Consider the following 57,671-nt stretch of genomic DNA (forward strand, 5'->3'; position numbering starts at 1 on the left):
CCCCCCTCAGTTAGAATGTGCGGCTCGCCTGAATACCGACGGATAACTGAAGTGGCACTGACAGCACTGTGGCAAGACTGCCTGGGACAACTGCAACATGAGCTTCCGGCTCAGCAGTACAACACATGGATACGCCCTTTGCTGGCTGATGATACCAGTGGACAGCTGGTGTTAAGTGCGCCCAACCGCTTCGTCCGTGATTGGGTAAAAGATAAGTATCTGCAGCGTATTCAGGAAATCCTGTCCGATCTTAATAATGGCCGTATCACCCGGGTGGAACTCACCGTGGGTGAAGCGCAGCCGATGTTCCGCCCGCAGCTGGTTGTGCCTTCATCCGCACCTCAGCGTCCGGCTGCAGCTCCGGATAATTTTTCCGGTAACACCGAAGGTTATGTATTTGCCTCACCCGATCCGGTTGAGGAAGTTCTGCTGGAACCTGCTTCATTTAATACAGAAGCGCCGCGCAGCCGCCGTGAAGTTCAGGTTGAGGGTGGGGTAAAACACCAGAGTTTCCTGAACCCTTCCTTTACCTTTAAGAGCTTTGTTGAAGGTAAATCCAACCAGCTGGCCCACGCCGCTGCCCGTCAGGTGGCTGAAAATGCCGGTGGTTCCTACAACCCCCTTTTTATATACGGTGGCGTTGGTCTGGGTAAAACCCACTTAATGCATGCGGTGGGCAATTATCTGCTCAGTAAAAATCCCAACGCCAAAGTGCTGTATGTGCATTCTGAGCGCTTTGTGCAGGACATGGTTAAGGCGCTACAGCTGAAAGCCATTAACGAATTCAAACGGTTTTACCGCGGCCTGGATGCGTTATTAATTGACGATATTCAGTTTTTTGCTGGTAAAGACCGCTCGCAGGAAGAGTTTTTTCACACTTTCAATGCCTTGCTGGAAGGCGGGCAGCAGATGATTCTGACTTGCGACCGTTATCCGAAAGAAATCAATGGTCTGGAAGAGCGCCTTAAATCCCGCTTTGGCTGGGGTTTAACGGTGGCGGTTGAACCGCCGGAGCTGGAAACCCGGGTCGCCATTCTGATGAAAAAGGCCGAAGAAACCGGTATTGATCTGCCCAGTGATGCGGCTTTTTTTATTGCCCAGAAAATCCGTTCCAACGTGCGTGAACTGGAAGGTGCCCTGAAGCGGGTGGTGGCCAACGCCCAGTTTACCGGCAGCGAAATTACCCTGCCGTTTATTAAAGAAACCCTGAAAGATCTTATTGCCCTGCAGGATAAACAGGTCAGCATCGACAATATTCAGCGAATCGTTGCCGAGTATTACAAAATCAAGATGGCTGATTTATTATCTAAGCGCCGCACCCGCTCCATTGCCCGTCCCCGTCAGGTGGCGATGGCTCTGAGTAAAGAACTGACCAATCACAGTTTGCCGGAAATCGGCGATGCCTTTGGTGGTCGTGATCATACGACGGTGTTGCATGCGTGCCGCAAAATTAAAGAACTGCAGGAATCCAGTGCAGATATCCGTGAAGACTATAAGAACCTGCTGCGTTCATTGACAACCTGAAGAGTGGAGAGCCATGAAATTCGTTATCGCCAGGGAAGCCCTGTTACGTCCTTTGCAATTGGTGGCCGGCGTGGTGGAAAAACGCCAGACTCTGCCGGTATTGTCTAACGTACTGCTGGAACTGCGGGGGCAGCAATTATCCCTGACCGGTACCGATCTGGAAGTTGAACTGGTCGGCCGTGTGATGCTGGAAGAAGTTGGCCAGGAAGGTGAAATCACCGTGCCCGGCAAAAAACTGATGGATATCTGCCGCTCATTACCGGATGGCTCTCAGATTGAAATTGAACAGGACGATCAGCGCGTTATTGTCCGCTCTGGCCGTTACCGCTCAACCCTGTCTACGCTGCCAGCCAGTGAATTCCCCAATGTGGAAAACATTTCCGGTGAACAAAGCTTTACGCTGGCCCAGAGCGCCCTGCGTCGTGTTATTGAACGCACCAGCTTCGCCATGGCGCAGCAGGATGTCCGTTACTACCTGAACGGCATGCTGTTCGAAGTCAGCAGCAATGGTCTGCGTACCGTTGCGACCGACGGCCACCGTCTGGCCACCTGCAAAGCCGAAATTGCCGGCCCGGATACCGCCCAGCAGATTATTCTGCCGCGTAAAGGCGTGCTGGAACTGGCCAAATTGCTGGCCGACCCGGAAGCCTCAGTAACCCTGGCGCTCAGCAGCAATCACCTGCGTGCCCATACCGAAAATTTCACCTTTACCTCGAAGCTGGTAGACGGCAAATTCCCGGATTACACCCGCGTTATTCCGAAAAACGGCAGCAATATTCTGCTGGCTGACCGTAATGAACTGCGTCATGTCTTTAACCGCACCGCGATTCTCTCTAACGAGAAATACCGCGGTGTCCGCCTGGTACTGGAAACCGACCTGCTGAAGGTTCTGGCCAACAACCCGGAACAGGAAGAAGCCGAAGAATCCCTGGCGGTAGAATACCGTGGCGATGCTTTGGAAATGGGCTTTAACGTTTCTTACCTGCAGGACGTAATGGGCGTACTGGATTCGCACCTGGTCAAAATGACCCTGTCTGACGCTAACAGCAGCGCGTTGCTGGAAGAGCCGGAAGGTGGTGATGCTATGTACGTTGTTATGCCGATGCGCCTGTAGTTAAGGGAAAACTATCTGCGTTGCCATCGCGTCGTTAAAAACAGGTTCATAATGCTCACTGGCTTGTGCCAGAACAAACGTCAGTTTGGCCCGAAGGGTGAGCGGAGCGAATATTTATGACACATAAACTGCGCTTATTCACCTGTTTTTGCCTTGCCCTGGCTGCCTCGAGGACGTTTTCCCCAGGTGTCCTTCTTATGAGAAGTCTCTATGCCCATCCGGCAGCTTAAAATCCGCGGCGTGCGCAATCTGCAGCCGCTGGATCTTACCCTTCATCCCGGTGTGAATTTTATTTACGGTGCCAACGGCTCCGGTAAAACCAGCATTCTCGAAGCCATTGTGTTAATGGCCACCGGGAAGTCGTTCCGCACCTCTCAGCTGAAGCATGTACAGGCTCAGGATGCTGATCGTATCGAGCTGGTGTTCGATATTGAGGATGAAGCACTGGGCCAGTGTCAGCTGGATAGTCTGCGGCTGAAATCGGGCGATAACCTGCTGAAACTGAATGGCTCGGTATTAACGGCACAAACGGAAGCGGCGCAATGGTTGCCGGTGCAGGTTATTGAACCCACCACCTTTAAGTTGTTATCCGGTTCGCCGGAAGAACGCCGCCAGTTTATCGACTGGGGTGTGTTCCACGTGGAACAAAAGTTTATCGAGCATTGGAAAGTGTTCCGTAAACAACTCAAACAACGCAACGCAGTGCTGAAAGAAAAAGAACTGCAGTGGCTGCCAGTGTGGAACCAGACCTTTGCTGAAAGTGCGGCCGTTATTGATAACTACCGGCGCACCTATCTGAAGCGCTTTAAGCCCGAGTTTGAACGCATTCTCCAGCAGCTGGACGATAGCATTCAGGTGCAGCTGGCCTACTACCCGGGCTGGGATCGCGACAGCGAACTGAACGACGTACTGAATAAGCAACAGGAGCGGGATCTGGCGCTGGGTTATACCCAATCCGGGCCACACCGGGCCGAGCTGCGCATTAAGGTGGATAAGCAGCCTGCCGCTGAAATACTCAGCCGTGGCCAGCAGAAAACGGTGGTCGCGGCGCTGAAGATTGCCCAGGGGGCATTGTTCCAGCAGGAGAGCGGCCGCCGCACCATTTACCTGGTGGATGATCTGGCCTCAGAACTGGATGAAAAGCACCGTTTCGCTTTATGTAAGCTGCTGGAAGACTTAAAATGTCAGGTCTTTATTACCAGTATTGATAAAGACAAGCTGACGGATATCTGGCAACCCGTCGCCAGCAAAGTGTTCCACGTGGAACAGGGAATAATAAGCGAAGATTCCCCGGCGACCGCCTGACCCCAAGCATTTTCCTGACTGGCCCAGCGCAATAAGAAATTGTGGTTAGCAGGTATTGATCAATCAAGAGGAACACCGAATGAGTGAGCAGAGTTACGACTCGTCGAGTATTAAAGTCCTGAAAGGGCTGGATGCCGTCCGCAAACGTCCGGGCATGTACATCGGGGATACCGACGATGGTACCGGCCTGCATCACATGGTGTTCGAAGTGGTGGATAACTCCATCGACGAAGCCCTGGCCGGCCACTGTGATCAGGTGGATGTGGTCATCCATGAAGATAATTCCGTCTCTGTGGCCGACAACGGCCGTGGTATTCCGACTGATATTCACCCGGAAGAGGGCGTGTCAGCGGCTGAGGTTATCCTGACCGTACTGCACGCCGGCGGTAAATTCGACGACAACTCCTATAAGGTGTCCGGCGGTCTGCACGGCGTGGGCGTTTCCGTGGTAAACGCGCTGTCTGAAAAGCTGAAAATGACCATTCGCCGTAAGGGCAAAGTGTTTGAGCAGGAATACACCCATGGTGTGCCGGATTACCCGCTGAAAGAAGTGGGTGTGACCGAAGGGAAGGGCACCACCATTCGTTTCCTGCCGTCCAAGCAGACCTTTACCAAAACCGAATTCAGCTTCGACTACCTGGCCAAGCGTCTGCGTGAACTGTCGTTCCTGAACTCCGGTGTGCGCATTCATCTGAAGGATGAGCGCAGCGATAAAGAAGATGTATTCCAGTTCGAGGGTGGCCTGGGTTCTTTCGTTAAATACCTGAACGAAGGCAAAACCGCCCTGAATGACGTCTTCCACTTCAATATTCAGCGTGAAGACGGCATTGGTGTGGAAGTCGCCATGCAGTGGAACGATGGCTTTCAGGAAAACATCTACTGCTACACCAATAACATTCCGCAGCGCGATGGTGGTGCTCACTTAGCGGGCTTCCGTGCCGCTCTGACCCGCACCCTGAACACCTACATCACGGCCGAAGGTCTGGATAAAAAAGCCAAGGTGGCCACCACTGGCGACGACGCCCGGGAAGGCTTAACCGCCATTATTTCGGTGAAAGTACCGGACCCGAAATTCAGCTCACAGACCAAAGACAAGCTGGTCTCCAGTGAAGTCAAAACGGCAGTTGAGCAGGAAATGGGCCGCTTATTTGCCGATTACCTGCTGGAATTCCCACAGCAGGCCAAAGATCTGGTTGGTAAGATGATCGACGCTGCCCGTGCCCGTGAAGCGGCGCGTAAAGCCCGCGAAATGACCCGTCGTAAAGGCGCGCTGGATATCGCTGGCCTGCCCGGCAAGCTGGCCGACTGTCAGGAAAAAGACCCGGCATTGTCGGAAATTTACCTGGTGGAGGGTGACTCTGCGGGGGGTTCAGCCAAGCAGGGCCGTGACCGTCGTACGCAGGCCATTCTGCCGCTGAAAGGTAAGATTCTGAACGTCGAGAAAGCCCGCTTCGACAAGATGCTGTCCTCCGCTGAGGTCGGCACCCTGATTACAGCGCTGGGCTGCGGTATTGGCCGCGAAGAGTTCAACCCGGACAAGCTGCGTTACCACAGCATCATCATCATGACCGACGCCGACGTCGACGGTGCGCACATTCGTACGCTGCTGTTGACCTTCTTCTTCCGTCAGATGCCGGAAATTATCGAACGTGGCCACGTCTTTATTGCTCAGCCGCCCTTGTACAAGATCAAACGCGGCAAGCAGGAGCAGTACATCAAGGACGAAGAAGCCATGGAAAGCTACCTGACCAATGTGGCGCTGGATAAAGCCGCGCTGCATCCGGCCCCAGAAGCCCCGGCCATCAGCGATGAGGCCTTTGCTCAGCTGGTTGCCGATTACCGTGCCACCCAGGAAACCGTTACCCGTATGGGTAATCTGGCCCCGCGTGAAGTGCTGCATCTGATGGTGACGCTGCCACGCCTGACCGCCGCTGATCTGGCCGATGCCAGCAAGGCCCAGGCCTGGGTTGACCAGCTGAATGCCTCGTTGCCCGATGCTGGCCGCAGTGGTACCCACTTCCACGTTGAACTGAGTAAAGACCAGGAGCGCAACAGCCACAAAGTGCTGGTGAAAGTGATTACTCACGGCAGTCCGCGAGATTACCCGCTGGATCATGATTTCTTCACTGGTTCTGGCTATAACAAGTTAGCCACCATGAGTGAAACACTGGCCGCTACCCTGGAAGAAGGTGCATTCATTCAGCGTGGTGAGCGTACCTTTGTTATTAACGACTTCTGGGATGCGATCCAGTGGCTGCTGAGTGAAGCGAAAAAAGGCTTCAACATTCAGCGCTATAAAGGTCTGGGGGAGATGAACCCGGAACAGCTGTGGGAAACCACCATGGATCCGGCCTCACGCCGTATGCTGCGCGTGACCATCGATGATGCCATCGGCGCTGATAAGATGTTCACCACCCTGATGGGTGATGAGGTTGAACCGCGCCGCGCCTTTATTGAAGCCAACGCCCTGAACGTCGCCAACCTGGATTTCTGATCCGCTTGGTGACCGGTTGTTCCACGTGGAACAATCAAAACCCCTGTATTGCTCAGCAATGCGGGGGTTTTTTATGTGCATGAAATTCAAATACTTATTGTGAATTAGGACAGCAAAAAAAACGGCACTATTGTTCTTGGGTACTCACCAACGGACGATCTCTATGAATAACGATAAAATCAGTTTTCTGGCAGCCGCCGTTTTGGTTTCTGCCTACGTGCCCAGCACCTATGCCGAAGGCAATATTTCGTTCAGCTTTTCGCCACCACCCATCACCAGTGTGGCTGCACCCGGAGAGCGCATTAACAAAGGCAGTGTCGGTTATACCCTGGTTGAAATTGAGGATACGGAATTCAGCCTGTTAAACCTCAATCTGCTGACTAAACAGGACGGTTTGTTTGGTTCGTTGGGTTTTGTCACCGGTGAAGATGATACCGGTAATGTGTATATGAGTGGCTTGGCCGCTATGGCCGGCATTGAGCGTATGCTGGACGGCGGCGCCGCTGTCGCACTGGGTATCGGCTTAAATTATTTGTACACGGAATTTGAATCAACGGCGCTGGATATCTATTCCGAAACCTACATCACCACGGTGCCTGCAATGGCTTCTATCCAGAAGCGGTTCGTTATCAATGATGCAGCAGGTATTACGCCTTATCTGATTCTGAATGCTGTGCTGCTGGGTAGTGCATCAACCGATACCAACAGTGCCGCTGGCGTGACCAGCAGCGAATACGACTTTGACCCCTATCTGGGAATACAGCTGGGTGCGGATATCGACTTCAGTGGTTATTCGCTGGGGGCGTTTTACCAGTCCGCAGATGACAGCAGCGTTACCAGCCTGACGTTCAGTTTCGAGTTCTGATCAGAAGCGCTTACCGCTGCTTTCAGCCTCGCTGTATTCGCCCTGAAACGGCGTGGCAGAAACCCTATCCACCTGCTCGTTAATCCAGCGTTCGGTTTGCTCATTCAGTTCGGCGGTACTGAGGCTGGTGGTTTCAATCACCGGGCTGATCACCACCTGAATGGTGCCAGGGCGTTTGATCCAGCTGTTATTGGGCCAGTGTTCGCCGGAATTGTGGGCAATGGCCAGCACCGGTGCCCCGGTCTTGGTGGCTAGCATAGCACCGCCTTTCGAGAATACTTTGCGCTTACCCGGTGGCACCCGGGTGCCTTCCGGAAACACCAGCACATGAATTCCTTTGCCCAGACGATCGGCGCCCTGGGTCAGCACCTGTTTCAGGGCATTGGTTTTCTGGCTGCGGTCGATAAAAATCGGCTGAATCATATTCAGCGCCCAGCCAAACACCGGCAGATAGGCCAGCTCGCGTTTTACCACCTGTACGTGCGGCGCCAGAATCAGCGGCAGAAAGAAGGTTTCCCAGCTGCTCTGGTGTTTGCTTAGCAGCACATAGCCGCGACCATCCTGCGGTACGTTTTCCAACCCCTGTACCTGCCAGCGCAGCCCGCAGATGAGTCGTGCGGCCCACATCGCCATATGGCAGTAAACCACCATGATGACGCGATTACGGGCCTTCAGTGGCAGAAATAAACCGGCCAGCAGGCTGGGCGGAAACCACAGCAGGGTAATCAGTGCCAGGGTGATGTAAAAAACCAGGGTACGCAGAACGTATAAGGGATTCAGTGGCGTAGTGGCAGAAGACGATAAGCTGGACATAAGTGAGTTACCAACGGAAACAGCGACAATCTTTATACCACTTCTGTCGCTGCTTCCCGTTAACCTGATCGCCTGATACTTGTTCTTTTAAGGAATAGTAAGCCGGCTTATATCGATTACTGTTGATTATTCAGCAGGTAATCAGCAAATCCGGCCAGATCATCGAACACCAGCGCCTTGCTCAGATGCGCGTCGGCCAGTTTGGCTTCGCTTTTCGCTCCCTTGCCGGTGCGTACCAGTACCGGCTGACAACCCGCCGCCACGCCGGCTTCCAGATCGCGGATCGAATCACCCACCATCCAGCTGCCTTTGGCCGATACGCCCAGCGCCTGCTCAATCTGCTGAATCAGCCCCGGCAGGGGTTTACGGCAATCGCAATCGTCATCCGGGCCGTGCGGGCAGAAAGCGATGTGGGCAAATTTGCCACCGTGTTCCGCCGCCAGTGCCGCCATTTTGTCGTGCATCGCCTGCAGGGTTTCCAGGCTGAAATAGCCGCGCGCCACACCGCTCTGGTTGGTGGCGATGGCAATGGTGTAACCGGCCTGAGTTAAACGGCCGACGGCTTCGGCACTGCCGGGCAGTGGAATCCACTCATCGGTGGTTTTGATAAAGGCGTCGGAGTCTTCGTTCAGCACGCCGTCGCGGTCTAGAATAATCAGTTTCATTTTCTTTCCTTACACAAAAAACGGGAGCGCTGTGCAGCGACTCCCGTTTGTGCGAAGTACCAGCGCCAGGCTTAACCCTGCAGCAGACCGATATCCGCAATACCAATAAACAGCGCCTGCAGCTGCTTCAGCAGTGCCAGACGGTTGTTTTTCACCGCGTCGTCGTCGGCCATCACCATTACGTTGTCGAAGAAGCTGTCGACCACGGCGCGCAGGCCGGCCAGTTCGGTCAGGGCGGCGCTGTAGTCGCCTTTGGCCATCAGCGGGGCAACGGCCTGCTGCTTGGCGGCAACCTGTTCGGCCAGGGCTTTTTCTTCCGCCTGTTGCAGTAAGTTGGCACTTACATTGGCCACGACTTTATCGCCGCCATTCTTGGCCAGAATGTTGGACACGCGCTTGTTGGCGGCGGCCAGTGCTTCTGCGGCGTCGAGTTTGCCGAACTGGTGCACGGCCTGTACGCGGCGGTTGATATCCAGCGCGTTGGTGATGCCCAGAGCCCGCACGGACTGGAATACGCCAGCCGGGATGCCTTCGTCGGCGTACCAGGCGCTGAAACGATCCAGCAGGTATTCAGTCAGGGTGGCTTTGGTATCGGCTTTGAGTTCTGCCGACCAGCCGCTTTCCAGTGCCCAGCCGATCAGGTCGCCCAGATCGATGTCGATTTGTTTCTCAACCAGAATACGCAGCACGCCCAGAGACGCACGACGCAGGGCGAACGGGTCTTTGGAACCGGTCGGAATCTGGCCGATGCCAAACAGACCCACCAGGCTGTCGAGACGGTCGGCCAGTGCGATCATGGTACCGGTGGTGGTGGCAGGCAGTGCGTCACCGGCGAAGGCCGGCATGTACTGTTCAACCATGGCGGCGGCGACGTCGGCCGGCTCGCCATCGTGCTCGGCGTAGTATTTACCGGCCAGCCCCTGCATTTCGGCAAATTCGCCGACCATATTGGACACCAGATCGTTTTTGCACAGGTGGGCGGCGCGTTGCACCATCACTTCGTCCGCACCCAGACGCTCGGCGATTCTGGTCGCCAGCGCGCTGATGCGGCGGGTTTTATCGGCCACAGAGCCCAGACCATTCACCCACACCACGTTTTCCAGTTTCGGGAAACGGCTGGCCAGTGGCTGCTTGCGGTCGGTGTCCCAGAAGAAGGCGGCGTCGGACAGACGTGGACGGATCACTTTCTCGTTACCGGAAATCACCTGCGCCGGGTCTTTCGACTCGATGTTGGCGATGGTGATGAAGTTCGGCATCAGTTTGCCGTCTTTCATTACGTGGAAGTATTTCTGGTGTTCTTTCATGGACGACACCAGCGCTTCCGGCGGCACGCGCAGGAAAGATTCATCAAACGAACCCGCCAGTGCTACCGGCCATTCGTTCAGCGCGGTCACTTCGTTGAGCAGGTCGTCGCCGATGATGGCTTCGCCACCCAGCTTCTTACCGGCCGCGGTAACCTGTTCTTTGATCAGTGCGGCGCGTTCAGCAAAGTCGGCCATCACATAGGCGGCGCGCAGTTTGCTTTCGTATTCAGACGGTGCGTTCAGTACCAACGGCGCTGGTGCGTGGAAGCGGTGACCACGGCTGGTATTGCCGGCTTTCAGGCCCAGCACTTCGCCGTTAACTACCTCAGAACCGAACAGCATCACCAGCCACTGCACCGGACGCACGAATTCCACCCGCGAAGCACCCCAGCGCATACGCTTGGGAATCGGCAGCTTGTCGAGGCTGTTCTGCACGATGGCCGGCAGCAGCTCAACGGTGCTCTTACCTTTGATGGTGCGCTGAATCATCAGTTTGCCGGCGTTCTTTTTGTCAGAATCCGGGGCGGTTTTCAGATCAGCAGCCGTGGCGCCGGCACGGGCGGCAAAGCCTTCAGCGGCTTTGGTCAGCTTGCCGTCGGCGTCGTAGGCGATGTTGGCCGGTGGGCCGTAGATGGTTTCTTCCTGATCGGCCTGCCGGGCTTCGAGTGCTTCGATGCGCACGGCCAGACGACGCGGCGCGGCGAATGACACTACTGCGCCGAAGTTCAGGCCGGCGTCTTGCAGGCCTTGCTCAATACCGGCGGTAAAAGCATCGGACAGGGTTTTCAGCGCCTTCGGTGGCAGCTCTTCGGTACCCAGTTCAACCAGAAAATCTTGTGCACTCATTACTTCTTCTCCTGGGCTTCTTTCTCGGCCTTCTGGGCTTCATAGCGGGCCAGCACGTCGGCACGGTTGGCGGCATCCGCCAGCGGGAAACCTTTTTCGGCGCGGCTGTCGAAGTAGGCCTGAGCGACAGAGCGGGCCAGGGTGCGCACGCGCAGGATGTAACCCTGACGCTCGGTCACGGAAATCGCCCCACGGGCATCCAGCAGGTTGAAGGTGTGCGAGGCTTTCAGTACCTGCTCGTAAGCGGGCAGCGGCAGACCGGCTTCAATCAGACGCTTGCAGTCTTTTTCGTACTGGTTGAAGGCGGTGAACAGGAAGTCGACGTCGGCGTATTCAAAGTTGTAGGTGGATTGCTCCACTTCGTTCTGATGGAACACATCGCCGTAGGTCACGGCTTTGCCGTCCGGGCCGTAAGTCCACACCAGGTCGTACACGGAATTCACTTCCTGCAGGTACATGGCGATACGCTCAAGACCGTAGGTAATTTCACCGGTTACCGGGAAACATTCCAGGCCGCCCACCTGCTGGAAGTAGGTGAACTGGGTCACTTCCATACCGTTCAGCCACACTTCCCAGCCTAAGCCCCAGGCCCCCAGCGTGGGCGATTCCCAGTTGTCTTCGACGAAGCGGATATCGTGCACCAGCGGATCAACACCCATTACGCGCAGTGATTCCAGGTATTTTTCCTGAATATCCACCGGGTTCGGCTTCATTACCACCTGGAACTGGTAGTAGTGCTGCAGACGGTTGGGGTTTTCGCCATAACGGCCATCGGTCGGACGGCGGCTGGGCTGCACATAAGCCGAGGCCCAGTTTTCCGGGCCAATGGCGCGCAGGAACGTGGCGGTGTGGAAGGTACCGGCACCCACTTCCATATCGAGGGGTTGGTTAATCACACAGCCCTGTTCGGACCAGTATTCCTGCAGGGCGGCAATTAAGCCCTGAAAGGTTTTGATGTTGTGGCGACTCTGACTCACGGTGGAATTCCTGTGTTGGCGCCGTGGGGCAGGCTTATCGTGCCCGGCGCGCTGTTCGCGAATAAATAAAGACGCGCGATTATACCAGCGCCGGGCCGGTATGACAGACCTTCGGGGTTGTTATCAGCGGCAGACTTTGTCAGGGTAAAAAGCACAACAGACGATGGAGAGAAAAATCATGCTTGCTGAACGCAAGGGATTTCAGTCAACCGTACTGCTGCCGGTGTTTATTCCCACCATTGTGGTGGCCTTTCTGCTGATCGTCGGCACCATTGCCCAGCCACAGGCTGCCAGCGACGCTTTCAGTGCGACGCTGAGTTGGATTACGGTACATTTCGGCTGGTTTTATATGCTGGCGGTGGCCATTTTTCTGGTCTTTATCGTCGTGGTCGCGGTATCAGACTGGGGCAAAATCCGCCTGGGCCCGGAGCATTCTGAGCCGCAGTACAGCTTTCCGGCCTGGTTTGCCATGTTGTTTTCCGCTGGCTACGGCATTGCACTGCTGTTCTTTGGGGTGGCCGAACCGGTACTGCATTATTCGCAGCCGCCACAGGGCGCTGGCGAAACGGTGGATGCCGCCCGTCAGGCCATGCAGATCGCCTATTTCCACTGGGGTGTGCATATTTGGGCCATCTACGGTCTGGTTGGTCTGGTGTTGGCGTATTTCGCATACCGGCATGGGTTACCGCTGTCGATCCGTTCGGCGCTGTACCCGCTGATCGGTGAGCGGATTTATGGCTGGCCCGGGCATCTGGTGGATGTGTTTGCCATTCTCGGCACCATGTTTGGTCTGGCCACGTCGCTGGGGTTATCGGTAACGCAGATTAATGCCGGCCTGAATTATTTGTGGCCGTCCATTCCGGTCAGCACCACCGTGCAGGTGATTGCCATTGCCCTGATTACCCTGGCGGCAACGGCCTCGGTGGTGGCGGGTCTGGATAAAGGCGTGAAAAATCTGTCCATCCTGAATATGGGGCTGGCCGTCTTTCTGATGCTGGTGGTCTTTCTGGCCGGGCCGACCATTCATGTCCTGGAAACCTTTTTGCAGAACACCGGTGCATATTTAAGCGGACTGGTGGCCCGTACCTTTAACCTGCAGGCTTATTCGCGCAGCGACTGGATCGGTAACTGGACGCTGTTTATTTTTGGCTGGACCATCGCCTGGGCGCCCTTTGTCGGGCTGTTTATTGCCAAGATCAGCCGTGGCCGCACCATCCGCCAGTTTGTGTTCGGGGTGCTGGCGGTACCCACGGTGTTTACCTTTTTGTGGTTTTCCATTTTTGGTGATACCGCGCTGTGGATGATTATGCAGCAGGGCGTACACAGCCTGGTGGGGGATGTGCAGGCCGATCATGCGGTAGCCATTTTTGCGTTTTACGAGCACCTGCCCTGGTCGTCATTTTTATCACTGATCACGGTCTTTCTGATTATTACCTTCTTTGTTACCTCGTCGGATTCCGGCTCGCTGGTGATTGATTCGCTGGCATCCGGTGGCGCGCTGGTTACGCCCGCCTGGCAGCGGGTGTTCTGGGCCACGCTGGAAGGTTTGATTGCGGCTGTCTTACTGTTGGCCGGTGGTCTGAATGCATTGCAGACCATGACCATCGCCAGCGCCTTACCCTTTGCCATTATTATGCTGATTGCGATGGTAGGTATGTGGCGGGCGCTGGTGATTGAAGGCCATCGTGGCAGCAGTCTGCAGAGTGCGCAGGCGCAGACCCGCCCCAATTATCGCCGTACGCAGTGGCGTAACCGTCTGGCCGGGCTGGTGGATTTCCCCGATGAAACGCGGGTAAACCAGTTTATTCAGGGGCCGGCACAGCATGCGCTGAATGAAGTGCAGCTGGAGCTGACGCGGCTAGGTTGGCACGCCGAAACCCACGCCGATGAAGAGTTCGGGCGGGTCTGGCTGCAGGTACAGCGGGATGAATACGTGGACTTTCTCTATGAAATCCGCCGTACATCGTTGCCTTTACCGGACTTTATGGCGCTGGAGCTGAAACGGGAGCTGACAGCGGATGACCAGTATTTCCGCGCCGAAGTCTTCCTGCGGCCGGGCAGCCTGGGTTATGACCTGTACGGTTGTGACGCCCATGAGGTGATCCGCGATGTGCTGGATCAGTTTGAAAATTACCTGCACTTCCTGCACGTCTCGCCCGGTCAGTTACCCTGGAATCTGGCCGAGCATGACACCATGCTGCAGAGTGAGGCTCCCGAGGCTCAGGGTAAGTAAATACTCACAAAGGCGCCGCCCTGCGGGCGGTTGCCGTATTCTACCCGGCCCCGTTGCTGGTCGTTGCCATGCCGTTCGGCAATCAGCTGCACAAAATACAGCCCCAGCCCGGTGCCTTCATTTTTGGTGGTGTTCTTTTCACCGTCCAGTACCCGGGGGTCAAAACCATGGCCATTATCTTCCACGGTCAGGGTTAAGCCGGCCTGGTCATCCGCGCTGATGGTCACTTCACTGGCGCCGGCCTGGGCGCTGTTGGTGATCAGGGTAACCAATGCCAGCTGCAGCAGGTTTTCGTTGTAAAAGCCCTGACTGTTTTCATCAATACGGTTTTCAAACTGCAGGGTTGGAAACTGCAGGCTGGTGGCCTCAATGGCATCGGTGACGGTATCGAACGGCCAGGCGTCATCCATCGGAAACTGTTGGTTTTGCTCCATACTGAACAGCGACATCATTTGCATGGTGTCGTTCTTCAGGCGGGTGGTGCGCTGCAGAATAGGGCGCAGATGGCTGTGGTAACGCTTCGGAATGCGTGCCAGTGCTTCCTGTTCGTAATCCAGCAGGGCCTGCAGCTGATTTTTAAGATCGTGGACGACGGCCGCGACCAGTTGTTCAAATCTCATCCTTGCTCCTTAACCGGTTACAGACCGGCAGCCCGTTTCAGGCGCAGAAAGGTATTTTTCAGACGTTCATAGCGTTCAAAGCGCTCATCCGTTTCGCCCACTTTGCCGATGCGCTGAAAGTAGCGGTAACAATCTTTCAGTTGTCCGACATCCATTTGCGTGGTTTCGACCAGGCTGATTTTGGCCTGAATGGCGTTCAGCAACACGCTGATACCGGCTTCCTCGTAGGCGGCGGCTTCGTCGAAAGCGGCCACGGCACTGGCAAAGTCTTTCTTTTCATAGCAGCTGACGCCCTGGGTATTGAGCGCGGCGGTATGATCGCGGATAACCATTTTATTCAGGTTTTCTTCCAGCGCGTTGATCTGCTGCAGGGCGCTTTCATCGGCGCCGCTGTCTTTCAGCTGCAGCAGCAGATTTTTGGCTTTGACGTGCTGCTGGGTATCAATATAAGCCTCGGTCATCTGCAGCTGCTGATCGAGCGTGGGCTTCTTCAGCCGCAGCAATATTTCTTCAGCCCGCTGGGCTGCCTGCCGGCAATTTTCTTCATCGCCCAGCACCTGCCAGGTTTTGCCTTCGGTAATGCAGGTGGCGAACATAATATCGTCCTCACCGGCGTAATCCTGGCGCAGCTCTTCAATGGCTTTGAAGGCTTTGTCGGACAGCTGCCGCAGTTCACGGCTGTTGGCCTGGGCGTTGCTGTTGGCCAGCGACTGCCGCACGGCGTCGACAAACTGCAGGTAGTTGGAGGAGGTTTTGTAGCAGGAATAACGCCCCAGCCGGATAGCCTGCTCAAAGGCGGCCTCAGCCACCGGGAAGTCACCGTTATCGTAGGCGATGCGGCCCAGCTCCATTTGCCGCAGCACGGCTTTGGGGGAAATGGCCACCGCTTTCTGCAGCTCCTGTTGCGCTTTCAGGGGTTCCCCCATGCTCAGCAGAATGGTGGCGCACCAGTCGTGGCACTGCACATACATGGGGTGAGCGAGCAGCGTTTGCTGCAACAAGGCCAGCGCGCTGCGGGAATCGCCGAGCAGATGCAGGCACACCGCCTGCCCCATTTGCGCCCAGCCGACCGGACGTTTTTCCAGCAGTTTCTGGTAGGTCTGCAGGGCGTCCTGGTAGCGTTTCTGGCGCAGGTACAGCTTGCCCAGAATGCGGGTCAGCGGCATCAGCAGGCGGGGTTTTTCCGCCAGCATCGCCGTGGCCAGAGCAATGGCTTCATCGGGATTACCGGCATCAATGGCCAGATCGATGGGCAGAATTTCCTGTTTGGTGGCCAGAATGCGGATCAGCCGCTCGCGCAGCATATTCAGGGTGAAGGGCTTGGTGATGTAGTTGTCCGGCTCGTACTCCAGAGCCCCCATCACCATGTCGACGGCATTTTCGCCGGTAACCAGAATAAACAGCGCGGTGGATTTCAGGCGGTTGCAGTAGCGGGCTTCCTCCAATACCTGCTGGCCATCCTTGCCACGGCCCAGGTTGTAGTCGGACAGCACAATATCGTACTCATGCTCCATGATCCGTTGTGAGGCTTCGCGGCCATTGGTGGCGGTATCAATCTGGGTGGCGCCCAGTAACGTCACCATTTTTTTCAGCGAGCTGCGCGCCTGCACCAGATCGTCGATGATCAGAATGCGTTTGTTCTGCAGAGCCTGTTCAATATTCAGCATAAGTCGGTTTCTGTGGTTAGTGCGGCAATTTTAGCAGAGCCAGCGGCGCTTGCCGTGACGGAGACGGCAGCCTGCCTATGAACACCATGCACATCCGGCAAGTCTCTTTGAACTTGCCAGAGCAGGGCCAGCGGTTACACTGGCGCGGTTATCAGTAAAGGGCAGAGAACGTGAAGACATTCGTGGGGTATCTGATTGTCGGGTTATTGCGTCTGATTGGCCGCATTCCGTTTCCGGTTGCACAACGTATTGGTGTCGGTCTGGGCCGGCTGTTGCTGCGCTTCCGTAACCGCTCCCGTGATGTGGCGCGGGTCAACCTGCAGCTGGTGTATCCGCAACTGGCCGGGGCCGGGCAGCAGGAACTGCTGCGCGAGGTGCTGGAGGAAAGCGGTAAATCCGCGGCGGAAATGGGCGCCATGTGGGGTGCTTCACCGGAAAAAGGCCGCCAGCTGATCCGTAAGGTACATAACCAGCATATTCTGACCGATGCGCTGCAGTCCGGCCGCGGTGTGTTGCTGTGTGTGCCCCATCACGGCAACTGGGAAGTGCTGAACCACCTGATGACCCTGCACACGCCGATAACCGCCATGTACCGGCCGGCCAAAAACCCGGTACTGGATCGCTGGATGTTAAGCAGCCGTGAACAGACCGGTATTACGCTGGTACCGACCACCCGGGGTGGTGTAATGGCGTTATTCCGGGCGCTGGATACCGGTGGCGTGGTGGGTATTCTGCCGGATCAGGAACCCAAGCGGCAGAGCGGTGTGTTTGCGCCGTTTATGGGTGTGGAAACCTTAACGCCGAAGTTGCCCCATGATCTGCTGCAGAAAACCGGGGCGCTGGCCATTTTCGCTTTTGCGCAACGGTTGCCGGATGCGCAGGGCTTTGAGGTGCATTTCCTGCAAGCCAGTGACGATATCTACAGCGACGATGCCCGCACCTCAGCCACCGCCATGAACGAAGCCATTGAGCGCTGTGTGGCTGTGTGTCCGGCGCAGTATCAGTGGACCTACAAGCGTTTCAAAACCAGCCCGGACAGTGAGGGCGGTATTAACCGTTACAAAAATGCCGGAGTGCGATGACACTTCCTTTTGCGTTGCCGGCGATTTCGTTATATTTTTTTCGCACATTTCTGTGTTCGGGCGCTGAGCCAGCCGTACGCCTCTGTATGGCGGTTTTGGCTGCCTGCGGCGGTCTTGTTCCGCCACCCTCAAATCTATAATTCGGTATCCCGATGTTTGTTATTGATCAATTAATTTTACTTGCTGCCGTACTGATCCTGCTCGGTATTATGTCCAGTAAATTATCGGCCCGTCTTGGCTTGCCGATGCTGGTGTTCTTCCTGTTGGTGGGCATGCTGGCGGGCGAGGGTGGCATTGGCGGTATTGCTTTTGATAATGCCTCCTCGGCGCATGCACTGGGGACGCTGGCACTGGCACTGATTTTGTTCGATGGCGGTTTGCAAACACCGGTGGCCTCCATTCGCCGGGTCTGGAAACCAGCATCGGTCCTGGCGACAGTCGGCGTGATGGTCACGGCGGCTGTTACGGGGCTGGCGGCGGCCTGGATTTTAAATCTGCCGTTGCTTGAGGGACTGTTGCTGGGCGCCATTGTCGGTTCTACTGACGCCGCAGCGGTTTTTTCATTGCTGCGTAATGCCGGTGTCCATATTAATGAACGCCTGAAAGCCACGCTGGAAATTGAAAGTGCTTCCAACGACCCGATGGCGATCTTTCTCACTGTTGGCCTGCTGGAAATTCTGGTGAATGGCCTGCAGCCTGGTACTGGTTTGCTGATGCTGCTGATTAAGCAGATGGGCATAGGTGGGCTGGTCGGCCTGGGGGTGGGTTGGTTGGCCGTACAGCTGATTAATCGCATTCAGCTGGTGGCGACGGGGCTGTACCCGGTAATGGTGGCCAGCTGCGGTTTGCTTGCCTTTGGCGCGGCGGCCAATCTGGGTGGTAGTGGCTTCCTGGCGGTATTCCTGGCCGGCGTGGTCATTGGTAACAGCCGCTTTGTTTTTCAGCGCAGCACCTTTTTGTTTAACGACGGTCTGGCCTGGCTCAGCCAGATCACGATGTTCGTGATGCTGGGCTTGCTGATCAAGCCTGAGTCACTGTTTGACGTGTGGCTTGAAGGGTTGATGATTGCTCTGGTACTGATTTTCATTGCCCGGCCGCTGGCGGTTATTCCGGTTCTGAAGCTCAGTGGCTTTAACACCCGTGAGATCACCCTGGTGTCCTGGGTTGGCTTGCGCGGTTCCGTGCCCATTATCCTGGCGATTTTCCCGCTCATGTATAACCTGCCCGGGGCTGACCTGATTTTTAACGTGGTGTTTTTCGTGGTGCTGCTGTCGGCAACCGTGCAAGGCTCCACCTTGCCCTATATGGCCCGGAAGCTGCGGCTGACTGAAATACCTCCGGCGGCGCCGGCGGCGACGCTGGAAATTACCGCGCTGGGTGATGTTGATGCGGATATTGTGGAATACACCCTGGGTGACCGCGCCCGTGCCGCCGGCCGGCGCTTGTCGCAAACGGCTCTCCCCGATGGCACGGTGGTCGCCATGATTACCCGTGATAAAGAGGTTATTCCGCCGCGTGGTTCAACCGTGCTGAAAAACGGCGATCATTTATTTGTGGTGTTGCGTCCGGACGTGCGGGCTTTTGTTGACTGCGTGTTTTCTGAGGCCGAGGCCGCTTTTCGCACCGAGTTACCGGATACCGAGCTGCGTTTAAAGGGCATCACCCGGGTGGCTGATCTGGCGCATTCTTATGGGATTGAGCTGGGACTGGAAGGCTACCTCAGTCTGGATGATATTCTGCAGCAACGGCTTGAGGTCAAAGAACCTGGCGCGGTGCTGGTATTGGGGGATGTCACCCTGACCATCCGCGATATGGTAGGCAGTCGCATCAGCACGGTCGGCGTTAAGATTGTCGCGCCGGCAGAGACCGAAGCGGTAACCGCAGCGGCCGAACCGGCCTGATCACGCAGCGGCTGGCTGCCGGGCGATGGCCCGGTCGCCAGCGCCCCGCCTAACCCCCCAGCATCAGCGCAGCAGCAATAACGGAATATCGCTTTGGCTGACCATGGTGCGGGTATGGCTGCCGACAAAGAACTGGCGGAGGCGGGAATGCCCGTAAGCACCCATCACCATCAGACCAATATCGTGCTCCTGCTGATAGGCCGTCAGGGTTGCCGGGACGTCACCCTGCAGATGCGCCACGGTGACCTCAAAATCACGTGAACGCAGAATGTCGGCGGCGTGTTGCAGTTTGGCCCCATGCTCGTCATTGGTATGGCCAACCATCACCAGATGGCAGGGTAATCCCTTCAGCAACGGGCTTTGTGCATAGGCGTTCAGTGCCCGCTGGGCCGTTTCACTGCCATCGAAGGCCACCACAAAAGCGCGCGGGGCGGTAAATTCACCCACGGTCACCAGAATGGGTTTTTGCACGCCGCGGATCAGCGCTTCCAGGTGCGAGCCCAAGGTGTGATCCAGGCTGGCATGGCCTTCGCCCTGACGGCCCAGCACCAGTACGCGGGTATCGGCCTGTTGCTCCAGCAGGGTATCGACCACGCCGCCATGCCGCTGCACGGTTTCCACCGCCACCGCGCCCTGTTCGCGCACGATGTGAGCGGCGTCTTCCAGCAGGTGACGGCCATGTTCCAGCGCCAGTTTGGCGCGCTGCTCGTCCAGTTCGGTCAGTTGCTTCAGTAGCTGCTCGCGGGCGCCCAGACCAATGCTGCCGGACAGATTGTCGTGATGGTACGGGTCTTTTTCCAACACATGCAGTAAGCGCAGCGGCGCGTCCAGCCGCTGGCTGACCCAGGCGGCGGCAGCACACACAGAACGGGCCACCGGTGAGCCATCAATACAGACAATAATGTGGTTGCTCATCATATTCTCCTTATACCGGCTCAGTGGCCGCCCAGCAGTTTTTCAACTTCCTGCGGATTATTATGGACGCCAAAGCGGTCGACGATGGTGGCGGTGGCGGCGTTCATACCGATCAGCTCAACCGTAGCACCCTCGCGGCGGAATTTGATCACCACTTTATCCAGCGCCGACACCGCCGTGATATCCCAGAAATGCGCCTGGGTCAGATCAATGCGGATATTGGGCAGTGCTTCTTTAAAGTCGAACGACCGGCTGAAGGCATCGGATGACGCAAAGAACACCTGGCCAATTACGTTATAAACACGGGTGTCGGGTTCGGTTTGCTCGGTTTTGACCACCATAAAACGGCCGATTTTATTGGCAAAGAACAGCGCCGCCAGCAGCACTCCGGTAAACACGCCCAGCGCCAGATTGTGGGTAAAGACCACCACCACCACGGTGGCCAGCATCACAATATTGGTCGACAACGGGTGCGTCTTCAGATTGGTAATGGATTCCCAGGAGAAGGTACCGATCGATACCATAATCATCACCGCCACCAATGCGGCCATCGGAATCTGCCCCACCCAGTCGGATAAAAACACCACCATCAGCAACAACAGCAGGCCGGCGGTAAAGGCCGATAAGCGGCCGCGGCCACCGGATTTCACGTTGATGATGGACTGGCCAATCATGGCGCAGCCGGCCATGCCGCCCATTAAGCCGGCACCAATGTTGGCGATGCCCTGGCCTTTGCATTCCTGATTTTTGTCGCTGTCGGTGTCGGTCAGTTCATCGACAATGGTGGCGGTCATCATGGATTCCAGCAGGCCCACGGCGGCCAGCGAGGCGGAATAGGGCAGAATGATCCACAGGGTTTCCAGCGTCAGCGGCACATCCGGCCACAGAAACACCGGCAGGGTGTCGGGCAGTTCGCCCATATCGGACACCGTGCGGATATCCAGTCCCAGTACCATCGCCACCGCAGTCAGGACCAGAATGCACACCAGTGGGGACGGCAGCAGGGTGCCGATCTTCGGCACATAGGGGAACAGGTAAATAATGCCCAGCCCGGCGGCGGTCATGGCGTACACATGCCAGGTGACGTTGGTCAGCTCCGGCAGCTGAGCCATAAAAATCAGAATCGCCAGCGCGTTCACAAAGCCGGTAACCACCGAACGCGACACAAAGCGCATCAGATTACCGAGCTTCAGATAGCCGGCACCGATCTGCAGCACGCCGGTTAACAGCGTGGCGGCCAGCAGGTATTCCAGCCCGTGGTTTTTTACCAGCGTCACCATCAGCAGCGCCATGGCGCCGGTGGCGGCGGAAATCATGCCCGGACGTCCCCCCACAAAAGCAATCACAACGGCAATACAGAAGGAGGCGTACAGGCCCACTTTGGGGTCCACGCCGGCAATAATAGAAAACGCGATGGCTTCCGGGATCAGCGCCAGCGCCACCACGGTACCGGACAAAATGTCGCCACGGATATTGGAAAACCATTGCTGGCGGTAATGCGCAAGCATGCAGACTCCTGTTGCGTTACAGATAGGAAGAAAAGGCGCTCAGCTGCGCCAGAAGGTGGGGCTTAACAGCACCAGCAGGGTAAAAATTTCCAGTCGGCCCAGCAGCATGGTCAGTGCCAGCAGCCATTTGGCGGTATCGGAAATATTGCCGTAGTGAGCGGCCACATCGCCCAGCCCGGGGCCGAGGTTATTCAGACAGGAACCAACGGCGGAAAAGGCCGTGACCTGATCCATGCCGGTGGCCATTAAGGCCAGCATCATCACCATAAAGGTGACGATATAAACCGAGAAAAACCCCCATACACCGGTCAGCACGCGATCCGGCACCGCTCGTTTGCCGAGTTTCACCGGCATGATGGCGTTGGGGTGAATCAGACGCCGCACTTCGCGCACGCCCTGCTTATAAATCAACAGCACGCGGATCACTTTCATACCGCCGCCGGTGGAACCGGTACAGCCACCAATAAAGGCCATCATAAACAGCAGTACCGGCAGAAAGACCGGCCAGCTGGAGAAGTCGGCGGTGCTGAAGCCGGCGGTGCTGGCCACGGACACCAGCTCGAAAATGCCGTAGCGCAGCGAATCCAGAAAGCCGTAGGTATTGGTCAGCCACAGCGCAACGACGGTTAATACCGCACCGCCGGCCATAATCTGCAGGAAAAAGCGGATTTCCGGGTCCTGCAGATAATGGCTGAGGCTTTTATTGCGCCAGGCAAAGAAGTGCAGCGAGTAATTCATCGCCGCCACCAGCATAAAAAAGACGCAGATGCCTTCAATCACGGCGCTGTTGAAATGGCCAATGGACGCATCGTAGGTGGAAAACCCGCCAATACCGACCGTTGAGAAGCTGTGTACTGCCGCATCAAAGCCATCCATGCCGGCGGCCCAATACGCCAGGCCGCAGCTGAGGGTAAGGCCAGCGTACACATACCAGAGCGCCTTGGCGGTTTCGGCAATGCGCGGGGTGAGTTTGGTGTCTTTCATCGGCCCGGGCATTTCCGCCCGGTACAGCTGCATACCACCGATGCCCAGCATTGGCAGAATGGCGACGGCCAGAACGATAATGCCCATACCGCCCAGCCACTGCAGCTGCTGGCGATACCAGAGAATGGACTTGGGCAGGAATTCCAGCCCGGTCATCACCGTGGCGCCGGTGGTGGTCCAGCCCGACAGCGATTCAAAGAAGGCGTCGGCGAAGCTCAGGCCAGGATTGTCAGAGATCATAAAGGGCAGGGTGCCGGCCAGTCCCAGGGTCAGCCAGAACAGCGCAGCAATTAAAAAGCCGTCGCGGGTACGCAGCTCCTGCCGCACCTGCCGCACCGGCAGCCAGCTGGTAAAACCGATGCCGAAAATCATGACCATGGCGGTGACAAAGGCTTCGGTGGCACCATCGTCGTACCACATCGACACCAGAATCGGCGGCAGCATGGTCAGGCTGAACAGCATCAGCAGAATGCCAAGAATGCGGGCGATCATGGAAAAGTGCATACAGGCTCCGCGCCGGTTAAATCAGAAGAAGCCCAGGCCGACCTGGAACAGCCGCTCTACATCCGGAATATGGCGTTTTTTCATTACGAACAGAATGACGTGATCATTCGATTCCACCACCACATCGGAGCTGGCCATCACCACCTGCTCGCCGCGCACAATGGCACCGATGGTGGTGCCCGGCGGCAGTTTGATTTCGCGGATTTTCCGCCCCACCACTTTCGATGAATGTGAGTCGCCGTGGGCGATGGCTTCAATAGCCTCGGCCGCACCCCGGCGCAGTGAGTAGACGTTCACCACATCGCCGCGGCGTACGTGAGTGAGCAGGCTGCCGATGGTCGCCTGTTGCGGTGACACCGCCACATCGATCATGCCGCCCTGCACCAGATCGACGTAGGCGCCTTTGTTAATCAGCGTCATCACCTTGCGCGCGCCCAGCCGCTTGGCCAGCAGCGACGCCATAATGTTCACTTCATCGTCGTTGGTGAGGGCGCAGAACACATCGGTGTTTTCGATGTTTTCTTCTTCCAGCAGGGTCTGGTCGGTGGCGCTGCCGAGCAGCACCACGGTGCGGTCAAGGTTTTCGCTGAGGAACTGGGCACGATCTTCGCCGTGCTCGATCAGCTTGATCAGATAATCCCGTTCCAGCGCTTTCGCCAGCCGGTAACCGATGTTGCCGCCACCGACGATCATAATACGGCGGTAGGCGTCTTCTTCGCGGCGTAACTCATTGATAACCTTGCGGATATCGTCTTTGGCGGCAATAAAGAACACTTCGTCGTCGGCTTCAATCACGGTGTCGCCGGTCGGTTCAATGGCTTTGTTGCGGCGGAATACGGCGGCCACGCGGGTTTCGACATTGGGCAGGTGATCTTTCAGGTGGTGAATGGCGTGGCCCACCAGCGGGCTGCCGGCATAGGCGCGCACCGCCACCAGCTGCACCCGGCCATCGGCAAAATCCAGCACCTGCAGAGCGCCGGGATGCTGTAACAGGCGGCTGATGTAGTTGGTCACCACCTGTTCGGGGGAAATCAGCACGTCGATGGAGAAGGCATCGTTGCGGAACAGTTCGGGTTGCTTCAGATAATACCCGGAACGGATACGGCTGATTTTGGTGGGGGTGCGGAACAGCGTATAGGCCACCTGACAGGCAACCATATTGGTTTCATCCGAATTGGTTACTGCCACCAGCATGTCGGCGTCGTCGGCACCAGCATCGCGCAGCACATTCGGGTAGGAGCCGCGGCCGACGATGGTTTTGATATCCAGCCGGTCCTGCAGTTCGCGCAGGCGCTCGGCATCGGTGTCCACCACAGTAATGTCGTTTTGTTCATTGGCGAGGTTTTCGGCCAGTGTGCCGCCGACCTGGCCGGCGCCGAGGATAATGATCTTCATGATGCCCATCCCTGGGCATCACCCTGACGGGCAGCCTGCGGCTGTGCAAAAGTGCTGTCCTGCACTTTTGTCATTTTATTGCTCATTTTTCAGGTTCCTTTGCGCAGAAGTGCATAAAAAAAACCATCATGGCCATCCGGCTGTGGCAGTAATTGTCTGCCGGCATTACAGGCCTTACCCCAGGGAAAGTCCAGCTCCGTCAGGCCGACATTGGTATGCCGGTTGATGAAGTTCTGGATCTGCTCGCTGTTTTCCCGTGGCAATACCGAACAGGTGGCATACAGCAGGCGGCCACCGGGTTTCAGCAGGTTCCAGGCGGTATCCAGCAGGCGTGCCTGCACCTCTGCCAGTTGCTCAATGTCTTCGCGCCGGCGCAGCAGTTTGATGTCCGGGTGGCGGCGGATCACGCCGGTAGCCGAGCAGGGCGCGTCGAGCAGAATGGCGTCGAACTGTTCGCCGTCCCACCAGTCGTCCGGTGCGCCGATATCGGCGCAGAGTACGTCCGCCTGCAGCTGCAGGCGGGCGAGGTTCTCATGCACCCGGCCCAGCCGGCTTTCTTCGATATCGACCGCCAGCACGCGGGCATCGGCCCGCTCCAGCAGGTGACAGGTTTTGCCTCCGGGGGCGGCGCAGGCATCCAGAATGCGTTCGTTGGCCTGCGGTGCCAGCAGCTGCGCGGCTAATTGCGCGGCCTCGTCCTGCACGCTGAAGTCGCCCTCGGCAAAACCGGGCAGCTGGGTGATGTCGCAGGATTCCGCCAGATAAATACCATCGGCGCTGAATTCTGCCGCGCGGGCGTCGATACCGGCGCTGGTCAGCCGGGCCAGATAGTCGTCACGGCTACCGTGGCGACGGTTAACACGCAGGCACAGCGGTGGCCGTTCGTTGTTCTGCTGCAGAATGGCTTGCCAGTCGTCCGGCCAGGCTTTGCTCAGCATTTTCACCAGCCACTTCGGATGGCTGGTGGCGGTAACCGGATTCTCGTCCAGCGGCGGCAGCAGGCTTTCATATTCGCGGCCATAGCGGCGCAGACAGGCATTCAGTACGGATTTGGCGTAGCCCTTGCCCAGCTCTTCACAGACTTCCACAGTAGCGTGCACGGCGGCGTGCGGCGCTTTGCCCTGAATGGCCAGCTGGTACAGGCCGATGATCAGCAGGGCGCTGAGGTCCTGATCTTCTTCACCGAAGGGGCGGCTTTGCAGAATTTTTGCCAGCGCATGCAGGCGCTGGTAATGACGGCAGCTGCCCAGCACCAGATCGCGCAGAAAGCCACGGTCGGCGCTGTCGACGCGTGCTTCCAGTGGCGGCAGACATTGATTCAGCGACTGGCCATTCAGTACGCCGGCCAGCGCCATGGCGGCGGCGCGGCGGGCGCTGAGCGGGCTGTTCAGGCTTTTATGCCAGGGCGATAGCGGCGCGCTCATAAAGTGGATGCCAGCAGGTGGTTGGGCTGGAACAGCTGCGGCTGACCGTTAATCACATCCGCCACGCGCATGGCTTTTTTGCCTGGCAGCTGCACCTGGGTAATGCGCAGTACGCCGTCACCACAGGCCACGTCCAGGCCTTCGGCCGCGGCGCGGATAATGGTGCCCGGCAGCAGCGCGGTGGTTTGCTCCAGCGCTTCCGCCATTAATACCCGGATGCGTTCATCGCCCAGCAAGGTGTAGGCCATCGGGAAGGGATTGAACGCCCGCACCCGCAGGGCGATTTCGTCGGCTGGCTGGTGCCAGTCAATCAGGGCTTCTTCTTTCAGCAGTTTGTGCGCGTAATTGGCCAGCGCATCGTTCTGCTTTTCCGGTTGCAGGGTGCCAGCTTCCACCTGCGCCAGTGTCGCCAGCAGGGCTGGTGGGCCCAGTTCCGCCAGCCGGTCGTGCAAGGTGCCGCCGGTGTCATCAGCGAGAATACCGGTAGTGACTTTGCTCAGCATGGCACCGGTATCCAGGCCTTTATCCATCTGCATGATGGTGATGCCGGTGAGCTTGTCGCCGGCTTCAATGCAGCGCTGAATGGGGGCGGCTCCGCGCCAGCGCGGCAACAGCGAGGCGTGTACGTTCAGACAACCGTATTTGGGCGCATCCAGTACGCTTTGCGGCAGAATCAGGCCGTAAGCCACCACCACCATCACATCGGCCTTCAGGCTTTGCAGCTGTTCAACGTCGGCAGCATCTTTAAAGTTCAGTGGCTGGTAAACCGGCAGGCCATGATCCAGCGCTACCTGTTTTACCGGGCTGGGCTGCAGTTTTTTACCACGCCCGGCCGGCCGGTCGGGCTGGGTATAGACGCCGATTACCTCATGGCCGCTGTGAATCAGCGCCTGCAGGTGAATGGCCGCAAACTCCGGCGTGCCGGCAAACAGAATGCGTAAGGCCATTATTTTTTGCCCTGCTGGCGGGCTTCCAGTTTGTGTTTCTTTTCCAGCTTGTCTTTGATGCGGTTACGTTTCAGGGTCGAGATATAGTCCACCATCAGCTTGCCTTCGAGGTGGTCGACTTCGTGCTGTATGCACACCGCCAGCAGGCCGCGGCATTCCATTTCAAAGGGATTGCCGTGGCGGTCGATGGCTTTCACCAGACAGTGTTCAATGCGGGTAACGTCTTCGTAGAACCCCGGTACCGACAGGCAACCTTCCTGCATGGTTTCCGGCTCGCCTTCCAGTACGGTGATTTCGGGGTTAATAAACACCAGCGGTTCGGATTTATCTTCCGAGACGTCGATGGTGATGATGCGCTCATGCACATTCACCTGGGTGGCCGCCAGGCCAATGCCCGGTGCGGCGTACATGGTGTCGAACATATCGTTGACGATGGCGCGCACGCGCTCGTCAACGTCGGCCACCGGCGCGGCTTTGGTGCGTAAACGGGGATCCGGGTATTCTAAAATTTCGAGTAAGGCCATAGAGTTGACTGCTTATATAGAACAATGTGGTCGTGACTTGCTAAGATGCCGGTCAGGCAGTGACATTCAATGCGAGATCAACGGGATCCGCCAATAATAAAGGGAATACAGGATGAGCAAAACCATCAAGGGCATTCTGCTGGCTGGTTTGATGGGCCTTTCGGCCGGAGCCATGGCGCTGACGCTGAAAAGCGATGCCCCGGAGCGCTATGTGGTTAAGAAAGGCGATACCCTGTGGGGCATTTCCGAACGCTTTACCAATGATGCCTGGCAGTGGCCGGAAATCTGGTATCTGAATGAAAAAATTGACAACCCGCATCTTATTTTCCCTGGCGATGAACTGAGCCTGGTGATGATCAACGGCGAAATGCGTCTGACCGTTACCAAGCGTGGCGAAGCCAGCCGCACCGTTAAGCTGCAACCTACCGCCCGCGTCGAGCCCATTGAATCGGCTATTCCTGCGATTCCTCAGGACGCCATCCGTGGCTTCCTGCGCCATAACCGCGTGGTGGCACCGGCAGAACTGGATAACGCCCCGCGCATTATTTCCGGTGAAGACGCCCGTCTGATGATGGGTGCCGGCGGCAAAGTGTACGCCCGCGGTGAATTTGGTGAGGAAGTGTCCGCGGCCTACGGCGTGTTCCGTCGTGGTCAGGTGTATCGTGACCCGCAAACCAACGAAGTGCTGGGCCTGGAAGCGACCGACATTGGTCAGGGCCGTGTCGAAGCCAAAGATGGTGACATCGTGACGCTGGAACTGGAGCGTACCAACCAGCAGGTAGCCATTGGTGACCTGCTGCTGCCGACCGAAGACCGTGCTCTGCTGGCCAATTATTACCCGAAAGCGCCGGCCAAAGCCCTGAATGGTCAGATTCTGGCGGTCTCCGGTGGCGTGACTCAGGTGGGCCAGTACGACGTGGTGGTGCTGAACCGCGGTGAGCGCGATGGCCTGGAAGCCGGTTCCGTCTTACTGGTGAAAAAGACCGGCAATGTGGTGTACGACCGCGTCGCCGGTGAGCGGGTCCAGCTGCCCGATGAGCGTGCCGGGACAGTGATGGTGTTCCGCACCTTTGAAAAAATGTCTTACGGCCTGGTGATGCGGGCGACCCGTCCGCTGCGCGTGGGCGACAAGATCGAAAACCCGAATCAATAATAAGGAATTCTCTATGCTCAGGGACGAGCTGTTACTGGCCTGGTGGCGTTTAACCCAATTGCCGGGCATTGGTCCGGTGGCCATCAACGAACTCCGCACCCGTCTGGGTGATCCGCGTGAACTCCTGCATACCTCGTCCGAGCAACTGGTGGCGCTGGGTTTTAACCCTGAAGCGGCCCGCCGCTGGGCTACCGATGCCAGCCTGAATGACGGCTTTGCTGCCTTACAGGCCTGGCGTCAGCACAAGCACTGCGGTGTGTTGCTGGCCGGCATGGAACCCTATCCGGACATTCTGGCGGCGCTGCCTGATGCGCCGGTGATTCTGTATTACCACGGTGACCTGGCTTGTCTGCAGCAGCCCATGATTGCCATGGTCGGCAGTCGTAACCCAACCCCCTATGCCCGTGAATGGACGCAGCAAACCGCGCGCGAGCTGGCGGCCACTGGCGTCACCGTGGTCAGCGGGCTGGCGCTGGGTATTGACGGTGCCGCCCATCAGGGCGCGCTGGAAACGGGCCGGACGGTGGCGGTGCTGGGCAGTGGCGTGGATGTGATTTATCCACAGCGGCACCTGGGACTGGCGCAGATGATCATGCATAAGGGATTGTTGCTGTCGGAGTTTGCGCCCGGTACCGCGCCACAGCCATCGCATTTTCCATCGCGTAACCGCATTGTCAGTGGTCTCAGCCTGGGTACCGTGGTCGCGGAAGCAGCCAGCAAAAGCGGTTCGCTGATTACCGCTAAGCTGGCGGCAGAACAGGGCCGCGAGGTGTTTGCCTTACCTGGCGCGGTGACCAATCCACTGAGTCATGGCTGCCATCAGCTGATCCGCGACGGTGCCATTTTGGTACAAAACGCCACCGATATTCTGCAGGAACTGCAGCTTAACCCCGGTATCCAGCCCGGTTTGTTTGACGCCGTAGCTGCCAGCGACCCGGTACCAGCCTTGCTGGTGCACATTGATTACACCGCCACCTCGCCGGACGTGATTGCCATCCGCTCCGGGCTGGGCATGGCCCGCCTGTTACCGGAACTGTTGGATCTGGAATTACAGGGCTGGCTGCAGCAGGTGCCGGGCGGGTACTTGCGTACCCGCTGATTCCGGCGACCAGGCTGCGCTCATTCGCCTCTTGTTCCCGTTTGCGCCTTGCAGTAGGGTTCGCACTTTCCTTTTTCTGATGCAATTATGAGCAACGACTCCTTGCTGCAGGCGGCGGCCTGTATCCGTGCTGGCGGTGTGCTGGCCTACCCGACCGAGGCCGTGTGGGGGCTGGGCTGCGACCCGGCCAATGAGCAGGCCATTGCCCGTATTCTGGAACTTAAAGACCGCCCCTGGCACAAAGGGCTGGTGGTGGTGGCCGCGTCACTGGAGCAGCTGCAACCCTGGTTATTACCGCTGGCCGATGATGACCTGGCCCAGGTAATGGCTACCTGGCCGGGCCCGGTTAGCTGGGTCTTGCCCTGCCGGCCCGATGTGCCGCGTCTGCTGCGGGGTGAACATGAATCACTGGCGGTGCGGGTAACCGCGCATCCGCTGGTGCGCGCCTTGTGTGAACAGGTCGGCCCGCTGGTGTCGACCTCTGCCAATCCGGCGGGTCAGGAACCGGCCCGTTCGCTGCAGGACGTGCAGCACTATTTTAAGGACAGCCTTGATTACATTCTGCCGGGTGAGCTGGGTGGCCGCGCCCAGCCTTCGGAAATCCGCACGCTGAGTGGTCAGCGTCTGCGTTGAGGAGATTGATATGAGTCATGCTCACAATGGTTGCGATGTCGCAGCGGTTAAAGCGTTTTTACTGGATTTGCAGGACCGCATCTGTGCAGCGCTGGAAGCCCAGGATGGCGGCACCACTTTCGTGGAAGACGCCTGGGAACGTCCGGCGGCCGAAGGTGCGCTGGCATTAACCGGCGGTGGCCGTACCCGCGTGATCGCCAATGGCACCGTTATTGAAAAAGGCGGCGTGAATTTTTCCCACGTTCGTGGCGAGCGCTTGCCGGCGTCGGCTACCGCCTCGCGCCCGGAACTGGCCGGCCGCAGCTTTCAGGCGCTGGGCGTGTCGCTGGTGATTCATCCGCATAATCCTTATGTACCGACTTCCCACGCCAACGTGCGGTTGTTTATTGCCGAGAAAGACGGCGAAGAGCCTGTGTGGTGGTTCGGTGGCGGCTTCGACTTAACACCGTTTTATCCCTTTGAGGAAGACGTTGTGCACTGGCATCAGGTCGGCAAAGACCTGTGCGCGCCGTTCGGACCTGAGGTGTTTCCTAAGTACAAAAAATGGTGCGACGAATACTTTTATCTGAAGCATCGTAACGAAAGCCGTGGCGTCGGCGGATTGTTCTTCGACGACCTGAACAGCTGGGACGGTGAACTGAATTTTGCCAAATCCTTCGCCTTTATGCAGGCGGTGGGTAATGGCTATATCGATGCCTATGTGCCCATTGTGGCGAAGCGCAAAGCGCTGGAATACGGTGAGCGTGAGCGTAAATTCCAGTGCTACCGCCGTGGCCGCTACGTGGAGTTCAACCTGGTGTTCGACCGCGGCACCATCTTTGGTTTGCAGACCGGTGGCCGTACCGAGTCCATTCTGATGTCGCTGCCGCCGGTGGTGCACTGGGATTACGACTGGCAGCCAGAGCCCGGTTCGCCGGAAGCTCGTCTGACCAGCGATTTTCTGCCGCATAAAGAGTGGGTGTCAGCACGGTATGACTGATCTGTACGCGGTGGCCGGTAACCCCATCGGCCACAGTAAATCACCGCTGATTCACAGCACCTTTGCCCGCCAGACGCAGCAGGACTTGCTCTACAAAGCCCTGCTGATGCCGCTGGGAGAATTCGCCGCCAAAGCGGAAAAGTTTTTTCAGCACGGCGGCAGTGGCCTGAACGTGACCGTGCCGTTTAAGGAAGACGCCTTCCGGTTTGCCACTACCCACACGCCCCGGGCGCTGCGGGCGCAGGCGGTGAACACCCTGAAAAAAATGCCCGACGGCAGCATTCTGGCCGACAACACCGACGGCGTTGGTCTGGTACGCGATTTAACCCTGAACCATCAGGTGCCTTTGGCGGGCAAACGCATTCTGCTGCTGGGTGCCGGTGGGGCGGTGCGTGGTGTATTGCAGCCGCTGTTGGAACAACAACCGGCCGAGTTGGTGATTGCCAACCGCACGGTCAGCAAAGCGGAACAGCTGGCCCGTGACTTTGCCGACCTTGGTTGTGTAACCGCCAGCAGCTTTGCTGATGTGCCCGGTGCCTTCGATCTGATTATTAACGGCACCTCGGCTAGTCTGGGTGGTGAATTACCGCCGCTGCCGCTGACCGTGTTCAAAGACGGCACGGTCACCTACGACATGATGTACGGCGCTGGCCGCACCGTGTTTAACCAATGGGCCCATGAGCAGGGCGTGACCATAACGCTGGATGGGCTGGGCATGCTGGTGGAGCAGGCCGCCGAAGCCTTTTATTGCTGGCGTGGTGTGCGTCCGGATACCGCCACCGTGATACAGCGGCTGCGGCAGGAACGTCGTACCTATTGATACGGTATCGTTATCAACACAGAACGCTATAATGGCCCACTCTGTCTGATAACCTACAAGGACGATCCATGCGTACCCTGCTGTTGCCGGTGCTGTTGTGCTGTTCCCTGCCGGCCCTGGCCTTACCCGCTGAATTCCGCGACTGCGGTGCCAACCGCGATGAAGCCCTTACCAATCTGGCCACCTCTCTGGTGGCCGATATCCGCTCCGAAGTCCGCCAGACGGTTTCCACCAGTTCGTTTCTGGGCATTAACCTCACCAGCCGCAAGGAAAGCCTGGATCAGGGCGTCAGTACCAATCTGAAACTGAAAGGCGTGGAATTCCGCCGCGAAGACGATGGTTACTGTGCTTACCTGAAGCGCGATGATCTGCGTGCCATGGCCGTGGATTACCACCGCCAGGCACAGAATTACCAGCTGAAAAACCTGCCCGATGAGGTGCGCCCGCGCATCCGTACCCTCGACCAGTGGCAGCAGGATCTGGAACAAATCCGCCTGCTGGGGCTGTTGTTCCCGCGTGATTTACCGCGCGGCTGGGAAAAGCAGCTGGCCAGCCAGCAGAAAACCCTCGCCAATGCCCGGGCCGGATTGTATCCGCAGGGCATTACCGTTCGCGTGACCGGTGCCGATGCCCGTCTGACCATTGCCGGTAAGCCGATGAAATCGGGTGAGCCACTGTATTTACCGGTGGGCCAGTACCAGTATCAGGTGAGTGCGCCGGGGTTCTGTGCGGTTACCGGTAAGGTCAGTCTGGACGCCAGTGAAGACGAGTCCATCCGGGTTGATATGAGCCGCAATCGCCTGCCGACCCTGCAGCTGACCACCAATAAACCCGGTCAGGTACGGTTGATGGCGGATGGCCAGCAACTGCAGGACGGCAAACGTCTTACCCTGCAGCGTTGTGACGGTGAGGTGGCGGTGGCGTTGACCTATTACGATGGCAGCGAAACCATCAGTCGCGACAGCCGCTACAGCCTGAAGCCGGGCCGTGAAATCACCGACCATTTCCGCTTCTACAGCCGCCGCGAGCTGAACCAGCTGGAACAGCTGAGCAATCAGTTCAGCCGTGGTGAGCGGCTGGAAATCAAATACGGCTACACCTGGCTGCCGTCCGAATACGAAGACTTTGCCGGCGCCGAATTTGACGGCATGCATCAGCTGAAAATTAACTACCTGCAGATGAACACATGGCTGCGTCATGGCCCGGGCATCATGGTGGGCCGCAGTGGCGACAAGATCAGCGGCGATCTGCTCTATAACCTGGGCCTGCAATTCACCAACATGGGCGAAGGCCGGCCGCTGCACGTTCTGGGTAAGGTGGCCTTTGTGCCCTTTGTGAACCTGCAGCTGGGGGTGGGTTATCACCAGTTTGGCCAGAGCGACACGGACATCAGTCTGGATACCTTCCGTGAACAGGCCAGCGATGAGGAAGACGATCTCGTGCGCGATTATCTGGTCGCCCGCGTTGGTGCCGGGCTGGATATCAGCCTGACCCGCTGGATTGGCGTGCAGCTGTATGCGGATAAATCCTTTACCCAGGAAAATAGTGTGGTGGTGGGGGCCGGTTTAACCCTGAAGCTGCCCTGATTCTCTGTTTGCGCGGGTGAACGAAAAATGGCAGGCCAGCGCCTGCCATTTTTTATGGGCGCGGTTGAGGCCGCTCAGAACATCAGGTTCAGCCGCACAAAGGGCCCCCAGCGCACATCGGTGCGCTCAAAGGCTGCGCGGATTTCATCCGCTTCAATCTCGGAATCCTCGCTGATGCCGTTGTAGTAGGTTTCCACATCGGCGCTGACGCCCGCCTGTAACGCCGCGCCCAGACCACCCCAGCGCACCGAGCGCGCCTGCCAGAAGTAGCCGGCTTCCACAAAACCATCCAGCGCCAGACCGATATCGTCACTGTGCTCTTTGCCGCTGACGGCCTCGGCCTGGCGCAGGATATCGGCACCGATGTCATAGCGGTACAGGCCAATACCGACGCGGCCGTCCAGATAAAAACCCCGGCTATTGAACAGATAGCGCGAGGTATATTGGGCGGTGTCGTAGCCGATTACATACGTCAGCTTCTGCAGTTCAAAATCCGGATCAAAATAAATATCCGGGTCGCCTAAGCCACTTTCAAAAAATCCCACCGCCATCGGCATATTATTGCGGCTGTAGCTCACCCCGCTGAGCCAGCCCAGTTCGCTGGTGACCAGCAGGGCAAAGCGCTGGTAGTCGTTTTCAAAGGCCACCACCTGCTCGGCGCCGTTGTTATCGCGATAGGTGGCGACACCACCAGCCAGCTCGCTGGCGAATTCCAGCTGCAGGCGGGTCGGGCCATGGAAGAAGCGTTCAAAGCCAATGCTGCCGTAGAGTTTGCGGGTGGCGCTGCGCTCCAGTTGGTTCATGCCCTGTTCGGCCTCGCTGGTCAGCCAGGTAAGGGCAATCTGGTTGCCGGCCAGTTGCCCGGCCAGGCGGTATTCCCGCAGTACCGACTCGTTCATGTCGTACTTCACCGACGCCAGTTTGTCGGTACTGCCATCGCTGCCAGCGGGGCTTTCCACCGACTGTGATACTGACCAGTGGGTGGCGCGGATACCGGCACCGATAAGCAGATCGGCTAAATCCGGGGTTTGGTACGGGTTGGCTTCAGGCTGCTGCGCCGGCAGGCTTTCCGGGCGCAGGCGATAAAATTTGGTGCTGCTGCGCAGACGGGTGGAAACCCGCAGTTCGTTATCGGCGGCCTGATACAGTTCCGGGCGCACGCCGGTGTCGTCGCCGATGCTGTTGGTCACCGTGTAGTGGCGGGCGTTATCGCCCTGCAGGTGGTACAGACTGAGGTTTTTATTGCGCTTGTTGCGGTACTCGTACAGCGCGACCCAGGTGTTGCCGGGTGCTTGCGGAAAGACACTGAGGATATGGTCAAAATCACTGTGGCGTTGCAGGCCGGTGCGGGTCTGGCGTTGGCCGCTGGCGTCAATCACATACAGATTAAAGTCTTTATCCAGCATGGCCAGTACCCAATGGCCACGGTACGAGGTGGCAAACCGGTAATGCAGTGGCCTGGCCGGCAGCGTCTGGCTGCGGTTGCCCACCCGCAAGGTACGGCCGCTGAGGCAGATTAACTCGCCCCGGAGGCTGATAACGCCATCGCTGAAGCTGACACAGTTCGCCAGTGCAGCATCGGCAACCGCTACCCGCTGGCCATGATTATCGGCCAGATAATACTGCTCACCATTGCGGTACAGCGCGTACGTGACCTGTTGATAACGGCTTTGGGTGATTAACGAGGAATTTTTGCCGACGCGGAAGCGTTGTTCGCCCACCGCCACCCAGTAGGAACAGTTTTGGTCTTTGCACTGGCTGTACCAGTTGGCAGAGGTAATGTTCAGGCTGTGCATATATTGCCAGTAGCTGAGGCCGTTATCGCTGGCCGGGCTGTGCTCCCACAGCAGGGACTGAGCGGTGGCCGAGCCGGTGATGAATAACAGGATGCAGCACAACAAACGGACAGGCTGAAACACGCAATTTCCTTAATAGCGGTGAGTGGTGGACAACTTCAGCGCCGCAGTATAACGGCCAATGCCGGTGGCTGCCCTGTCGTGCATCATTGATTGCGCCTCCCATCGACCGGGGCGGGCCGCTATACTGGGCGCCACTTTTTTGGGGAAGCGCTTATGTCTGCACCGGCCGGCACAAAAAAAAATCACAGTTTTTTCAGCAATCTGCTGTTTAACATCGTTATTCCGACGCTGATTCTGACCAAGGCCAGTGGCGACGATATGCTCGGTCCGACCCTGGGCGTGGTGGTGGCACTGGCGTTTCCGCTGGCGTTCGGCTTCTGGGATTTAAAAAATGCCGGCAAGGTGAACGTATTTTCCATTCTCGGCGTGGTCAGTGTGCTGCTGACCGGTGGCATCAGCCTGCTGAAATTACCGCCGGAATATCTGGCTATTAAGGAAGCGCTGATTCCGGGGCTGATAGGTCTTGGGGTGTTGGTGACCCTGAATACCCGCTATTCGCTGCTGCGCATGATTATTCTCAACGACGAAATTATGGATACCGAACGGCTGCAGCAGGTAATTGCCGAGCGCGGCGAGCAGGAACATTTTGACCGCCATCTGAACGTGGCCAATAAAATTGTCGCGGCGTCATTTTTTTTATCGTCGGCGCTGAATTATGGCCTGGCGCGTTATCTGGTGACCGCCATGCCCGGCACGCCGGAATACAACGAGCAGCTGGGCACCATGACCGCCATGAGCTACCCGGTAATTGTCATTCCCAGCATGATCGTGCTGGTAGCCGCTATCTGGTATTTGTTCCGTCAGGTGCGCAAGGTAACTGGCCACGGTCTGGAAGATTTTATGCGCCAGTAAGCGCAGCGGTTTGCTGATGACTGGCTTTAACAAGACGGATAGACAGAAAAAACGGAGCGCGAGGCTCCGTTTTTTTTGGGTAGGTGTCAGCAGGAACCGGAATCGAATTCCCACTGGCCGGACAGTGAGTTGTATTTTTGTTGCGCCTGGAAGCGCACCTGACGGCCATCGTCATAGGTGCGGTAACAGTCGCCGTTATTGCAGCGGGTATTGCAGGTAACAACCCCTGCCCGCTTGGCTGGCCGGGCGGGAAACAGGCCGGAGTTATTGCTCACTGGTTGGCTGGTGGCGCCGGTTTGTACAGCGTGTTCGCGCAATATGGCCACAATATTCCAGTGACCAGCCTTGCGGGCTTCGTCTTCGGCGGTGCGGTCAAATTTATTTTTCAGTGTAACGCTGGCCTTATTCTTCAGGAGCACCTGCACCAGTTGCGGATAATTGTTCAGGGCTGCCAGTTGTAGTGGGCTTACCAGCTCATGATTGAGACTATCGACCATGGCTCCGGCTTTTATCAGCAACTGAGCCATGTCTGCCTGCACGGCATCGCCGCCTTTGTGGTCCTTATTAGCGGTGAAGTGCAGGGCTGTCCAGCCGTTATTATTTTTTTGATTCAGAGTGGCCTTGTTCGTTACCAATAACCGCACCAGCTCGATATGACCTCGGTTAACAGCACTCATTAACGGTGTCCAGCCATTGTTGTCAAACAGTGCAGCATTTGCTCCGGCAGTCAGCAACACTTGGGCCACAAGCGGCCGATTATGGTAAGCAGCAAGATTCAACGGGGTGTCATTGTTGCTATTTTGTGCGTTGATATCGGCACCGGCCTGAATCAGCAATTTAGAGATTTGTGCCTGTAATGCATCGCCGCCTTTATTGCTCTTATTGGCCGTAAAGTGCAGGGCGGTCCAACCGTCTTTTTCTTGCTGATTCAGAGTGGCCTTGTTCGTCACCAATAACCGCACCAGCTCGATATGGCCTTCATCAACGGCACTCATTAAAGGAGTCCAGTCATCGCTGTCGGATAGTGTTGGATCGGCTTTGGCCGCCAGTAATGCCTTGGCGACAAGTGGCCGGTTGTTGACGGCAGCAAGTTTCAGCGGAGTATTGCCTTTGTCGGTTTGTGGGTTGATATCGGCACCGGCCTGAATCAAAAGTTGGGCGATTTTTGCTTGAGTGGCGTCACCACCGCGGTTGTCTTTATCGACCGTCAGGTGCAGGGCGGTCCAGCCGTCTTTTTGTTTCTGATTCAGAGTGGCTTTGTTCGTTACCAATAACCGCACCAGCTCGATATGGCCTTCATTAACGGCACTCATTAAAGGAGTCCAGCCATCACTGTTGGATAGTGTTGGATCGGCTTTGGCCGCCAGTAATGCTTTTGCGACGAGCGGTCGGTTATTGAGAGTAGCGACGCGTAGTGGACTGTTGCCCTTGTTATTTTGCGGGTTGATATCGGCGCCCGCCTGAATCAACAATTTAGCGATCTGTGACTGTAATTCATCGCCCCCTTTATTGCTGTCATTGGCCGTGATGTGCAGGGCAGTCCAGCCGTCTTTTTGTTTCTGATTCAGAGTGGCCTTGTTCGTTACCAATAACCGCACCAGCTCGATATGGCCTTCATCAACGGCATTCATTAAAGGAGTCCAGCCATCACTGTTGGATAGTGTTGGATCGGCTTTGGCCGCCAGTAATGCCTTGGCGACAAGAGGTCGGTTGTTTAAGGCAGCAAGATTCAGCGGGGTATTGCCGTAGTTATTTTGTGCGTTGATATCGGCACCGGCCTGAATCAGCAGTTGGGCGATTTGTACCTGAGTGGCATCGCCACCAAGACTGTCTTTGTCGACCGTGAGGTGCAATGCCGTGAAGCCCTCCCATTGCATATTGAGGGTATCTTTAAACACCACCAGACGCTCAACAAAGTTCTGTTTGCCCATCAAGGTTGCCTGCATCAATGCGGTCACGTCTTTGCGGGTGCTGGAAAAATCAAACCCGGCGTTGGCCAGTAAATCGATACAGGGCAGGCAATCGGCGATAAGCGCGGTGACGGCAAAGGAGTCATTATCGCCGTACCAGTAAAACGAAGTCTGGCTAAGCAGTTGTTCCAGTGTTGTGGTGTCTTTCTTGCGGATAGCTTCCCGAACTTGTTCCCGCTGAGGCTTGCCCGCTTCAATGAGTTGTGTTGCCCATTTTTTCCGCACCACCAATGAACTCTCTTTGGCGTAATCAATGGCGGTCAGCCCGTTTGTGTTGCGCAGAAACGGATTGGCACCTGCGGCAAGTAATTGAACTGCCTGCGGTTCATTTTTATTGCGGATGGCAAGCATCAGCGCAGTATCGTTTTGTTCATTCAGGCGGGCATTGATATCCAGCCCGGCGGCGAGTTGTTTGTTAATGGTTTTCTGGTCGTTCTGCTCTAATGCCTGAGCAAAACGGGCAGGGTCCGGCGTGGTGGCACAGGCCGCTAATAATACACAGCCGGTTACGGCGAGCAGTGACTTCAGCACGATAAGTTCCTTCTTTTAAAAGCAGACAAAAAAAGCGCTGCTATTGCAGCGCTGTTGAACAGGGGAGGTATTACTCAAACACACCGTTATGGTAGATGTGTTGCACGTCTTCCAGATCGTTCAGTAAGCCGGCAAAGCGCTCAAACTGCGCGGCGTCATCGCCACTGAGCGGGTGCTCGGTTTGCGGCAAATAAGTGATTTCTTCCACTTCAAAATCCACCTGCGGGTTCAGTTCCTGCACGGCGGTTTTGGCTTTGAAGTAATCGGTGGGCGGGCACAGCACGGTAATCATGCCGTCTTCGCTGTCGATGTCGTTCACATCCACATCGGCTTCCATTAATGCTTCCAGCACCGGTTCTTCGTCGTCACCGGCAAACACGAACATGGCGCGGTGGTCGAACATGTGCGACACCGAACCCTGGCTGCCCAGTTTGGCTTTGCACTTGGAGAACACGCCACGGATTTCACCGAAGGTGCGGTTGCTGTTATCGGTTAAGGCGCTGATCAGCACCATCGCACCGCCGGGGCCGATGCCTTCATACAATGCCGGCTGGAAATCTTCACCCACGCCGCCCTTGGCTTTGTCGATGGCCTTGTCGATAACATGGCCCGGCACCTGGTCTTTCTTGGCGCGGTCAATCAGACCGCGCAGGGTCAGGTTGGCAGAGGGGTCGGTACCGCCGCTTTTGGCGCACATATAAATTTCGCGGCCGTAGCGGGAATACACTTTGGTTTTGGCAGCGGCCGTTTTGGCCATGGACTCTTTACGGTTCTGATAGGCGCGACCCATAGGACTGGCTTCTTCTGCTGATGGTTAAAAAAACGGCTCCGATTGTAACCGCTGCCGGCCATTCTGTCTTGTCCAGTCCGGCGAGATAACTCCTTTTTGGTTATAAGAATATAGAAAAGCATTGGTTAACAGTTATAAGTGGTTTGCCTACACTGCGCAGCATTGTGAATACCCCAGTACCGAGGTCGGTTATGCTTCAGGTTACTCGTCTTGCCAGTGTGATTGCTTTAACCGGTGTGGCCATCAGTGCTCACGCCACCAATGGTTATTTTACCCACGCCACCAGCGTGAAGGCGCAGGGCATGGCCGGTGTGGCTACCGCACTGGCGCACGACAGCCTGACCGCGGCGGTGAACCCGGCGGCCATTGGTAACCTGAGCGCCAAGCAACAGCTGGATCTGGGCGTTACCTACTTTAAGCCGGAGCGTGAAAGCCGGATTTCCGGTAATCCTGGTCTGGATGGTTCATTCGATGGCAACGACACCAAAGCCTTCTGGATGCCGGAAGTGGGTTTTGCCCGTCAGCATTCTGATGTGTTGAGCTACGGCATCGCCCTGTACGGTAACGGCGGCATGAACACCGACTATGCCCGCAATCCCTTTGATCCGTCGAATGCCAGTGGCAGCGCCGGCGTAAATCTGGAGCAGCTGTTTGTTACCAGTACAGTGGCGTACCGCCTGAATGACCAGCATGTGCTGGGTCTGGGCCTGACCTGGGTGCATCAGAGCTTTAAAGCCAATGGTATTCAGGGTTTTGCCATGATGTCTCAAGATGGCGGAGCAGTCAGTAATCAGGGCACCGACACCAGCACCGGCTGGGGCGTGAAACTGGGCTGGCAGGGTGAAGTTCTGAAGGAGCGCCTGACGCTGGTGGCTTGACGCCAGAAGCAGGGGGTTGAAGCCAGAAGCTAAAAAGCGGGAGGTACCGGAAGGTGCTTCCCGTTTTTTAATGCCGCTCGTCCCAGGTATCCGGATTAACGTCCATCCGTTGATGCAGCACCCGGATCAACGTCACACGGGTAGCATCGGTTGTGGTAATCAGCAGATGCCGGTTGCAGACCGCGAACCTTACCGGTGGCGAATACTGCATTTGCAACGGATAGGCGGCTGGTTGCTCTGCTATTTTCTGCAACACCGCCAGCAACTCGTCTAAATAGTCATCGGCCTTGGCCGCCCCCCAGTGTTGGGCGGAGTAATGCCATATATCCAGCAAATCCTGCTCGGCTTGCGGCTGCTTATAAATCTGGCGTGTTGGTGTCATATCGGGCGGCCTCCTGCCGGGCTTTCCTCTTAATGGCATCCATGTCCAGCGCACTCGCTGTGCCGCTGTTCAGCCCCTCGGTAATAGCCGCTTGCAACGCTTCCATATGGCGCAGGCGTTCCTGATCGCGGCGAATCAGGTCACGGATGTACTCGCTGTCATTGGTGAATCCACCCTCTGCAATGCGGGATTTAACCCACTCACTTTGCTGCCCTGTCAGGGTAATGGTTTTCCGGACGGTGCTCATGCCAGTCCTCCTGCATCGGTTATCATACTATTGGTGCAGTATGGCATACGATTTGTGTGGCCAGGAAGCCGGGCAATACAGAGCAGACAGCTTGGCGGACTTGGCTTTGCTGTGTGATCAGCAATGGCGGCAGGAAAACCAGCTGGTGGATGAGCAGGGCGTATTCAGTGAAGGTATCAGAGCGTTCTGAGGTGTAACGCAGCAGACTTTGGTTAGGCCGTATTTACAGCCATTTTGCGAATTGGCGGCGAGCGTCATCATCCGTTGATGTCAGCCTGTTCTGAATCGCCTGCTCACCTCTGGCAATGCCTTCGAGAATTGTCATGCGCCCGTTCATGTGGTCGTGTTCAGTAATCAGTACAGTCTCTGTACTGCTGTGCAGATCCGCCAGAATACGTGTCGCCTGGCGTTTCAGTGGGGTGAAAAGTTCGGTTTTCATGGCTGTTTCCCATTGCGAGCGTCACGTTATTGATTGTGCGGTCAAGTCGGCAGTGCGGTTGGCCGGGCACGCTGTTTTCCAGCCTCCAGCCTCCAGCTTCAGGCGTCTCCCGTCTCCCGTTAAGCATTAAGCATCACAGCGGCTTGTCATACCCCTCCGCAATATGCTTATCCTTCAGCCGCACATAATTGCCCGCACCATAAGTAAAAAAGCTGCGTTCTTTTTCGGTAATGTGGCGCGCCTGTTTGGCGGGGTTGCCGACGTATAAATAGCCGCTTTCCAGACGTTTGCCGGGTGTCACCACCGCACCAGCGGCGACGATCACTTCGTCTTCCACAATGGCGCCGTCCATGATCATGGATTTCATACCGATTAATACGCGGTTGCCGATGGTGCAACCGTGCAGCATGGCCTGGTGGCCGATGGTCACGTCATCGCCAATGATCAGCGGGTAGCCGCCGGGGTTGTAGTCGGAGGCGTGGGTAATGTGCAGTACGGCGCCGTCCTGAACGCTGGTGCGTGCGCCGATGCGGATGTGGTGCATATCGCCACGGATCACCGCCAGCGGCCACACCGAACAATCATCGCCCAGTTCCACATCGCCGATTACCACGGCGCTGCGATCGACGAAAACGCGCTCGCCGAGTTTCGGGCTATGGCCCTGATAGGTACGGATGTCTGCCATGGGGAAGGTGCTCCTGTTATGCTGTGGCCACTTGATTCAGGCCTGATTGGACCCAATTAACGGCCTGAACGCTACTGAAATTCAGCACCGGATTATCCCCTATGAGCAACCCGCTGTCCGAACACCATCGTCTGCCGCCGTTTTCGGCCATTAAACCAGAGCACGTTAAACCCGCCATCGAACAAAGGTTGAACGCCAACCGCGAGCGCGTGCGCGAGCTGCTGGCCAGCGTGCAGAATCCGACCTGGGATAACTTTGTTGCCCCCATGCAGCAGTGGGAAGACGAGCTGAATCAGGCCTGGTCGCCGGTGGGGCACTTAAACGGGGTGCTCAACAGCGATGAGCTGCGCGACGCTTACAACGCCTGTCTGCCGCTGCTGAGTGCCTACAGCACGGAGATGGGCCAGAACAAAGACCTGTGCAATGCCTGGAAAAAACTGCGCGACTCGGCCGAGTACCCGACTCTGAGCAAAGCACAACAGAAGGCCATTGATAACGCCCTGCGCGATTTTCACTTAGCCGGTGTTGATCTGCCCGCTGAGAAAAAAGCCCGCTATGGCGAAATCCGCAAGCGTTTGTCGGAGCTGACCAGCAAGTTCGGCGAGAACGTGCTGGATGCCACCAATGCGTGGAGCAAGCTGATTACCGACAAAGCCGAACTGGCCGGTCTGCCGGACAGCGCGCTGGATTTACTGGCGCAACAAGCCAAAGCCGAAGGGCAGGAAGGCTACCGTATTACGCTGGATTTTCCGTCCTATATGCCAGTGCTCACTTACGGTGAAAACCGCACCCTGCGCGAAGAAATGTATCGCGCCTATGTTACCCGCGCGTCAGAGCTGGGTGCCGACGCCGCGCACGACAACAGCGCCAATATGAACGAAATTCTGCAGCTGCGTTACGAGCTGGCACAGCTGCTGGGCTTTGAGTCGTACGCCCATTATTCACTGGCCACCAAAATGGCGCAGTCGCCGGATGAAGTGCTGGCGTTCCTGAACGACATCGCCCAGAAAGCCAAACCCCAGGCCGAGCGTGAGTTCGCCGAACTGCAGGCGTTTGCTGCCGAGCAGGGCTGCGCCGAACTGAAACCGTGGGATGTGAGTTTCTACAGCGAAAAGCTGCGTCAGGCGCGCTACAGCATTTCGCAGGAAGATATCCGTCCCTACCTGCCGGTGGATAAAGCCATCGGCGGTATGTTCGAAGTGGTGTCGCGTTTGTACGGCGTGACCTTCGAAGAACAGAAAACCTTCGACACTTACCACCCGGACGCACGTTTCTTCCACGTGAATAAAGACGGCCAACAGATTGCGGCTTTCTATCTGGATTTATACGCCCGGCCGAAAAAACGCGGCGGCGCCTGGATGGACGACTGCCGTATCCGTCGCCGTACCGCCGATGGCAGCATGCAGCTGCCGGTGGCCTATCTGGTGTGTAACTTCACCCCGCCGGTAGGCGACAAACCAGCCCTGCTGACCCACGACGAACTGACCACCCTGTTCCACGAATTCGGCCATGGTTTGCACCACATGCTCACCGCCATCGACGTGCCGGATGTCAGCGGCATTAATGGCGTGGCCTGGGATGCGGTGGAACTGCCCAGTCAGTTTATGGAGAACTGGTGCTACGAGCCGGAAGCGCTGGCGTTTATTTCCGGTCACTACCAAACCGGCGAACCGCTGCCACAGGAGTTACTGGATAAACTGCTGGCGGCCAAGCACTTCCAGAGCGCTATGATGACCATGCGTCAGTTGGAATTTGCCTTGTTCGATTTCCGTCTGCACCACGAATATTCCAGTGCCAATCCGGTAACAGTGCAGGACCTGCTGAACGAAGTACGTCAGCTGGTCACCGTGGTGCCGGTGGTGGAATTCAACCGTTTCCAGCACAGCTTTACCCATATTTTTGCCGGTGGTTACGCCGCCGGTTACTACAGCTACAAATGGGCCGAGGTGCTGAGTGCCGATGCCTATTCGCGCTTTGAAGAAGAAGGCATTTTCAATCGCGCAACCGGTGAAAGCTTCCTGCGCGAAATTTTAAGTCAGGGCGGTTCTTCTGAGGCGGCCGAGCTGTTTGAAAACTTCCGCGGCCGTAAGCCGTCGGTGGAACCCCTGTTACGCCATTCCGGCATTATTGTTGAGGAAGTCGCCTGATGACTGAGCAACCCTACAAGCGCCCGCGCCGCTTTATTGCCGGCGTGGTCTGCCCTAAGTGCAACGAAATGGATAAAACCGTGATGTTCACCAACGATGAGGGCGATGAGGTGCGCGAATGCGTGGCCTGTGGTTTCCACCAAACCTACGCTCAGCACGCCGCCGAAGAACAAGCGCAGCAGGAGCTGGCCACCCGGGTTACGCCGGCGGGCAAGACGGTGCTGGATGAAGGTGAACAACCCTTGAAAATCATCGGCTTCGGTACGGTTGATCCAAAGCAAAAATAAACCAATTGGCGGCATCTTCGCCCGAAGTCGCGGTGGTCATATTACGCCGCACTAACTACACTCCCTGCTCTTACCAATAACAGAGCAGGGAGCTTTATAAGCAATGTCTCATTTCTTGCGTCTCACCGGGGCCGCCCTCTGTGCGCTGATTCTCAGCGGCTGTGCTACCTACGGTGCCGGCCTGACCGGAGCCATTGAAGATCTGCAAAAGGGTGATTACGTTGCCTCCGAAGCCAAGCTTCAGCAGGCGCTGAAACCCACCGGTGGTGACCGTCTGCTGCATTACCTTGAACTGGGGGTGGTGAAACACCTGCAGGGCGATTTCGCCGCCAGTAATGCGTTACTGGAAACCGCCGGCCAGATCGCGGAAGACATGGAAACCACCCTGATGAGCGACCTGCTGCTGACGCTGATGTCGAACCCGCGGCAGGGGCCGTATCCGGGGGCCGACTTTGAAAAAGTCTTTATTAACTACTACAAAGCCCTGAACTACTTCGGTCTGGCCCAGCTGGCGCAGACCGATGCCGATCGTCAGGCGGCACTGGATGGCGCCCGCATTGAATCGCGCCGGCTGATTATCCGCCTGAACGATCTCAACACCCGCAAAGGCAATTTCAAAGAAGCCGCCGATGAAGAACAGCAAACCTTTACCCAGCTGCTGAAACTGTTCTCGGCGCTGCAGGGCAACCTGGTCGATATGGACCGCATCAAATACCGCGACGATGCCATGGCGCATTACCTCACCGGTATTACCTTTGAAATGAACCGCGAATACGACGATGCCCGCATCAGCTACCAACGGGCGGCCGAAGCTTATGAAAAAGGCTTTGCCAAACAATACCGGCTGGATGACGGCGTTACCGAACAAGCCTGGTTCGACACCATCCGCATGATGCGTCTGGCCGGTGGTTACGATAGCGAATGGCGCCGGCTGGCCAGTAAAAAACTGAGCAAAGCCCGCCGTGCCGAACTGGACTTGTGGACCCGCGACAAGGCCCAGGTGATTGTGCTGGAGCACAAAGGTCTGGCGCCACACCGTAAAGAAATGAACCTGGAACTGTCCGCCAACCCGAATATGCAGGCGCTGCAATTACGGCCTTATTTTATCGGTAACGATCAGGCGCAGCTGGCCTGGTTCTATGTGCTGTACGCCGACAAAGGCATTCTGGATGCGGTCTCCAATTATCTGGATGCGGTGGAAGTGGGCTATGTGCTGAACAGCTTTACCAAAACCGTGAACATCGGCCCGCTGTGGCAAACCGCCGAAGAGCTGGGGCTGGTAACGGCCATTGGCTCCTCCATGCGCGTCACCGTGCCGTACTACGAGCCGGTGAAAGCGCTGGGCTATTCCAACCTGTCTGTAGGCGGCCAGAGTCTGGCCATGCACAAAGCCTCCAACCCGGCTTTAATGGCCGTACAGGAACAGATGACCCGTGCCGGTTACGATATTCAGATGGCACTGGCGCGCTCGTCCCTGAAAGCCATTACCGCGCAGTCAGTGGGGCAGGTGGGTGGTAACTTTGGTGGCCTGCTGGCCATGGCCGGCAAGCTGGCGGCGCAGCTTACCGATGCTGCCGAAACCCGTAACTGGCTGCTGCTGCCACAGGAAATCCGCTTACGCCGGGTGGTGCTGGAGCCGGGTGAACACGCGCTGACCCTGGAGTCACAACTGCCGACCGGCATAAAACGCTACGATAACCAGATCAGCCTGCAGCCGGGTGAAATTCATTTCTGGCGGGTACGCAGCCTGCCGGAACTGGGGCATACTCAGGCATCGCCGGTTAAACAACTGATTAAAACCTCCAACTGACCATCGGATTAAGGAAGAATCGCTATGCTGACTCAAGTAACCAAACTGACTCTGGCCACCCTGCTGGGTGCTTCTGTACTGCTGAGCGCCGGCTGTGCCACCAAAGTTACCCGTCTGGATGCCAGTGAAGAAGTGGCGTTGTCTGATCGCTGGAATGCCAAAGACTCCGAGCTGGTGGCCAATGAAATGATCACCGACATGCTGTCGTTCCCCTGGGCGCGTGATTTTGAACTGAAAAATAACAATCGCCCGACCGTAATCATCTCGCGCATCAGCAACAAATCGCACGAACACATTGCTATTGATACCTTCACCAACGACATCAAGCGCGCCATTATCCGTTCCGGCCGGGCTGATTTCGTTGCCGCTGGTGACGAGCGTGATGCCGTGCGCGAAGAGCGCCGTGATCAGGAGCTGAACGCCCGCAACGCCAAGGCGCAGGGTAATGAAACCGCCGCCGATTTTGCGCTGTCCGGCAGCATCAACTCCATCGTCGATCAGGTCGGCAAACAACGCGTTACCTTTTATCAGGTGGACCTGAAGCTGATCGATATGGAAAGCAACCGCGAAGTGTGGAACGGCCAGAAGAAGATCCAGAAACTGCAGCAGAAATCGTCCTTCGGTTTCTGATATGAGTTTCCGTAAGCACAAGGCAGGGGCAGCGGTGGCGCTGGCCCTCAGTGCCACCTTGTTGGCCGGCTGTTTACCGCAGTCAGCCAAGCCACAGCAGGACAGTACCAAAGCACGCGCCGAGCGGGCCATGACACCAGACTGGATTACCCAGCTGCCGCAGCGTAATGGCATGGCCTACGGCGTGGGCTCCATGGAGATTTACGGCAGCGTCACCGACGCCATTAAACGGGCCGGCGATCTGGCCCGGGTTGATCTGGTGTCGCAGCTGCGCGTGACCGTCAGCGGTGATTTCAGCGTCGATACCCAGGAACGCAGCGGTACCGGTCAGGCCTCCGAAGTACAGCAAAACGTGCGTAACTATGTGCGCAGCCAGGTGCCGGATGTGCAGCTGGATGAAGTGCAGATCACCGAAACCCACAGCGATGGCAAATACGCCTATGCGCTGGCGGAGCTGGATCGTGCTCAGGCGGCTGCCCGTCTGCGCCGTCAGATTGGTGATATTGATACCGAATTGCGTCGTATCGGTGCACAGCAACCGCAGGGCAGCACCCTGCAGCAGCTGCAGCCGTTATTACCGGCGCTGAAGCAGTTTGCCCTGCGCGATAAAACCTCCGAGCAGCTGGCGCTGATCAGCACCAGCCGCAGCGGGCTGGCGCTGGACGATGACCTGCGGGCGTTGCAGGCGCGCATTGATGGTTTGCTGGATCAGCTGTCCGTGGCGCTGGTGGCGCTGGATGCCGGTGCCGATGCCGTGTCCGGCGGCGTGTTGGAAGTATTAACCCAACAAGGTCTGCGGGTGGAAAACCGTGCCAATGCCGATCTGGTGTTTGAAGTCAGCGCCACGCTCAGCAGCAAGGCCAAGGGCGGCAGTTATTATGTGTTTGCCGATACCCGGGTGACGGTTCGGGATGCCAACGGCCGGGCGCTCAGTTCGTTCAGCAAGCAGGCGCGCGGCGTCTCTGGTCTGGCGGATGTGGCGCGGCAGGCGGCTACCCGCAATGTGGCGGCGCTGCTGGGAGAAGAGCTCAGCATCACGCTGGTGGATAAGCTGCGCTGAGGTGCGCTGTGATTACGGATGATCATCACCAATACCACGGGAGGCTACGGCCTCCCGTTTTTTTATCTGCTGTTTGCTGTTTGCCGGCTGCTGACCGGGCCATCCATAAGCCCATTTCCCGTTATTTCACCGCATATATAACTAAAGGCTTATAGAAATTATAAAAAACTATGGTTGTTCATTAGGTGGCTGGCCATTGTCGGCCACCACGCCCGCCTGTATAAATCGCCGTCCCTGATATGTTTGCGGTGGCAACATGGGCCAAAAGCCCGGGGATTGGTGCAGATCCGCGCCACAGAACACTCTGATTTTTACCTACAGGCGAAATCACATGGCAACAAACACCGTTGACGTACTGCTGGTGGGCGGCGGCGTCATGAGCGCAACGCTGGGCACGCTGCTCAGCAAACTGAACCCCTCACTGCGACTGACCATGGTCGAGCGTCTGGACCACGTGGCCCATGAAAGCACCGACGGGTGGAACAATGCCGGTACCGGTCACGCCGGTTACTGCGAACTGAACTACACCCCCCAGAATGCTGCCGGCGAGGTTGAGATCAACCGCGCCCTGGCCATCAATGCCAATTTCGAAGTATCGCTGCAGCTGTGGACGGCCCTGACCGCCAGTGGCGATTTGCCGGCGCCGCAGAATTTTATTAACCCCACGCCGCACATCAGCTTTGTCTGGGGTGAGAGCAACGTTGCTTTCCTGCGTCAGCGCTGGGAGAAGCTGTCGGCCCATCATCTGTTTGCCGACATGGAATACAGCGAAGACCACGACACCTTGCGTGAGTGGATGCCGCTGGTGATGGCCGGCCGTGGCGCCGATGAAAAACTGGCCGCCACCCGCATCCGCTACGGCAGTGATGTGGATTTCGGTTCCCTCACCCGTCATCTGGTGGCCTCGCTGCAGCAGCGTGACCAGTTTGAATTGCTGCTCAGCCATGAGGTGAGTGATCTGGAACAGCAGCGCAATGGTCGCTGGCTGGTCACCCTGAAAGATCGCCGCAGCGGGCAGAGCAAGGTGGTGAATGCCGGGTTTGTCTTCCTCGGTGCCGGCGGTGGCGCGCTGCCGCTGCTGCAGAAATCCGGCATTCCGGAAAGCAAAGGCTATGGTGGTTTCCCGGTCTCTGGCCAGTGGCTGGTGTGTGAGGACGAAGCCACGGTGAAGCGTCATTACGCCAAGGTGTACGGCAAAGCGGCCATCGGCGCACCGCCGATGTCGGTGCCGCATCTGGATACCCGCATCATCAATGGTAAGCCGGCGCTGCTGTTTGGCCCGTACGCCGGTTTCACCACCCGCTTCCTGAAGGCGGGTTCGCTGCTGGATCTGATCAAATCCGTGCGCCTGAACAACCTGCTGCCGATGCTGGCGGTGGCGGCGACCAATATGGATCTGACCAAATACCTGATTGGTGAAGTGCTGCAGTCGCACACGCAGCGGGTGCAGTCGCTGCGCGATTACTTCCCGGGTGCAGAAGCCGGCAAATGGCGGCTGGCGCAGGCAGGGCAGCGCGTGCAGATCATCAAAAAAGATGCCCGTGGTCGCGGCAAGCTGGAGTTCGGTACCGAACTGGTGGCCGCCAAAGACGGCACACTGGCCGCATTGCTGGGCGCATCGCCCGGTGCCTCGGTAGCCGCTCAGGCCATGATTGAAGTGATCGAGCGCTGCTGCAGTGCCCAGCTGGGTGAGGGCTGGCAAGCCCGCCTGAAAGCGCTGGTGCCCTCCTATGGCGAATCGCTGGTGCAGAACGCTGAGCTGCTGCACGGCATCCGCAGCAACACCTTGTCTGCTTTGGGCTTGCGGCGTTAAGCGCCCGGCCCACGCTTCGCTGATTCCGAATTCAAGTTAATCCAACAGGAGTTTTACCTATGTTATTAGGTGTACCTAAGGAAATTTATCCTGGGGAAGCCCGGGTCGCGCTGATTCCCGCCGGGATTCAGACCCTGCTCAATGCCGGCTTTGAAGTGGTGGTGCAGGAAGGCGCCGGTGACGAAGCCCATTTCAGCGATGACGAGTACCGCAGCGCCGGTGCCAGCATTGCCCCCACGGCCGCCTCGTTATACGAGCAGGCCGACATCATTCTGAAAGTCCGTCAGCCGCTGGATTCAGAACTGCCGCTGCTGAAAGACGGCAGCACTCTGATCTGTATGCTGGACGCCTGGTTCAACCTGCCGCTGATTCAGCAACTGGCCGCTAAAAACGTGCGTTCGTTCGCGCTGGAATTCATTCCGCGTACCACCCGCGCGCAGTCGATGGACGTCCTCAGCTCTATGGGTGCGATCTCCGGTTACCGTTCCGTACTGACCGGTGCGATGGCACTGCCACAGTACTTCCCGATGCTGATGACCGCTGCCGGTACCATTCACCCGGCGCGCGTATTCATCATTGGTGCCGGTGTGGCTGGTCTGATGGCCATCTCTACCGCCCGTCGTCTGGGTGCGGTGGTTGAAGCCTACGATACCCGTGCGGAAGTGCGTGAGCAGGTGGAATCTCTGGGCGCTAAGTTCGTGGAATTCGACCTGCCGCAGGAAGAAGGCGGTGCGACCGGTGGTTACGCCACTGAGAAGTCGGAAGAGTTCTACCGTAAGCAGCGTGAACAGATGACTGCCAAAGTGTCGCAGGCTGATCTGGTCATCACCACCGCTGCCATTCCGGGCAAAATGTCTCCGCGTCTGATCACCAAAGACATGCTGCACTACATGAAGAAAGGTTCCGTGATTGTGGACCTGGCCGCCGAGCGTGGCGGTAACGTCGAAGGCACGGTGGCCGGTGAGAAAGTGTACATCGACGGCGTGGCCGTTATTGGTTACACCGACCATCCGGGCCGCGTACCGGTACACGCATCGCAGCTGCTGACCAAAAACATCTCCACCTTCCTGCTGAACATGGCCAAAGAAGGCCAGCTGAACATCAACATGGCGGACGACATCGTGGCCGCCACGCTGGTGACTGAGGACGGTGACATCAAACACGCGGGCCTGAAAGCCCGGATTGAACAGGAGTAAGCCGGATGGAAATGTTCATCATGAGCCTGACCATCTTCGTACTGGCGATTTTCGTCGGTGTGGAAGTGATCAACAAAGTACCGCCAACCCTGCATACCCCCCTGATGAGCGGTACTAACGCCATCTCCGGTATCGTCGTGGTCGGCGCGATCATCAGCTCCGGCGGCAGCGATCACACCACCGTGCTGTCCACCGTACTGGGCGTGGCCGCCATCGTGCTGGCCACTATCAACATTGTGGCCGGTTTTATGGTGACCGACCGCATGCTGAACATGTTCAAAAAGAAATAAGGTAGCGGACGACAATGGATATTCTGATCAACCTGGGTTACCTCGTTGCTGCGGTGCTGTTCATCATGGGCATCAAAGGCATGACCGCACCGAAAACTGCCGTGCGCGGTAACCAGATGTCGGCCATCGGTATGCTGGTGGCGGTGGTTGCGGCACTGCTCGACTACAACGTGGTCGATTACACCTGGATCATCGTTGGTATTCTGATCGGTGGTGCTATCGGTGTTTTCATGGCGAAGAAAGTGGCCATGACCGATATGCCGGAAATGGTCGCCAGCCTGAACGGTATCGGTGGCGGTGCTTCTCTGCTGGTAGCGGCAGCCAACTATCTGGAAAGCCAGAAACTGGGCGCAGCCGGTAACTTCGTACCGACCTACGACTGGTCCATCGCGGTGATTCTGTCCATCCTGATTGGCGCCGTGACTCTGACCGGTTCCTTCGTGGCCGTGGGCAAGCTGAAAGGCAAAATCGGCGATGCCACCAACGTTAAGTTGTTCAAATGGATCGTTAAACTGTGCCTGCTGACGCTGCTGGCCGGTGCTGCGTACTTTGCCGCCGTTGACCCGCTGAACTCTGACCTGCTGATTGCGGGCCTGATCGTGCTGTGTCTGGTGCTGGGTATCTGTCTGGTGATGCCGATCGGTGGCGCCGACATGCCGGTGGTTGTGGCACTGCTGAACTCTTACTCTGGTCTGGCTGGCGCGGCGGCCGGTTTCGTACTGGGCAACAACGGTTTGATCATCACCGGTTCGCTGGTGGGCGCGTCCGGCATCATCCTGACCTCCATCATGTGTAAGGCGATGAACCGTTCCCTGACCAACGTACTGTTCGGCGGTTCTATGGCAGCCACTGCTGGCGTGAGCAAGTCTGAGAACGATGCTTTCTACGAAGGCAAAGTGAAGTTCTCTTCTGCTGACGAACTGGCCATGCTGCTCGACGGCGCTCAGAAAGTGGTGTTCGTACCGGGTTATGGCCTGGCCGTTGCCCAGGCTCAGCACGCTACCCGCGAACTGGCCAATATGCTGGAAGCCAAAGGCTGCAACGTAAAATACGCCATTCACCCGGTTGCCGGCCGTATGCCGGGCCACATGAACGTGCTGCTGGCCGAAGCCGAAGTGCCGTACGATCAGCTGATCGAAATGGACAGCATCAACCCGGAATTCGCCCAGACCGACGTAGCCATCGTATTGGGTGCCAACGACGTGGTGAACCCGGCTGCCTCTAAAGACCCGGCGTCGCCGATCTTTGGTATGCCGATTCTGGACGTACACAACGCCCGCACCGTCGTGGTTGTGAAACGTGGTCTGTCACCGGGCTTCGCCGGTATCCCGAACGAACTGTTCATCCGCGACAACGCCCTGATGGTATCCGGCGACGCGAAGAAAGTTCTGCAGGACACCATTGCGGCACTGAAAGACCTGTAAGCCGTAACCGGATTACAGTGATGACGAAACGGGAGGCTTTGGCCTCCCGTTTTTTTATGGCGTTTTCGGCGGCTCTTTAACGCTGCTTCTGTCTTAGGGCTTTATTCCGGCGCACAGCTCAAAGACTCGCCGTGAATACGTCCCTGTAGGCTCGGGTGCGCCATCCTTGGCGCACACGGTCTTTTCGCTGCATGCCGGAATGCCCAGCCAGAAACGCTCCGTACGCGTAAACGCTTCTGCCAATCTAGCCTGGGTGCATTTCAGAATGTTGATGAGGCAACCGTGTGCGCCAGGGATGGCGCACTCGAGCCCCCATGGATGGGTTTACGGCGAGTTGCAGAAGCAACTTCTGAAATAAGCACCGCCAGGCGGGCAAAAAAAGCGGGAGGCCAAAGCCGCGTAAGAGCAGCAGTGCCCAATAAATAACGGGAGGCCAAGGCCTCCCGTTTCGTTACCGCAGAAAGCGAAGGCTTACTTGCGGATACCTTCGACATGCAGCTCGATTTCTACTTCGGTAGACGCCGGGCCGAGGTTGTAGTTGATGCCGTAGTCAGCCAGCTTCAGCGTGGTTTTACCTTCAAAACCGGCGCGGTAGCCGCCCCATGGGTCTTTACCTTCGCCAACCACTTTCACCGGGAAGCTGATGGCTTTGGTCACGCCGTTCAGAGTGAAATCACCGCTCAGTACGCCTTCGTTAGCGCTGGTGGCTTTGTAGCCGGTGCTCTTGAAGGTTGATTGCGGGTGTTTGCCCACGTTCAGGAAATCCGCGCTGCGCAGGTGCTTATCACGCTCGGCATGGTTGGAGTCCACGCTGGCGGTGTCGATGGTCACCTGAATGGAAGATTTCTCCGGTGCCTTGGCATCCCATTCAAACTGGCCTTCAAAGGTATTGAAGCGGCCCAGCAGCCAGCTGTAACCCAGATGCTGAATCTTGAACTGAATAAAGGCGTGAGCGCCCTGGGTATCAATTTCATAAGTGGCCGCCTGGGACAGGGACGGCATCAGCAGGGCAGCGCTCAGGCCGGTGGCCAGTAACAGTTTTTTCATGGTGTAACTCCTTGGTTTTGCGTTGAGTTTCAAAGTGAATCGGACGGGTGGTTACCCGCCTTCAGCATCCGGACCAGCGTCCGGTCTTTATCGAAAACATGGTGTTTAATTGCCGCGCCGGCGTGTAAAGCGACCAGGCCGATCAGGCTCCAGGCCAGAATTTCATGAATCTGGCCGGCGGTTTCCTCCTGACCTTTACCGGTCAGCGTGGCGGGTACGTTGAACAGACCAAACACCTCAATGCTGCGGCCATCGGCGGTGGAAATCAGATAACCGCTGATAAACAGCCCCAGCATCAGCAGGTACAGCAACGCATGGGTGAGGGTGGCTACCTTGTGCTCCCAGGCTTTATTGCCCAGCGGCCGCGGCTGCGGATTGCTGAATTTCCACAGCACCCGTGCCAGCCAGGCCAGTGCCAGCACAATGCCGACGCTCTTGTGCAGATCGAGCGAGCCGCGGTACCAGGCGTCGTAGTAGGTGAGTTCCACCATGTATAAGCCCAACCCGAACAGGCCAAAAATGGTCAGTGCCATCAGCCAGTGCAGGCCGATACTGACCCAGCCAAATCCTTCGGTGGTGTTGCGCAGCATGATGCTCTCCGTTGACGTTGATGATTCTTTTTTAACCATAGCGGCTTTAGTCCGCGTTAAAAACCGGCATAATCGGACAACTGTTGTGCAAAACTGCACAACCGGGGGAGCTGATATGTTGGAAACCCGTTGGGATGATATCCGCATTGCCTGGCAGGTGGCGGAATCGGGCAGTTTAAGCCGGGCTGGCGAGCAGCTGGGCATGAACCACAGCACCGTGCTGCGTCACGTCAACCGGCTGGAAGAACAGCTGGGGCTGAAGCTGTTTATCCGTCATCAGCGTGGCTACCGCTTAACCGATGCCGGCCAGCTGCTGCTGGAGAAAATGCGGCCGATTGTGGCGGATATGCAGCGTCTGCAGGGCAGTTTATCTACCCTGGATGCCACGCCGTCGGGTACCTTGCGCATTTCCACCGTGTCGGATTTTTCCGGCTTTTTCACGCCCCTGCTGCACGAATTTCGCGAGCAGTATCCGCAGGTACGGGTGCAGATTGTCGCCACCGACGATGTACTGTCGCTGGCCAGTGGCGAAGTGCATGTGGCCATCCGTATGGGTGCTGAACCACATGAGCCGGATCTGGTGGCGCGGCCATTATTGCAGGCGCGTATGCACTATTACGCCTCGGCCGATTATCTGGCCCGCTATGGCCGGCCGCAGTCACTGGCCGACATAAACCGGCATTGGTGGGTGATGCCCAGTGGCGAAAAGCGCCGCATTTCGGGTATTCGCCAGTTACTGGAGCGGTTAGACCCGAGTCAGATCGCCTTTCAGAGCAACAGTTTCACCGATATTTATTCGGCGGTACGCGAAGGCATGGGCATTGGCCCGGTGGGGGGGCTGCAGCGGGTGCAATGGCAGGATGAAACGCTGCAGCGTATCGACTTCGGCCTGAACACCGAACCGGCGCAGATGTGGTTTGTGTACCACAAAGATATGCGCCGCAGCGCCCGGGTGCAGGCGCTGCAGAGCTTTTTACAACAACGCTTGCCAGCGCTGCAGCAGCGCCTGTTATAACAGGTACTGCGACAGCCGGTCGCAGTTCAGGTGTTTTGTTAATTGTTATACTGCGGCGGTTTTTTTACCGGGAGAAAGTTTATGCAACGCTGGTTTCTGCTGTTTTTACCCTTACTGGCGGCTCTGAGCCTCGGCATCGTGGTCGCCAAAGGGCCGGTCTGGCAGCAGCAGGCGCTGTTGCAACAGGATGGCGTGCAGATTTTCGCCCGTGGCTTACCGGTTTCTGATACTCAGTTTGTGGATCAGTACGGTCAGCCGGTATCCGTGGCGCAGCTGCGTGGGCGGCACCTGCTGCTGTTTTTTGGCTATACCTTCTGTCCGGATATCTGCCCGACCACCCTGATGGATTTAAACCGCCTGTGGAAACAACTGCCGGAGGCCGTGCGGGCTGACTGGCAGGTGATTATGGTGTCGGTGGACCCGCAGCGGGATAGACCGGAATCCATGGCGCCCTATCTGCGTTACTTCAACCCGTCTTTTATGGCCTTTACCGGCAACGAAGCCGGCGTAAAGGTATTGGCGGCGGAACTGAACGCCATTTACAGCAAGGTGGAGCGCGGCCCCGATCAGCCCTATTTAATGGACCACAGCGCCAATCTGGTGATTGTTGATCGTCACGGCAGCTACCGTGGCTATATTGCGCCGCCGCACGATGCCGGCCGGATGCTGCCGTTATTGCAGGCCGTGCATCAGGCGCTGCCATAACGGCTTTTCAGCTCAGCGTGCTTTGCCGGGCTGGCCGGCTGGTTGCAGGTTCTGTATCTGCAGCGTGCCACTGCTGGCCACGCCGCCGGCACCGTTCAGGTTCAGCAGGAAATCCCGGCCAGTAACGTTACGGTCGGTGATGCGGATAATCTGCTCGGCCCCGAGGCTGGGGTAGGCGCCGCAGGTTTCACCGGCACCACAGATCAGCCCGTCCACATCAATATCCGAACCGGCGTACAGGCGGTAATTACCCGGCTCGACCCCGTTAAACACAAAGTAACCTGTGCTGCTGTCAGCAAACACAGTCTGCAGCACGCAGTCTTCGGTAACGCAGTCGGCGTCTTCCAGTAACACATATTGCTGGGTCATGACGCCGGCGCTGATCACTGTGCCTACCTGCATGGTGACGCTGAATTGCAGGGTTTTGGTTACTCCCGCAGCGGTGCTGTCTTCATAGGTAACCCGGATGGTGCCAGCGTATTCACCGTCGATCAGATCTGTGCGGTTAACGCTGGCGGTGTAGGTTCCCAAACCATTGCTAACGCCTGCGGAGGGGGTAATGGTCAGCCAGCTGCTGCTGTCCGTGATCTGAAGCTTGGTCACGTCATTGTCGCCGACGTTGCTCAGCACAAAGCTTTGCTCGGACACAATGCTGGCAAAAAACAGCTGGGTTTTATCAGACTGCACAATGGCGGGCAGGGCAGGTGTGGTGCCACCGGCCGCCAGCCGCCGGGCTTCCGCTACCGCTTTGTAAGCATCAATCTGGCCATAGCCCAGTTGGTTATCACGCCCGCAGGCGGTGGTTTTGTTGGTAATGGCACAGGAGCTGATCAGGCTAACCAACTCAGCTTCAGTTAAGTCCGGATGCACGGCCTTCATCAGCGCAATCACGCCGGCCACGTGCGGGGCGGCCATGGACGTGCCCTGCGAAAATGCCACCGCCGGGACGCGCACACCGCTGCTGTCGTCTGCCACGGTACTGAGCACGCCAAAGTCGACGCCCTGCTGCATTTCGCCGCCTGGCGCGGCGATGTCCACGTAGGTGCCAAAGTTGGAATAACTGGCCTTGGTCGCTTGCGGATT

At 57.3% G+C, this 57,671-nt stretch carries 50 protein-coding genes (1 of these 50 running past the window's edge); 27 read left to right on the plus strand and 23 right to left on the minus strand.

The window, feature by feature from the left end; all coding sequences use genetic code 11:
- Positions 1-15: 15 nt before the first annotated feature.
- The 5 genes from dnaA (at position 16) to GJQ55_RS00025 (ending at position 7,302) form a co-directional block, all read left to right on the plus strand.
- Positions 16-1,524, plus strand: coding sequence for a chromosomal replication initiator protein DnaA (dnaA, locus tag GJQ55_RS00005; RefSeq protein ID WP_228345462.1), 1,509 nt, complete (start codon positions 16-18; stop codon positions 1,522-1,524).
- A gap of 13 nt (positions 1,525-1,537) precedes the next feature.
- Entirely contained in the window at positions 1,538-2,638 is a 1,101-nt protein-coding gene (gene dnaN / locus GJQ55_RS00010; RefSeq protein ID WP_228345463.1) for a DNA polymerase III subunit beta, read from the plus strand.
- 210 nt (positions 2,639-2,848) lie between these two features.
- The gene (gene recF, locus GJQ55_RS00015) at positions 2,849-3,943 is read left to right on the plus strand and encodes a DNA replication/repair protein RecF (protein ID WP_228345464.1); all 1,095 of its coding nucleotides are present in this window, start codon (positions 2,849-2,851) and stop codon (positions 3,941-3,943) included.
- 79 nt (positions 3,944-4,022) lie between these two features.
- On the plus strand, positions 4,023-6,437 hold the full coding sequence (gyrB, locus tag GJQ55_RS00020; RefSeq protein ID WP_228345465.1) for a DNA topoisomerase (ATP-hydrolyzing) subunit B: 2,415 nt from the start codon (positions 4,023-4,025) through the stop codon (positions 6,435-6,437).
- Positions 6,438-6,600: 163 nt separating this feature from the next.
- Positions 6,601-7,302: a hypothetical protein gene (locus tag GJQ55_RS00025; RefSeq protein WP_228345466.1), complete on the plus strand. Its 702-nt coding sequence runs from the start codon at positions 6,601-6,603 to the stop codon at positions 7,300-7,302.
- Here GJQ55_RS00025 and GJQ55_RS00030 read toward each other — a convergent pair whose 3' ends face one another.
- The 4 genes from GJQ55_RS00030 to glyQ all read right to left on the minus strand — a co-directional run bounded on the left by GJQ55_RS00030 (position 7,303) and on the right by glyQ (position 11,907).
- Entirely contained in the window at positions 7,303-8,115 is an 813-nt protein-coding gene (locus tag GJQ55_RS00030) for a lysophospholipid acyltransferase family protein (RefSeq protein WP_228345467.1), read from the minus strand. It lies immediately after the preceding gene.
- A gap of 116 nt (positions 8,116-8,231) precedes the next feature.
- Entirely contained in the window at positions 8,232-8,780 is a 549-nt protein-coding gene (gmhB, locus tag GJQ55_RS00035) for a D-glycero-beta-D-manno-heptose 1,7-bisphosphate 7-phosphatase (RefSeq protein ID WP_228345468.1), read from the minus strand.
- Positions 8,781-8,851: 71 nt separating this feature from the next.
- Positions 8,852-10,930, minus strand: coding sequence for a glycine--tRNA ligase subunit beta (gene glyS / locus GJQ55_RS00040; protein WP_228345469.1), 2,079 nt, complete (start codon positions 10,928-10,930; stop codon positions 8,852-8,854).
- Positions 10,930-11,907, minus strand: a complete 978-nt coding sequence (gene glyQ / locus GJQ55_RS00045) for a glycine--tRNA ligase subunit alpha (protein ID WP_228345470.1) — start codon at positions 11,905-11,907, stop codon at positions 10,930-10,932. Before glyQ ends, glyS begins: the two co-directional genes overlap by 1 nt.
- 178 nt (positions 11,908-12,085) lie before the next feature.
- On the opposite strand from glyQ, the gene GJQ55_RS00050 reads away from it, so the two are divergent.
- Positions 12,086-14,140, plus strand: a complete 2,055-nt coding sequence (locus GJQ55_RS00050) for a BCCT family transporter (RefSeq protein WP_228345471.1) — start codon at positions 12,086-12,088, stop codon at positions 14,138-14,140.
- Here the strand turns inward: GJQ55_RS00050 and GJQ55_RS00055 are convergent.
- Positions 14,128-14,760: a sensor histidine kinase gene (locus GJQ55_RS00055; RefSeq protein ID WP_228345472.1), complete on the minus strand. Its 633-nt coding sequence runs from the start codon at positions 14,758-14,760 to the stop codon at positions 14,128-14,130. The two genes, GJQ55_RS00050 and GJQ55_RS00055, sit on opposite strands and share 13 nt — an antisense overlap.
- A 17-nt stretch (positions 14,761-14,777) precedes the next feature.
- A complete protein-coding gene (locus tag GJQ55_RS00060; RefSeq protein WP_228345473.1) occupies positions 14,778-16,427 on the minus strand; it encodes a response regulator in 1,650 nt (549 codons plus the stop codon).
- 170 nt (positions 16,428-16,597) lie between these two features.
- Here GJQ55_RS00060 and GJQ55_RS00065 point away from each other — a divergent pair, with 170 nt between their 5' ends.
- Both GJQ55_RS00065 and GJQ55_RS00070 read left to right on the plus strand, forming a co-directional pair.
- Entirely contained in the window at positions 16,598-17,509 is a 912-nt protein-coding gene (locus GJQ55_RS00065) for a lysophospholipid acyltransferase family protein (protein ID WP_228345474.1), read from the plus strand.
- A 152-nt stretch (positions 17,510-17,661) separates the two neighbouring features.
- The gene (locus GJQ55_RS00070) at positions 17,662-19,410 is read left to right on the plus strand and encodes a potassium/proton antiporter (protein ID WP_228345475.1); all 1,749 of its coding nucleotides are present in this window, start codon (positions 17,662-17,664) and stop codon (positions 19,408-19,410) included.
- A 63-nt stretch (positions 19,411-19,473) separates the two neighbouring features.
- Here GJQ55_RS00070 and GJQ55_RS00075 read toward each other — a convergent pair whose 3' ends face one another.
- From GJQ55_RS00075 to def, 7 genes are all read right to left on the minus strand, one after another.
- Positions 19,474-20,325 carry a universal stress protein gene (locus tag GJQ55_RS00075; RefSeq protein WP_228345476.1) on the minus strand — a complete coding sequence of 284 codons (852 nt, stop codon included), beginning with the start codon at positions 20,323-20,325 and terminating at the stop codon, positions 19,474-19,476.
- Between the two features lie 20 nt (positions 20,326-20,345).
- Positions 20,346-21,833 carry a SulP family inorganic anion transporter gene (locus GJQ55_RS00080; protein WP_228345477.1) on the minus strand — a complete coding sequence of 496 codons (1,488 nt, stop codon included), beginning with the start codon at positions 21,831-21,833 and terminating at the stop codon, positions 20,346-20,348.
- 39 nt (positions 21,834-21,872) lie between these two features.
- On the minus strand, positions 21,873-23,321 hold the full coding sequence (locus GJQ55_RS00085; protein ID WP_228345478.1) for a TrkH family potassium uptake protein: 1,449 nt from the start codon (positions 23,319-23,321) through the stop codon (positions 21,873-21,875).
- A gap of 21 nt (positions 23,322-23,342) precedes the next feature.
- Positions 23,343-24,716, minus strand: coding sequence for a Trk system potassium transporter TrkA (trkA, locus tag GJQ55_RS00090; protein ID WP_228345479.1), 1,374 nt, complete (start codon positions 24,714-24,716; stop codon positions 23,343-23,345).
- 89 nt (positions 24,717-24,805) lie between these two features.
- Positions 24,806-26,140, minus strand: coding sequence for a 16S rRNA (cytosine(967)-C(5))-methyltransferase RsmB (rsmB, locus tag GJQ55_RS00095; RefSeq protein ID WP_228345480.1), 1,335 nt, complete (start codon positions 26,138-26,140; stop codon positions 24,806-24,808).
- A complete protein-coding gene (fmt, locus tag GJQ55_RS00100; RefSeq protein ID WP_228345481.1) occupies positions 26,137-27,087 on the minus strand; it encodes a methionyl-tRNA formyltransferase in 951 nt (316 codons plus the stop codon). The genes rsmB and fmt overlap by 4 nt, the downstream gene beginning before the upstream one ends.
- The gene (gene def / locus GJQ55_RS00105; protein WP_228345482.1) at positions 27,087-27,611 is read right to left on the minus strand and encodes a peptide deformylase; all 525 of its coding nucleotides are present in this window, start codon (positions 27,609-27,611) and stop codon (positions 27,087-27,089) included. The genes fmt and def overlap by 1 nt, the downstream gene beginning before the upstream one ends.
- Positions 27,612-27,723: 112 nt before the next feature.
- Here def and GJQ55_RS00110 point away from each other — a divergent pair, with 112 nt between their 5' ends.
- The 6 genes from GJQ55_RS00110 (at position 27,724) to GJQ55_RS00135 (ending at position 33,881) form a co-directional block, all read left to right on the plus strand.
- Complete coding sequence (locus tag GJQ55_RS00110; RefSeq protein ID WP_228345483.1) at positions 27,724-28,764, plus strand: LysM peptidoglycan-binding domain-containing protein; 1,041 nt, start codon at positions 27,724-27,726, stop codon at positions 28,762-28,764.
- A 13-nt stretch (positions 28,765-28,777) separates the two neighbouring features.
- The gene (gene dprA / locus GJQ55_RS00115) at positions 28,778-29,863 is read left to right on the plus strand and encodes a DNA-processing protein DprA (RefSeq protein ID WP_228345484.1); all 1,086 of its coding nucleotides are present in this window, start codon (positions 28,778-28,780) and stop codon (positions 29,861-29,863) included.
- Positions 29,864-29,950: 87 nt separating this feature from the next.
- Positions 29,951-30,496: an L-threonylcarbamoyladenylate synthase type 1 TsaC gene (gene tsaC / locus GJQ55_RS00120; protein ID WP_228345485.1), complete on the plus strand. Its 546-nt coding sequence runs from the start codon at positions 29,951-29,953 to the stop codon at positions 30,494-30,496.
- Positions 30,497-30,506: 10 nt separating this feature from the next.
- Positions 30,507-31,475 (plus strand): oxygen-dependent coproporphyrinogen oxidase, encoded by a 969-nt coding sequence (gene hemF, locus GJQ55_RS00125; protein WP_228345486.1) that lies wholly within the window; start codon positions 30,507-30,509, stop codon positions 31,473-31,475.
- Positions 31,468-32,295 (plus strand): shikimate dehydrogenase, encoded by an 828-nt coding sequence (gene aroE, locus GJQ55_RS00130; RefSeq protein WP_228345487.1) that lies wholly within the window; start codon positions 31,468-31,470, stop codon positions 32,293-32,295. The genes hemF and aroE overlap by 8 nt, the downstream gene beginning before the upstream one ends.
- 68 nt (positions 32,296-32,363) lie before the next feature.
- On the plus strand, positions 32,364-33,881 hold the full coding sequence (locus tag GJQ55_RS00135) for a hypothetical protein (protein WP_228345488.1): 1,518 nt from the start codon (positions 32,364-32,366) through the stop codon (positions 33,879-33,881).
- 74 nt (positions 33,882-33,955) lie between these two features.
- Here GJQ55_RS00135 and GJQ55_RS00140 read toward each other — a convergent pair whose 3' ends face one another.
- A complete protein-coding gene (locus GJQ55_RS00140) occupies positions 33,956-35,800 on the minus strand; it encodes a hypothetical protein (protein ID WP_228345489.1) in 1,845 nt (614 codons plus the stop codon).
- 153 nt (positions 35,801-35,953) lie between these two features.
- Between GJQ55_RS00140 and GJQ55_RS00145 the strand changes: the two genes are divergently transcribed.
- On the plus strand, positions 35,954-36,652 hold the full coding sequence (locus GJQ55_RS00145; protein WP_228345490.1) for a VC0807 family protein: 699 nt from the start codon (positions 35,954-35,956) through the stop codon (positions 36,650-36,652).
- Between the two features lie 86 nt (positions 36,653-36,738).
- On the opposite strand, the gene GJQ55_RS00150 is transcribed toward GJQ55_RS00145, so the two are convergent.
- Positions 36,739-39,153, minus strand: a complete 2,415-nt coding sequence (locus tag GJQ55_RS00150; RefSeq protein ID WP_228345491.1) for an ankyrin repeat domain-containing protein — start codon at positions 39,151-39,153, stop codon at positions 36,739-36,741.
- Between the two features lie 70 nt (positions 39,154-39,223).
- The gene (locus GJQ55_RS00155) at positions 39,224-39,943 is read right to left on the minus strand and encodes a YebC/PmpR family DNA-binding transcriptional regulator (RefSeq protein ID WP_228345492.1); all 720 of its coding nucleotides are present in this window, start codon (positions 39,941-39,943) and stop codon (positions 39,224-39,226) included.
- 191 nt (positions 39,944-40,134) lie between these two features.
- Between GJQ55_RS00155 and GJQ55_RS00160 the strand changes: the two genes are divergently transcribed.
- Positions 40,135-40,821 (plus strand): OmpP1/FadL family transporter, encoded by a 687-nt coding sequence (locus GJQ55_RS00160; protein ID WP_228345493.1) that lies wholly within the window; start codon positions 40,135-40,137, stop codon positions 40,819-40,821.
- A gap of 67 nt (positions 40,822-40,888) precedes the next feature.
- On the opposite strand, the gene GJQ55_RS00165 is transcribed toward GJQ55_RS00160, so the two are convergent.
- The 4 genes from GJQ55_RS00165 to GJQ55_RS00180 form a co-directional block, all read right to left on the minus strand.
- Positions 40,889-41,203: a type II toxin-antitoxin system RelE/ParE family toxin gene (locus tag GJQ55_RS00165; protein ID WP_228345494.1), complete on the minus strand. Its 315-nt coding sequence runs from the start codon at positions 41,201-41,203 to the stop codon at positions 40,889-40,891.
- Complete coding sequence (locus tag GJQ55_RS00170) at positions 41,178-41,450, minus strand: type II toxin-antitoxin system ParD family antitoxin (RefSeq protein ID WP_228345495.1); 273 nt, start codon at positions 41,448-41,450, stop codon at positions 41,178-41,180. The genes GJQ55_RS00165 and GJQ55_RS00170 overlap by 26 nt, the downstream gene beginning before the upstream one ends.
- Positions 41,451-41,673: 223 nt before the next feature.
- Positions 41,674-41,889, minus strand: a complete 216-nt coding sequence (locus tag GJQ55_RS00175; RefSeq protein ID WP_228345496.1) for a type II toxin-antitoxin system prevent-host-death family antitoxin — start codon at positions 41,887-41,889, stop codon at positions 41,674-41,676.
- Positions 41,890-42,022: 133 nt separating this feature from the next.
- Complete coding sequence (locus tag GJQ55_RS00180) at positions 42,023-42,574, minus strand: gamma carbonic anhydrase family protein (RefSeq protein WP_228345497.1); 552 nt, start codon at positions 42,572-42,574, stop codon at positions 42,023-42,025.
- A 101-nt stretch (positions 42,575-42,675) separates the two neighbouring features.
- Here GJQ55_RS00180 and prlC point away from each other — a divergent pair, with 101 nt between their 5' ends.
- From prlC to GJQ55_RS00225, 9 genes are all read left to right on the plus strand, one after another.
- On the plus strand, positions 42,676-44,721 hold the full coding sequence (gene prlC / locus GJQ55_RS00185; RefSeq protein WP_228345498.1) for an oligopeptidase A: 2,046 nt from the start codon (positions 42,676-42,678) through the stop codon (positions 44,719-44,721).
- Positions 44,721-45,008 carry a YheV family putative zinc ribbon protein gene (locus GJQ55_RS00190; RefSeq protein ID WP_228345499.1) on the plus strand — a complete coding sequence of 96 codons (288 nt, stop codon included), beginning with the start codon at positions 44,721-44,723 and terminating at the stop codon, positions 45,006-45,008. The genes prlC and GJQ55_RS00190 overlap by 1 nt, the downstream gene beginning before the upstream one ends.
- Before the next feature lie 103 nt (positions 45,009-45,111).
- Positions 45,112-46,818 (plus strand): COG3014 family protein, encoded by a 1,707-nt coding sequence (locus GJQ55_RS00195; RefSeq protein WP_228345500.1) that lies wholly within the window; start codon positions 45,112-45,114, stop codon positions 46,816-46,818.
- Positions 46,819-46,842: 24 nt separating this feature from the next.
- Complete coding sequence (locus tag GJQ55_RS00200) at positions 46,843-47,448, plus strand: penicillin-binding protein activator LpoB (RefSeq protein WP_228345501.1); 606 nt, start codon at positions 46,843-46,845, stop codon at positions 47,446-47,448.
- Between the two features lies 1 nt (position 47,449).
- Positions 47,450-48,508, plus strand: coding sequence for an LPP20 family lipoprotein (locus GJQ55_RS00205; RefSeq protein WP_228345502.1), 1,059 nt, complete (start codon positions 47,450-47,452; stop codon positions 48,506-48,508).
- Positions 48,509-48,839: 331 nt separating this feature from the next.
- Positions 48,840-50,321: a malate dehydrogenase (quinone) gene (gene mqo / locus GJQ55_RS00210; RefSeq protein WP_228345503.1), complete on the plus strand. Its 1,482-nt coding sequence runs from the start codon at positions 48,840-48,842 to the stop codon at positions 50,319-50,321.
- Between the two features lie 59 nt (positions 50,322-50,380).
- On the plus strand, positions 50,381-51,517 hold the full coding sequence (locus GJQ55_RS00215; RefSeq protein ID WP_228345504.1) for a Re/Si-specific NAD(P)(+) transhydrogenase subunit alpha: 1,137 nt from the start codon (positions 50,381-50,383) through the stop codon (positions 51,515-51,517).
- Positions 51,518-51,522: 5 nt separating this feature from the next.
- Complete coding sequence (locus GJQ55_RS00220) at positions 51,523-51,807, plus strand: NAD(P) transhydrogenase subunit alpha part 2 (RefSeq protein ID WP_228345505.1); 285 nt, start codon at positions 51,523-51,525, stop codon at positions 51,805-51,807.
- A gap of 14 nt (positions 51,808-51,821) precedes the next feature.
- On the plus strand, positions 51,822-53,231 hold the full coding sequence (locus GJQ55_RS00225; protein ID WP_228345506.1) for an NAD(P)(+) transhydrogenase (Re/Si-specific) subunit beta: 1,410 nt from the start codon (positions 51,822-51,824) through the stop codon (positions 53,229-53,231).
- Between the two features lie 471 nt (positions 53,232-53,702).
- Here GJQ55_RS00225 and GJQ55_RS00230 read toward each other — a convergent pair whose 3' ends face one another.
- Positions 53,703-54,278 (minus strand): YceI family protein, encoded by a 576-nt coding sequence (locus GJQ55_RS00230; RefSeq protein ID WP_228345507.1) that lies wholly within the window; start codon positions 54,276-54,278, stop codon positions 53,703-53,705.
- A 29-nt stretch (positions 54,279-54,307) separates the two neighbouring features.
- Positions 54,308-54,868 (minus strand): cytochrome b, encoded by a 561-nt coding sequence (locus GJQ55_RS00235; protein WP_228345508.1) that lies wholly within the window; start codon positions 54,866-54,868, stop codon positions 54,308-54,310.
- Between the two features lie 115 nt (positions 54,869-54,983).
- On the opposite strand from GJQ55_RS00235, the gene GJQ55_RS00240 reads away from it, so the two are divergent.
- Positions 54,984-55,883: a LysR family transcriptional regulator gene (locus GJQ55_RS00240; RefSeq protein ID WP_228345509.1), complete on the plus strand. Its 900-nt coding sequence runs from the start codon at positions 54,984-54,986 to the stop codon at positions 55,881-55,883.
- A gap of 81 nt (positions 55,884-55,964) precedes the next feature.
- Positions 55,965-56,588, plus strand: coding sequence for an SCO family protein (locus tag GJQ55_RS00245; protein WP_228345510.1), 624 nt, complete (start codon positions 55,965-55,967; stop codon positions 56,586-56,588).
- 12 nt (positions 56,589-56,600) lie between these two features.
- Here the strand turns inward: GJQ55_RS00245 and GJQ55_RS00250 are convergent, their stop codons facing one another.
- Positions 56,601-57,671 carry the final stretch of a S8 family serine peptidase gene (locus tag GJQ55_RS00250; protein WP_228345511.1) on the minus strand. Its footprint extends 1,506 nt past the window's final position, so only the last 1,071 of its 2,577 coding nucleotides appear in the window; its start codon lies off the right edge, out of view — the gene reads right to left on this strand; the stop codon is at positions 56,601-56,603.

Origin of the sequence: Venatoribacter cucullus (assembly GCF_016132445.1) — a bacterium.
Taxonomy (GTDB): Bacteria; Pseudomonadota; Gammaproteobacteria; order Pseudomonadales; family Oceanobacteraceae; genus Venatoribacter; species Venatoribacter cucullus.

Bases quoted from the DNA above. Each gene is read 5' to 3' on its own strand.
- GJQ55_RS00245 (WP_228345510.1), top strand. From the start codon at position 55,965: ATGCAACGCTGGTTTCTGCTGTTTTTACCCTTACTGGCGGCTCTGAGC.
- GJQ55_RS00225 (WP_228345506.1), top strand. From the start codon at position 51,822: ATGGATATTCTGATCAACCTGGGTTACCTCGTTGCTGCGGTGCTGTTC.
- GJQ55_RS00175 (WP_228345496.1), bottom strand. From the start codon at position 41,889: ATGAAAACCGAACTTTTCACCCCACTGAAACGCCAGGCGACACGTATT.
- GJQ55_RS00025 (WP_228345466.1), top strand. From the start codon at position 6,601: ATGAATAACGATAAAATCAGTTTTCTGGCAGCCGCCGTTTTGGTTTCT.
- GJQ55_RS00055 (WP_228345472.1), bottom strand. From the start codon at position 14,760: ATGAGATTTGAACAACTGGTCGCGGCCGTCGTCCACGATCTTAAAAAT.
- dprA (WP_228345484.1), top strand. From the start codon at position 28,778: ATGCTCAGGGACGAGCTGTTACTGGCCTGGTGGCGTTTAACCCAATTG.
- def (WP_228345482.1), bottom strand. From the start codon at position 27,611: ATGGCCTTACTCGAAATTTTAGAATACCCGGATCCCCGTTTACGCACC.
- GJQ55_RS00070 (WP_228345475.1), top strand. From the start codon at position 17,662: ATGTTTGTTATTGATCAATTAATTTTACTTGCTGCCGTACTGATCCTG.
- recF (WP_228345464.1), top strand. From the start codon at position 2,849: ATGCCCATCCGGCAGCTTAAAATCCGCGGCGTGCGCAATCTGCAGCCG.
- GJQ55_RS00195 (WP_228345500.1), top strand. From the start codon at position 45,112: ATGTCTCATTTCTTGCGTCTCACCGGGGCCGCCCTCTGTGCGCTGATT.
- GJQ55_RS00235 (WP_228345508.1), bottom strand. From the start codon at position 54,868: ATGCTGCGCAACACCACCGAAGGATTTGGCTGGGTCAGTATCGGCCTG.
- GJQ55_RS00145 (WP_228345490.1), top strand. From the start codon at position 35,954: ATGTCTGCACCGGCCGGCACAAAAAAAAATCACAGTTTTTTCAGCAAT.
- GJQ55_RS00075 (WP_228345476.1), bottom strand. From the start codon at position 20,325: ATGAGCAACCACATTATTGTCTGTATTGATGGCTCACCGGTGGCCCGT.
- GJQ55_RS00190 (WP_228345499.1), top strand. From the start codon at position 44,721: ATGACTGAGCAACCCTACAAGCGCCCGCGCCGCTTTATTGCCGGCGTG.
- glyS (WP_228345469.1), bottom strand. From the start codon at position 10,930: ATGAGTGCACAAGATTTTCTGGTTGAACTGGGTACCGAAGAGCTGCCA.
- dnaA (WP_228345462.1), top strand. From the start codon at position 16: ATGTGCGGCTCGCCTGAATACCGACGGATAACTGAAGTGGCACTGACA.
- GJQ55_RS00030 (WP_228345467.1), bottom strand. From the start codon at position 8,115: ATGTCCAGCTTATCGTCTTCTGCCACTACGCCACTGAATCCCTTATAC.
- GJQ55_RS00240 (WP_228345509.1), top strand. From the start codon at position 54,984: ATGTTGGAAACCCGTTGGGATGATATCCGCATTGCCTGGCAGGTGGCG.
- aroE (WP_228345487.1), top strand. From the start codon at position 31,468: ATGACTGATCTGTACGCGGTGGCCGGTAACCCCATCGGCCACAGTAAA.
- GJQ55_RS00060 (WP_228345473.1), bottom strand. From the start codon at position 16,427: ATGCTGAATATTGAACAGGCTCTGCAGAACAAACGCATTCTGATCATC.
- GJQ55_RS00205 (WP_228345502.1), top strand. From the start codon at position 47,450: ATGAGTTTCCGTAAGCACAAGGCAGGGGCAGCGGTGGCGCTGGCCCTC.
- mqo (WP_228345503.1), top strand. From the start codon at position 48,840: ATGGCAACAAACACCGTTGACGTACTGCTGGTGGGCGGCGGCGTCATG.
- fmt (WP_228345481.1), bottom strand. From the start codon at position 27,087: ATGGCCTTACGCATTCTGTTTGCCGGCACGCCGGAGTTTGCGGCCATT.
- GJQ55_RS00050 (WP_228345471.1), top strand. From the start codon at position 12,086: ATGCTTGCTGAACGCAAGGGATTTCAGTCAACCGTACTGCTGCCGGTG.
- GJQ55_RS00180 (WP_228345497.1), bottom strand. From the start codon at position 42,574: ATGGCAGACATCCGTACCTATCAGGGCCATAGCCCGAAACTCGGCGAG.
- GJQ55_RS00230 (WP_228345507.1), bottom strand. From the start codon at position 54,278: ATGAAAAAACTGTTACTGGCCACCGGCCTGAGCGCTGCCCTGCTGATG.
- GJQ55_RS00160 (WP_228345493.1), top strand. From the start codon at position 40,135: ATGCTTCAGGTTACTCGTCTTGCCAGTGTGATTGCTTTAACCGGTGTG.
- rsmB (WP_228345480.1), bottom strand. From the start codon at position 26,140: ATGAGCGCGCCGCTATCGCCCTGGCATAAAAGCCTGAACAGCCCGCTC.
- trkA (WP_228345479.1), bottom strand. From the start codon at position 24,716: ATGAAGATCATTATCCTCGGCGCCGGCCAGGTCGGCGGCACACTGGCC.
- dnaN (WP_228345463.1), top strand. From the start codon at position 1,538: ATGAAATTCGTTATCGCCAGGGAAGCCCTGTTACGTCCTTTGCAATTG.
- prlC (WP_228345498.1), top strand. From the start codon at position 42,676: ATGAGCAACCCGCTGTCCGAACACCATCGTCTGCCGCCGTTTTCGGCC.
- GJQ55_RS00165 (WP_228345494.1), bottom strand. From the start codon at position 41,203: ATGACACCAACACGCCAGATTTATAAGCAGCCGCAAGCCGAGCAGGAT.
- gyrB (WP_228345465.1), top strand. From the start codon at position 4,023: ATGAGTGAGCAGAGTTACGACTCGTCGAGTATTAAAGTCCTGAAAGGG.
- GJQ55_RS00220 (WP_228345505.1), top strand. From the start codon at position 51,523: ATGGAAATGTTCATCATGAGCCTGACCATCTTCGTACTGGCGATTTTC.
- GJQ55_RS00155 (WP_228345492.1), bottom strand. From the start codon at position 39,943: ATGGGTCGCGCCTATCAGAACCGTAAAGAGTCCATGGCCAAAACGGCC.
- GJQ55_RS00080 (WP_228345477.1), bottom strand. From the start codon at position 21,833: ATGCTTGCGCATTACCGCCAGCAATGGTTTTCCAATATCCGTGGCGAC.
- GJQ55_RS00200 (WP_228345501.1), top strand. From the start codon at position 46,843: ATGCTGACTCAAGTAACCAAACTGACTCTGGCCACCCTGCTGGGTGCT.
- tsaC (WP_228345485.1), top strand. From the start codon at position 29,951: ATGAGCAACGACTCCTTGCTGCAGGCGGCGGCCTGTATCCGTGCTGGC.
- GJQ55_RS00135 (WP_228345488.1), top strand. From the start codon at position 32,364: ATGCGTACCCTGCTGTTGCCGGTGCTGTTGTGCTGTTCCCTGCCGGCC.
- hemF (WP_228345486.1), top strand. From the start codon at position 30,507: ATGAGTCATGCTCACAATGGTTGCGATGTCGCAGCGGTTAAAGCGTTT.
- GJQ55_RS00085 (WP_228345478.1), bottom strand. From the start codon at position 23,321: ATGCACTTTTCCATGATCGCCCGCATTCTTGGCATTCTGCTGATGCTG.
- GJQ55_RS00110 (WP_228345483.1), top strand. From the start codon at position 27,724: ATGAGCAAAACCATCAAGGGCATTCTGCTGGCTGGTTTGATGGGCCTT.
- GJQ55_RS00170 (WP_228345495.1), bottom strand. From the start codon at position 41,450: ATGAGCACCGTCCGGAAAACCATTACCCTGACAGGGCAGCAAAGTGAG.
- gmhB (WP_228345468.1), bottom strand. From the start codon at position 8,780: ATGAAACTGATTATTCTAGACCGCGACGGCGTGCTGAACGAAGACTCC.
- GJQ55_RS00215 (WP_228345504.1), top strand. From the start codon at position 50,381: ATGTTATTAGGTGTACCTAAGGAAATTTATCCTGGGGAAGCCCGGGTC.